Origin of the sequence: Pseudomonas sp. Irchel s3b2, from assembly GCF_900187445.1 — a bacterium.
GTDB lineage: Bacteria > Pseudomonadota > Gammaproteobacteria > Pseudomonadales > Pseudomonadaceae > Aquipseudomonas.
Genome location: NZ_FYEB01000022.1, coordinates 1 through 57,671 on the forward strand (window position 1 = coordinate 1; position 57,671 = coordinate 57,671).

The 57,671-nt window shown below is 58.8% G+C and carries 50 protein-coding genes (1 of these 50 running past the window's edge); 31 read left to right on the plus strand and 19 right to left on the minus strand.

Going from position 1 to position 57,671, the window contains the following annotated elements; genetic code table 11:
- Nucleotides 1-339: 339 nt before the first annotated feature.
- A complete protein-coding gene (locus CKW20_RS27370) occupies nt 340-708 on the minus strand; it encodes a PilZ domain-containing protein (protein ID WP_048396474.1) in 369 nt (122 codons plus the stop codon).
- A 157-nt stretch (nt 709-865) separates the two neighbouring features.
- Between CKW20_RS27370 and CKW20_RS27375 the strand changes: the two genes are divergently transcribed.
- The 3 genes from CKW20_RS27375 to yjiA all read left to right on the plus strand — a co-directional run bounded on the left by CKW20_RS27375 (nt 866) and on the right by yjiA (nt 4,238).
- On the plus strand, nt 866-2,932 hold the full coding sequence (locus tag CKW20_RS27375; protein WP_095055679.1) for a carbon starvation CstA family protein: 2,067 nt from the start codon (nt 866-868) through the stop codon (nt 2,930-2,932).
- A 15-nt stretch (nt 2,933-2,947) separates the two neighbouring features.
- The gene (locus tag CKW20_RS27380; protein ID WP_007895266.1) at nt 2,948-3,145 is read left to right on the plus strand and encodes a YbdD/YjiX family protein; all 198 of its coding nucleotides are present in this window, start codon (nt 2,948-2,950) and stop codon (nt 3,143-3,145) included.
- A gap of 121 nt (nt 3,146-3,266) precedes the next feature.
- On the plus strand, nt 3,267-4,238 hold the full coding sequence (gene yjiA, locus CKW20_RS27385; RefSeq protein WP_095055680.1) for a GTPase: 972 nt from the start codon (nt 3,267-3,269) through the stop codon (nt 4,236-4,238).
- 108 nt (nt 4,239-4,346) lie between these two features.
- On the opposite strand, the gene CKW20_RS27390 is transcribed toward yjiA, so the two are convergent.
- The 4 genes from CKW20_RS27390 to glyA all read right to left on the minus strand — a co-directional run bounded on the left by CKW20_RS27390 (nt 4,347) and on the right by glyA (nt 8,695).
- Nucleotides 4,347-5,054, minus strand: coding sequence for a GntR family transcriptional regulator (locus CKW20_RS27390; protein ID WP_095055681.1), 708 nt, complete (start codon nt 5,052-5,054; stop codon nt 4,347-4,349).
- Between the two features lie 26 nt (nt 5,055-5,080).
- A complete protein-coding gene (locus CKW20_RS27395) occupies nt 5,081-5,785 on the minus strand; it encodes a FadR/GntR family transcriptional regulator (RefSeq protein WP_048396477.1) in 705 nt (234 codons plus the stop codon).
- A gap of 67 nt (nt 5,786-5,852) precedes the next feature.
- A complete protein-coding gene (locus CKW20_RS27400; RefSeq protein WP_095055682.1) occupies nt 5,853-7,166 on the minus strand; it encodes a C4-dicarboxylate transporter DctA in 1,314 nt (437 codons plus the stop codon).
- A 275-nt stretch (nt 7,167-7,441) separates the two neighbouring features.
- Nucleotides 7,442-8,695, minus strand: a complete 1,254-nt coding sequence (glyA, locus tag CKW20_RS27405) for a serine hydroxymethyltransferase (RefSeq protein WP_008008672.1) — start codon at nt 8,693-8,695, stop codon at nt 7,442-7,444.
- A gap of 274 nt (nt 8,696-8,969) precedes the next feature.
- On the opposite strand from glyA, the gene CKW20_RS27410 reads away from it, so the two are divergent.
- Complete coding sequence (locus CKW20_RS27410) at nt 8,970-11,312, plus strand: glycoside hydrolase (RefSeq protein WP_095055683.1); 2,343 nt, start codon at nt 8,970-8,972, stop codon at nt 11,310-11,312.
- Between the two features lie 16 nt (nt 11,313-11,328).
- Here the strand turns inward: CKW20_RS27410 and CKW20_RS27415 are convergent, their stop codons facing one another.
- Entirely contained in the window at nt 11,329-15,177 is a 3,849-nt protein-coding gene (locus CKW20_RS27415; RefSeq protein ID WP_095055684.1) for an EAL domain-containing protein, read from the minus strand.
- 286 nt (nt 15,178-15,463) lie between these two features.
- Here CKW20_RS27415 and ettA point away from each other — a divergent pair, with 286 nt between their 5' ends.
- Entirely contained in the window at nt 15,464-17,128 is a 1,665-nt protein-coding gene (gene ettA, locus CKW20_RS27420; protein WP_095055685.1) for an energy-dependent translational throttle protein EttA, read from the plus strand.
- Nucleotides 17,129-17,265: 137 nt separating this feature from the next.
- Here the strand turns inward: ettA and CKW20_RS27425 are convergent, their stop codons facing one another.
- The 3 genes from CKW20_RS27425 to CKW20_RS27440 form a co-directional block, all read right to left on the minus strand.
- The gene (locus tag CKW20_RS27425; RefSeq protein WP_095055686.1) at nt 17,266-17,760 is read right to left on the minus strand and encodes a GreA/GreB family elongation factor; all 495 of its coding nucleotides are present in this window, start codon (nt 17,758-17,760) and stop codon (nt 17,266-17,268) included.
- Between the two features lie 330 nt (nt 17,761-18,090).
- Complete coding sequence (locus CKW20_RS27435; RefSeq protein ID WP_095055687.1) at nt 18,091-19,944, minus strand: DUF4105 domain-containing protein; 1,854 nt, start codon at nt 19,942-19,944, stop codon at nt 18,091-18,093.
- Nucleotides 19,945-20,178: 234 nt separating this feature from the next.
- Nucleotides 20,179-20,667 carry a DUF3015 domain-containing protein gene (locus CKW20_RS27440; RefSeq protein WP_007901840.1) on the minus strand — a complete coding sequence of 163 codons (489 nt, stop codon included), beginning with the start codon at nt 20,665-20,667 and terminating at the stop codon, nt 20,179-20,181.
- A 276-nt stretch (nt 20,668-20,943) separates the two neighbouring features.
- Here CKW20_RS27440 and CKW20_RS27445 point away from each other — a divergent pair, with 276 nt between their 5' ends.
- Both CKW20_RS27445 and CKW20_RS27450 read left to right on the plus strand, forming a co-directional pair.
- On the plus strand, nt 20,944-23,382 hold the full coding sequence (locus CKW20_RS27445; RefSeq protein WP_095055688.1) for a Lon protease family protein: 2,439 nt from the start codon (nt 20,944-20,946) through the stop codon (nt 23,380-23,382).
- 328 nt (nt 23,383-23,710) lie between these two features.
- Nucleotides 23,711-24,052 carry a hypothetical protein gene (locus tag CKW20_RS27450; protein WP_030129466.1) on the plus strand — a complete coding sequence of 114 codons (342 nt, stop codon included), beginning with the start codon at nt 23,711-23,713 and terminating at the stop codon, nt 24,050-24,052.
- Nucleotides 24,053-24,057: 5 nt separating this feature from the next.
- On the opposite strand, the gene CKW20_RS27455 is transcribed toward CKW20_RS27450, so the two are convergent.
- The gene (locus CKW20_RS27455) at nt 24,058-25,887 is read right to left on the minus strand and encodes a hypothetical protein (RefSeq protein ID WP_095055689.1); all 1,830 of its coding nucleotides are present in this window, start codon (nt 25,885-25,887) and stop codon (nt 24,058-24,060) included.
- Nucleotides 25,888-26,047: 160 nt separating this feature from the next.
- Here CKW20_RS27455 and CKW20_RS27460 point away from each other — a divergent pair, with 160 nt between their 5' ends.
- The 3 genes from CKW20_RS27460 to CKW20_RS27470 all read left to right on the plus strand — a co-directional run bounded on the left by CKW20_RS27460 (nt 26,048) and on the right by CKW20_RS27470 (nt 27,786).
- Nucleotides 26,048-26,536 carry a TIGR00645 family protein gene (locus CKW20_RS27460; RefSeq protein WP_007901849.1) on the plus strand — a complete coding sequence of 163 codons (489 nt, stop codon included), beginning with the start codon at nt 26,048-26,050 and terminating at the stop codon, nt 26,534-26,536.
- Nucleotides 26,537-26,743: 207 nt separating this feature from the next.
- Entirely contained in the window at nt 26,744-27,040 is a 297-nt protein-coding gene (locus tag CKW20_RS27465) for a DUF6482 family protein (RefSeq protein ID WP_095055690.1), read from the plus strand.
- Nucleotides 27,041-27,168: 128 nt separating this feature from the next.
- Nucleotides 27,169-27,786 (plus strand): FKBP-type peptidyl-prolyl cis-trans isomerase, encoded by a 618-nt coding sequence (locus CKW20_RS27470; RefSeq protein ID WP_007901858.1) that lies wholly within the window; start codon nt 27,169-27,171, stop codon nt 27,784-27,786.
- A 125-nt stretch (nt 27,787-27,911) separates the two neighbouring features.
- On the opposite strand, the gene CKW20_RS27475 is transcribed toward CKW20_RS27470, so the two are convergent.
- The 3 genes from CKW20_RS27475 to CKW20_RS27485 all read right to left on the minus strand — a co-directional run bounded on the left by CKW20_RS27475 (nt 27,912) and on the right by CKW20_RS27485 (nt 29,882).
- Nucleotides 27,912-28,169 (minus strand): hypothetical protein, encoded by a 258-nt coding sequence (locus tag CKW20_RS27475; RefSeq protein WP_095055691.1) that lies wholly within the window; start codon nt 28,167-28,169, stop codon nt 27,912-27,914.
- A 206-nt stretch (nt 28,170-28,375) separates the two neighbouring features.
- The gene (locus CKW20_RS27480) at nt 28,376-28,717 is read right to left on the minus strand and encodes a zinc ribbon domain-containing protein YjdM (protein ID WP_095055692.1); all 342 of its coding nucleotides are present in this window, start codon (nt 28,715-28,717) and stop codon (nt 28,376-28,378) included.
- Between the two features lie 196 nt (nt 28,718-28,913).
- Nucleotides 28,914-29,882, minus strand: coding sequence for a polyprenyl synthetase family protein (locus CKW20_RS27485; RefSeq protein WP_095055693.1), 969 nt, complete (start codon nt 29,880-29,882; stop codon nt 28,914-28,916).
- 240 nt (nt 29,883-30,122) lie between these two features.
- Between CKW20_RS27485 and rplU the strand changes: the two genes are divergently transcribed.
- The 5 genes from rplU (at nt 30,123) to CKW20_RS27510 (ending at nt 33,884) form a co-directional block, all read left to right on the plus strand.
- Nucleotides 30,123-30,437 (plus strand): 50S ribosomal protein L21, encoded by a 315-nt coding sequence (rplU, locus tag CKW20_RS27490; RefSeq protein ID WP_003176051.1) that lies wholly within the window; start codon nt 30,123-30,125, stop codon nt 30,435-30,437.
- A 35-nt stretch (nt 30,438-30,472) separates the two neighbouring features.
- Nucleotides 30,473-30,748 (plus strand): 50S ribosomal protein L27, encoded by a 276-nt coding sequence (rpmA, locus tag CKW20_RS27495; RefSeq protein ID WP_007901871.1) that lies wholly within the window; start codon nt 30,473-30,475, stop codon nt 30,746-30,748.
- Nucleotides 30,749-30,941: 193 nt separating this feature from the next.
- Nucleotides 30,942-32,165, plus strand: coding sequence for an Obg family GTPase CgtA (gene cgtA, locus CKW20_RS27500; protein ID WP_095055694.1), 1,224 nt, complete (start codon nt 30,942-30,944; stop codon nt 32,163-32,165).
- 123 nt (nt 32,166-32,288) lie between these two features.
- Nucleotides 32,289-33,407: a glutamate 5-kinase gene (gene proB / locus CKW20_RS27505; RefSeq protein WP_095055695.1), complete on the plus strand. Its 1,119-nt coding sequence runs from the start codon at nt 32,289-32,291 to the stop codon at nt 33,405-33,407.
- A 12-nt stretch (nt 33,408-33,419) separates the two neighbouring features.
- Nucleotides 33,420-33,884, plus strand: coding sequence for a CreA family protein (locus CKW20_RS27510; RefSeq protein ID WP_095055696.1), 465 nt, complete (start codon nt 33,420-33,422; stop codon nt 33,882-33,884).
- 121 nt (nt 33,885-34,005) lie between these two features.
- Here the strand turns inward: CKW20_RS27510 and rpsT are convergent, their stop codons facing one another.
- Complete coding sequence (gene rpsT, locus CKW20_RS27515; protein WP_007901883.1) at nt 34,006-34,284, minus strand: 30S ribosomal protein S20; 279 nt, start codon at nt 34,282-34,284, stop codon at nt 34,006-34,008.
- A 387-nt stretch (nt 34,285-34,671) separates the two neighbouring features.
- Between rpsT and murJ the strand changes: the two genes are divergently transcribed.
- The 6 genes from murJ to ispH all read left to right on the plus strand — a co-directional run bounded on the left by murJ (nt 34,672) and on the right by ispH (nt 42,107).
- Entirely contained in the window at nt 34,672-36,210 is a 1,539-nt protein-coding gene (gene murJ / locus CKW20_RS27525; protein ID WP_095055697.1) for a murein biosynthesis integral membrane protein MurJ, read from the plus strand.
- Nucleotides 36,211-36,339: 129 nt separating this feature from the next.
- Nucleotides 36,340-37,290 (plus strand): bifunctional riboflavin kinase/FAD synthetase, encoded by a 951-nt coding sequence (gene ribF / locus CKW20_RS27530; RefSeq protein WP_176466969.1) that lies wholly within the window; start codon nt 36,340-36,342, stop codon nt 37,288-37,290.
- Nucleotides 37,291-40,122, plus strand: coding sequence for an isoleucine--tRNA ligase (gene ileS / locus CKW20_RS27535; RefSeq protein WP_095055699.1), 2,832 nt, complete (start codon nt 37,291-37,293; stop codon nt 40,120-40,122).
- Nucleotides 40,115-40,627, plus strand: coding sequence for a signal peptidase II (gene lspA, locus CKW20_RS27540; protein ID WP_007901890.1), 513 nt, complete (start codon nt 40,115-40,117; stop codon nt 40,625-40,627). Before ileS ends, lspA begins: the two co-directional genes overlap by 8 nt.
- 7 nt (nt 40,628-40,634) lie before the next feature.
- A complete protein-coding gene (fkpB, locus tag CKW20_RS27545; RefSeq protein WP_176466970.1) occupies nt 40,635-41,072 on the plus strand; it encodes an FKBP-type peptidyl-prolyl cis-trans isomerase in 438 nt (145 codons plus the stop codon).
- An 87-nt stretch (nt 41,073-41,159) separates the two neighbouring features.
- Complete coding sequence (ispH, locus tag CKW20_RS27550; RefSeq protein ID WP_095055700.1) at nt 41,160-42,107, plus strand: 4-hydroxy-3-methylbut-2-enyl diphosphate reductase; 948 nt, start codon at nt 41,160-41,162, stop codon at nt 42,105-42,107.
- Here the strand turns inward: ispH and CKW20_RS27555 are convergent.
- On the minus strand, nt 42,076-42,633 hold the full coding sequence (locus CKW20_RS27555) for a GspH/FimT family pseudopilin (RefSeq protein WP_095055701.1): 558 nt from the start codon (nt 42,631-42,633) through the stop codon (nt 42,076-42,078). The two genes, ispH and CKW20_RS27555, sit on opposite strands and share 32 nt — an antisense overlap.
- A 130-nt stretch (nt 42,634-42,763) precedes the next feature.
- Between CKW20_RS27555 and CKW20_RS27560 the strand changes: the two genes are divergently transcribed.
- The 7 genes from CKW20_RS27560 to thiO are packed head-to-tail and all read left to right on the plus strand — an operon-like array spanning nt 42,764 to nt 49,560.
- A complete protein-coding gene (locus CKW20_RS27560) occupies nt 42,764-43,237 on the plus strand; it encodes a GspH/FimT family pseudopilin (RefSeq protein WP_095055702.1) in 474 nt (157 codons plus the stop codon).
- Nucleotides 43,234-43,683: a type IV pilus modification protein PilV gene (pilV, locus tag CKW20_RS27565; protein ID WP_095055703.1), complete on the plus strand. Its 450-nt coding sequence runs from the start codon at nt 43,234-43,236 to the stop codon at nt 43,681-43,683. Before CKW20_RS27560 ends, pilV begins: the two co-directional genes overlap by 4 nt.
- Nucleotides 43,680-44,390 carry a PilW family protein gene (locus CKW20_RS27570; RefSeq protein ID WP_095055704.1) on the plus strand — a complete coding sequence of 237 codons (711 nt, stop codon included), beginning with the start codon at nt 43,680-43,682 and terminating at the stop codon, nt 44,388-44,390. Before pilV ends, CKW20_RS27570 begins: the two co-directional genes overlap by 4 nt.
- 11 nt (nt 44,391-44,401) lie before the next feature.
- Nucleotides 44,402-44,881 (plus strand): PilX N-terminal domain-containing pilus assembly protein, encoded by a 480-nt coding sequence (locus CKW20_RS27575; RefSeq protein WP_095055705.1) that lies wholly within the window; start codon nt 44,402-44,404, stop codon nt 44,879-44,881.
- On the plus strand, nt 44,868-47,987 hold the full coding sequence (locus CKW20_RS27580; RefSeq protein ID WP_095055706.1) for a pilus assembly protein: 3,120 nt from the start codon (nt 44,868-44,870) through the stop codon (nt 47,985-47,987). The genes CKW20_RS27575 and CKW20_RS27580 overlap by 14 nt, the downstream gene beginning before the upstream one ends.
- 14 nt (nt 47,988-48,001) lie before the next feature.
- A complete protein-coding gene (locus tag CKW20_RS27585) occupies nt 48,002-48,403 on the plus strand; it encodes a type IV pilin protein (protein ID WP_095055707.1) in 402 nt (133 codons plus the stop codon).
- Nucleotides 48,404-48,459: 56 nt separating this feature from the next.
- A complete protein-coding gene (gene thiO / locus CKW20_RS27590; RefSeq protein WP_095055708.1) occupies nt 48,460-49,560 on the plus strand; it encodes a glycine oxidase ThiO in 1,101 nt (366 codons plus the stop codon).
- Between the two features lie 127 nt (nt 49,561-49,687).
- Here thiO and CKW20_RS27595 read toward each other — a convergent pair whose 3' ends face one another.
- The 4 genes from CKW20_RS27595 to CKW20_RS27610 all read right to left on the minus strand — a co-directional run bounded on the left by CKW20_RS27595 (nt 49,688) and on the right by CKW20_RS27610 (nt 54,002).
- Entirely contained in the window at nt 49,688-51,028 is a 1,341-nt protein-coding gene (locus tag CKW20_RS27595) for a sigma-54 dependent transcriptional regulator (protein ID WP_095055709.1), read from the minus strand.
- Between the two features lie 2 nt (nt 51,029-51,030).
- Nucleotides 51,031-52,620, minus strand: coding sequence for a PAS domain-containing sensor histidine kinase (locus CKW20_RS27600; RefSeq protein WP_095055710.1), 1,590 nt, complete (start codon nt 52,618-52,620; stop codon nt 51,031-51,033).
- Nucleotides 52,610-52,843: a PP0621 family protein gene (locus CKW20_RS27605; RefSeq protein WP_095055711.1), complete on the minus strand. Its 234-nt coding sequence runs from the start codon at nt 52,841-52,843 to the stop codon at nt 52,610-52,612. Before CKW20_RS27605 ends, CKW20_RS27600 begins: the two co-directional genes overlap by 11 nt.
- Nucleotides 52,844-52,979: 136 nt before the next feature.
- On the minus strand, nt 52,980-54,002 hold the full coding sequence (locus tag CKW20_RS27610) for an outer membrane protein assembly factor BamD (protein WP_095055712.1): 1,023 nt from the start codon (nt 54,000-54,002) through the stop codon (nt 52,980-52,982).
- 151 nt (nt 54,003-54,153) lie between these two features.
- Here CKW20_RS27610 and rluD point away from each other — a divergent pair, with 151 nt between their 5' ends.
- The 3 genes from rluD to clpB form a co-directional block, all read left to right on the plus strand.
- Nucleotides 54,154-55,116 carry a 23S rRNA pseudouridine(1911/1915/1917) synthase RluD gene (rluD, locus tag CKW20_RS27615; RefSeq protein ID WP_095055713.1) on the plus strand — a complete coding sequence of 321 codons (963 nt, stop codon included), beginning with the start codon at nt 54,154-54,156 and terminating at the stop codon, nt 55,114-55,116.
- On the plus strand, nt 55,113-55,838 hold the full coding sequence (gene pgeF / locus CKW20_RS27620) for a peptidoglycan editing factor PgeF (protein ID WP_095055714.1): 726 nt from the start codon (nt 55,113-55,115) through the stop codon (nt 55,836-55,838). Before rluD ends, pgeF begins: the two co-directional genes overlap by 4 nt.
- Before the next feature lie 129 nt (nt 55,839-55,967).
- Nucleotides 55,968-57,671: the 5' portion of an ATP-dependent chaperone ClpB gene (gene clpB / locus CKW20_RS27625; protein WP_095055715.1), read on the plus strand. 861 nt of this gene lie beyond the right edge of the window; the window shows 1,704 of its 2,565 coding nt (coding positions 1-1,704); the start codon lies at nt 55,968-55,970; its stop codon lies off the right edge, out of view.

A 57,671-nucleotide genomic window follows, 5' to 3' on the forward strand; every position in this document is an offset into this window, starting at 1 on the left:
CAACTTGACCATGACACTGGCCGGTGCCTTTTTTTCAAACCGCGCTAGAACTTCTGCCCACATCGTTTTCGTCACCCTGACTGGAGTTTTGGGGGGATTCTAAACGAAGACCTTGAAAGGGCTGGCTGTAAGAGCGGAACCTTAAGCGGCCGTGACCGCAGAAATGGATATGTACTCCCAACACCCAACACCAAACACCAAGCACCGGCAGTGAATCTCTGTAGCTCAAGAGATGTGTAGATCCCATGCCGTGATAGCGGTTTGTCAGTCGACATTTGTGGTGGGATTAAAATCGCCATCGCGGGCAAGCCCGGCTCCCACAGGTATTGCGTCGAGTCTTCAGATTTCGATCAGTGCGCCCAGCTCCCGCTCCAGCTCTTGCGGATCGCCCAGGTTGAACTCGATCAACCGCCGCAGGCGTTCAATCGATTCCAGGCTGATGTGTTTGCAGACAAACCCGAGTTGACCATGGTCATCGTGGGTCAACATCACATCCATCTTGATCTCGACGTCTTCGTTAAGATGAATATCAACCAGGAAATGCCAGTCTGGATTACCCAGCCACGGCTCGGGCTTCTCGATAAGCAGCCCCTTGAGCGACAAGTCGATCAACTTCACCGGCCAGATGAATTCCCCCTGGCTCAGCTCGGTTCGGGCATCGAACGCAATACGTTTGAAGCGGCGGCGATCAGCAGGGTGGTCACTCATGGCGCAATCCTCTGAATGTCCGCTGACTATAGACCCGCATTGTTGAAGCCTGCCAGCCAAGACGGGTCTTGGATCAATGTCGGGGATGGCCTTTGCCGTCAGTAGCGCTAAACTCCGGATGGCTGTCTTTCTTGTCCACTCTGGCTGGAATCATAAAATGAAAAATAATAATAGCCTGCTACGCCACCTACCCTGGCTGCTGCTGGCAATCCTGGGAGCGTGCGCCCTGGGCGTAGTGGCATTGCGCCGAGGCGAGGCGATCAATGCCTTGTGGATTGTGGTTGCCGCGGTGGCCATTTATCTGGTCGCGTATCGCTACTACAGCCTGTTCATCGCTAACAACGTGATGCAACTCGATCCGCGTCGGGCTACACCTGCCGTGCTCAACAATGACGGTCTGGACTATGTACCGACCAACAAACACATCCTTTTCGGTCACCACTTTGCAGCCATCGCTGGCGCAGGGCCACTGGTCGGCCCGGTATTGGCGGCGCAGATGGGCTACTTGCCCGGTACGCTGTGGCTGATTGCCGGCGTCGTGCTGGCCGGTGCGGTTCAGGACTTCATGGTCCTGTTCCTGTCCACCCGCCGCAACGGCCGTTCCCTGGGCGACATGGTCCGTGAAGAAATGGGCCGCATCCCCGGGACCATCGCGCTGTTTGGCTGCTTCCTGATCATGATCATCATCCTCGCGGTGCTGGCGCTGATCGTGGTCAAGGCCCTGGCCGAAAGCCCGTGGGGGATTTTCACGGTGATGGCGACCATCCCGATCGCGATGTTCATGGGCATTTACATGCGCTACATCCGCCCGGGGCGCATTGGTGAAATCTCGGTAATCGGCGTGGCGTTGCTGCTGGGTTCGATCTGGCTGGGCGGGCAGATTGCCGCTGACCCGGTGTGGGCCAAGGCGTTCAGCTTTACCGGGGTCCAGATCACCTGGATGCTGATTGGCTACGGTTTTGTCGCGGCGGTGTTGCCAGTCTGGCTGATTCTGGCCCCGCGCGATTACCTGTCCACCTTCCTCAAGATCGGCACCATCGTTGCGCTGGCGATCGGCATTCTGATCACCATGCCCGAGTTGAAAATGCCGGCATTGACCCAGTTCATCGACGGCACCGGGCCGGTGTGGAAGGGCGGTCTGTTCCCGTTCCTGTTCATCACCATTGCCTGTGGCGCAGTGTCCGGTTTCCACGCGCTGATCTCCTCCGGCACCACACCGAAACTGCTGGATAACGAGGTTAACGCCCGTTACATCGGTTATGGCGGCATGCTGATGGAATCCTTCGTCGCCATCATGGCCATGGTGGCCGCTTCGGTGATCGAGCCGGGCGTGTACTTCGCCATGAACAGCCCGCCAGCGGTCGTCGGCGGTGACGTGGTGGCTGTGGCACAAGCTGTCAGCGGCTGGGGTTTCGCGATTACCCCGGAAGCGCTGCAAGCGGTGGCCAAGGACATCGGTGAAACCACCATTCTGGCCCGTGCCGGCGGTGCGCCGACCTTGGCGGTCGGTATCGCGCAGATCTTGCACAGTGTGCTGCCGGGCGAAAACACCATGGCGTTCTGGTACCACTTCGCGATCCTGTTCGAAGCGCTTTTCATCCTGACCGCGGTCGACGCCGGCACCCGTGCCGGTCGATTCATGCTGCAGGACTTGCTCGGCTCCTTCGTGCCAGCGCTCAAACGCACCGAGTCCTGGACCGCCAACCTGATCGCCACCGCCGGTTGCGTGGCGATGTGGGGTTATCTGTTGTATCAAGGCGTGATCGACCCATTGGGCGGGATCAACACCTTGTGGCCGCTGTTCGGCATCTCCAACCAGATGCTGGCCGGAATCGCGCTGATGCTGGCAACCGTTGTGCTGATCAAAATGAAACGCCAACGCTACGTCTGGGTGACCATGCTGCCAGCGGTGTGGCTGCTGATCTGCACCACCACAGCAGGCTTCATCAAGCTGTTCGACGCCAACCCGGCGATCGGCTTCCTGTCGCTGGCGAAGAAATACAGCGATGCGTTGGCCAACGGGCAGATTCTGGCCCCGGCCAAGAGCATCGAGCAGATGCAGCATGTAATCTACAACGCCTACACCAACGCAACGCTGACGGCGCTGTTCCTGTTCGTGGTGTTCAGTATCCTGTTCTATGCGCTCAAGGTCGGCATTGCCGCCTGGGGTACCAAAGAACGTACGGATAAAGAATCGCCGTTCCAGGCTCAGCCGGATGCGTAACCTGAGGATTGCACCATGTTCAATGACCTGAGTCGCCTCGGTAAATACCTCGGTCAGGCCGCGCGCCTGATGGTCGGCATGCCCGACTACGACAACTACGTCGAGCATATGCAAACCAAACACCCGGACAAACCGGTGATGAGCTATGAGATGTTCTTTCGCGAGCGTCAGGAAGCCCGTTACGGTGGCAAGGGTGGACCGAAGTGCTGTTAATGCACGCGGTTTAGGCAACACACCACTGTAGGAGCCCGGCTTGCCGGCGATGGCGATCTTCAGGACGCCTTCGCCGGCAAGCCGGGCTCCTACAGTTTTTTTGCGTCCGGGAGACCTTATCTTGTTAGCCCCAATTCCTGTCACGATCCTTAGCGGCTTTCTAGGCGCCGGCAAAACCACGTTGCTGCGCCACCTACTCAAAGCCGAGCACGGCCTGAAAATCGCCGTGATCGAAAACGAATTCAGTGATGCCGGTATCGACACCCAACTGTTGGGCGACGAGCCGGTGCAAGTGATGACGCTGTCCAACGGCTGCGTCTGCTGCACCATCCACACCGATTTGACCAAGGCGCTGTACCTGCTGCTCGAACGCCTGGACAGTGGCGAAATCGCCTTCGATCGTCTGGTCATCGAATGCACCGGTCTGGCCGATCCGGCCCCAGTAGCGCAAACCTTCTTCATCGACGAAGAGCTGCGCGAGCGCTACATCCTCGACGGCATCATCACTCTGGTCGACGCCAAACATGCTGAACATCACCTGACCCAGACCATCGCCCAGGCGCAGATCGGTTTTGCCGACCGCTTGCTGGTGAGCAAACGCGATCTGGTGGACGAGCCGACCTTCACCGCCCTTAGCGAGCGTCTGACCCGCATCAACCGTCGCGCGCCGATTCGCTTGGTCGACCACGGCAAGATCGACCTGGCCGAGTTGCTCGACGTGCGCGGCTTCAATCTCAATGCCGATCTCGGCGGTGGAATGAGTCTGCGTCCAGTGAGCAAGGCGCCGTCCATCGACCGTATCTCCAGCCTGGTGTTGCGCACCGACAAGCCGCTGGATATCGACAAGCTCAGCGAGTTCATGAACGAACTGCTGGAAGACCATGGCAAGCAACTGCTGCGCTACAAAGGTGTTTTGAACATCCTTGGCGAGCCGCGGCGCATGGTGTTTCAGGGGGTCTTGAAGTTGTACGGCTTCGACTGGGATACGGAATGGGCTGATGATGAAACACGCGAAAGCGTGATCGTGTTCATTGCCGATGATTTGCCGGAAGAGAAGATTCGTGAGGGGTTTGCGCGGGTCGCGGCGGATTGAAACGTTGTGTTCGTCAATGATGACGTCTTCGCGGGCAAGCCTCGCTCCTACAGTTGAGTGTGGGTCATCCGATCATCTGTAGGAGCGAGGCTTGCCCGCGAAGGCGATCTAACCGGCAACACGATTTCGGCTAGATACCGGTTCTGAGTTCAGTAATGTCTCTTCCAAATGATCAAGATGCCGGGTCATCAACGTCACTACCATTGCCACATCCCCGTACTCAACCGCATTCAAAATCCCTTCATGCTCCTGCCAGGCGCAATAACCTTCCGCCTGCGTATCAAACTGCGCAATCGCCAACGATGTCAGTGGCACCAGAGTGCCAAGAAAATGCGCCAACGGTGCATTCCCCGCCATTTCGGCCAGTTGCAGATGAAATTCCCCTGACAATCGAATGGCCGGACCACGCGCCGTGCATTGGCGCTCGCTATTAATCAAGGCGCGCAGGCGTTTCAGGTCCTGCGGACGAGGCTGCTGGCAGGCCAGTCGAGCCAACATGATTTCGGTCAGTCGTCGGGCATGCAGCGTCTGTCTAGTCTGTTCGGCATCGGGTGCGGCGACTCGGGGACGATGATGGGTCCGAAGGATAATGATCTGCTGATGGGACAGCTGCGTCAGCACGCCGCGAATGTCACTGCGTCGAGCACTGAACATCTGCGCCAGGCTTTCTTCGGTAAAACGACTGGCTGCATGGATGCGCTGTTCGAGAATGGCGTCGAAGATCCGTGAATAGAGATCATCCGCTGGCGGTTTCCCGGTGTCCGTTCGGGAGAAGGGCAGGGCAGTGAATATCTGTGGTGAGGCGAAGCTGTTCATGGCCTGTCTCCAGTTCGAAGAGGGGTTCAACTGCCGAGGTGGTCGTCCGGGATGTTCAATTCGATGCCCATCCGCTGGCCTTCGCGAAGGATGTGCCGACGCATCTCGGCGCTGGCCTGGGCGCTGTTCTTGCTGCGGATGGCACGCACCACGGCTTCGTTTTCTTCAAGGCGTTCAGCCAGATGCTCCGGCGAATTGCGCAGCACGTCGGCGCTTTGCTTGAGGGCATTGCTGGTCTGCTGCACCACGCTCTGGAAAATCGGGTTCGAGGTCAGGGCGAACAGCTCCTCGTGGAACGCGATGTAGGCATTCACGCCAGCCTCGCTGTCGTTGGCCTCAAGGGCTTCGCGCATGTCCATCAGGGTCAGACGTAGTTGTCCGACTTCTTTGCTGCTGATGGACTGCGCCACCAAGCCGACGATGAAGGGTTCGAGGGTGTAGCGCAGTTGCAGCACGTCTTCCAGGCTGGCCCCGGCTACCGCGCTGTCGTGGCTTTGGCTGTCGCTGAGGTTGGCCTCCAGCACCACAACGCCTTTGCCCGGCATGGAACGCACCAGCCCGAGGGTTTCCAGCACGATGACTGCTTCGCGCAGGCTCGGGCGGCTGATGCCCAGTTGTTCGGCCAATTCACGTTGCCCCGGCAGCATTTCGCCGGAGCGCCACTGACCACGGGCCAGCGCGGCCCGAAGTTTTTCTACGACTGAATTTACAACGGTCGACGAGGTAATCACTGTTCGCTCCATGAGCATCCATAACGTTTGATGACCGTGCCTGCCCTCAGACAGGCACGGCGATTATTCAAAATTCCTGCTGATGCGCCGGGGCAACGGGTTTTCTCGGCTGGAAGGTATAACCCACCTGACCAGAAAGCACTTTGTTCGCCCGTTGGATATCGATGTCCTTCTCCCAGCGGGCGATGGCCACGGTGGCGACGCAATTGCCGATCAGATTGGTCAGCGCCCGGCCGATGCCCATGAACCAGTCCACCGCCAACACCAGCACCAGGCCTACTACTGGAATCGCCGGGATCGCCGTCAATGTCGCGGCGAGAATCACCAGCGCAGAACCGGGAATCCCGTGGGCGCCTTTGGAAGTGATCAGAGACACCAGCAAAATTGTCAGCAAATCGGTCATGGCCAACGGCGTGCCGGTGGCATTAGCGATGAACACAATGGCCAGGGTCAGGTAGATCGAAAAACCATCAAGGTTGAACGAGTATCCGGTCGGAATCACCAGCCCGACCGTGGAACTGCCGATGCCCAGATGTTCAAGCTTGCGCATGATTTGTGGCAGCACGGCGTCGGAGGAAGCGGTGCCCATGACGATCATCAATTCTTCGCGCAGGTACTTGAGCAACGGCCACATCTTCAGGCCTGAAAGCCGCATCACCAGGCCGAGAATCAATGTCACGAAGGCCACACAGGTCAGATAAAACAGGCCGACCAGGCTGCCCAGGTGCTGCAGCGAATCCAGGCCATATTTACTGGTTGTGAAAGCGATGGCGCCGAACACGCCGATCGGCGCCAGGCGCACGATCATGCCCATGATGCGGAAGATCACGTGGCTCAGCTCATTGATCAATCGGGAAATACCCGACGCCGCTTCGCCCACCAGATTCAGCGCACTGCCGAACAGCACCGAAAACAACAGGACTTGCAGAATGTTGTTTTCCGCGAAGGCACCGATCACCGAAGTCGGAATCAGACCCATCAAAAACTGGGTGGTAGTGTGCATGTGCTGCCCGCGCTGGGCGATATCGCCAATGTCCGCGGCGGAGAGCTGATCCAGATGAATGTTCGCGCCGCTGCCGATGCCGGTCGTGAAGGCGAACACCAAGCCGATCACCAAGGCGATGGTGGTCAGGATTTCAAAATAGATGACTGATTTGAGGCCGATGCGGCCGACCTTCTTCAGGTCGCCGGCGCCGCTGATACCGCTGACCACTACGCAGAACACGATCAAGCCAATGAGCATCTTGATCAGTTTGATGAAACCGTCGCCGAGGGGTTTGAGCTGGGCGGAATATTCGGGAAGGGTCAGCCCGCAGACGATGCCGAGCACCAGTCCGAGAACCACTTGAAGGAAGATTGAACGCGAGCACCATCTGAGCATGGGAGGAATCCTGGTCGGTGTCCTGGCTGCCGTGCGCGAGGCGCATCAGATTCAGGACTTAATTATTGTGGTCTTACCGGTATGTCCAGTGCAGGCGCAGTCTAGGCGCTGTTTTTGGGTGATCGCAAGCATATTTTGAATAATTGGCATGACCGGTCTTACCAGTTGGACGCAATGCCCCGACCTTGAGCCTTTTCATTATTTGAAAAAAACGCGGACGAAAAAAAACCGGCCATCACTGGCCGGTTTTTCATTACTGCGGTTTAGCGGGGCAATTAAGCGCCGTATACCGGCAGCTTCTTGCAGATGGCCTTGACCTTCTCACGAACGGCGTCAATCACCGCTTCGTTGTTCAGGTCAGCCAGGATGTCGCAGATCCAGCCGGCCAGCTCTTTGCACTCTGCTTCCTTGAAGCCGCGAGTGGTCACTGCCGGCGTACCGAAACGCAGACCGGAGGTGACGAACGGGGAGCGTGGATCGTTCGGTACCGAGTTTTTGTTCACGGTGATGAACGCTTTGCCCAGTGCGGCGTCGGCGTCTTTACCGGAGATTTCCTGCTTGATCAGCGACAGCAGGAACAGGTGGTTCTGAGTACCGCCCGACACCACGTCGAAACCGCGCTCGATGAACACGCCGGCCATGGCCTGGGCGTTTTTCACCACTTGTTGCTGGTAGGCCTTGAACTCAGGCTGCAGCGCTTCCTTGAAGCAGATCGCCTTGGCAGCGATCACGTGCTCCAGCGGGCCACCCTGGGCGCCCGGGAATACCGCGGAGTTCAGCTTCTTCTCGATGTCGGCGTTGGCGCGAGCCAGAATCAGGCCGCCACGTGGACCGCGCAGGGTCTTGTGGGTGGTGGTGGTCACGACGTCAGCGAATGGAACCGGGTTCGGGTAGACGCCAGCGGCGACCAGACCGGCCACGTGAGCCATGTCGACGAACAAGTAGGCGCCAACTTTGTCAGCGATTTCGCGGAAGCGCGGGAAGTCGAGGATCTGCGAGTAAGCAGAGAAACCGGCCACGATCATTTTTGGCTTGTGCTCAACCGCCAGGCGCTCGACTTCGTCGTAGTCGATCAGGCCATTGGCATCGATACCGTACTGAACGGCGTTGTACAGCTTGCCGGAGGACGAAACGCTGGCACCGTGGGTCAGGTGACCGCCGTGCGCCAGGCTCATGCCCAGGATGGTGTCGCCCGCTTGCAGCAGGGCCAGGTAAACGGCGCTGTTGGCTTGGGAACCGGCGTGTGGCTGAACGTTGGCGTAATCGGCGCCGAACAGCTCTTTGGCACGGTCGATGGCCAGTTGCTCAACCACGTCGACGAACTCGCAACCACCGTAGTAGCGCTTGCCCGGGTAGCCTTCGGCGTACTTGTTGGTCAGTACCGAGCCTTGAGCTTCCATCACCGCAGGGCTGGTGTAGTTTTCCGAAGCGATCAGCTCGATGTGTTCTTCCTGGCGCTGAGCTTCTTGCTCCATGGCGGCAAAAAGGTCGGCGTCGTACTTGGCAATAGTCAAATCACGGCTGAACATGGCGGTCCTCAAGGATCGGGGCAGAAAAGGGGGGCATTCTAACCCAACCGCTTTTAGATGGCATATGAAAGGACATCATGTCGCAGACAAGTGGTGTTCATGCCGTTGAATCACCCCCTCAAACCGGCCTCGAAAAGCGTGGATACAAAATGATCGATAAGACGCGTAGCCCTATCGGGCACTATCCGCTCTCTGGGGGGCCTTGGGGGATGTATCCCGGAAGAGGCTTGAATCGACGAAAAATGATCTTCGCTAACCATAAAGCGCAAGGGCCATGACCATCACCGATCAACTGCCTGCAACGCGTCAGCTTGTTTCCCTTTGCCGCTGGATAGCGTTTGCATGGGCGATTGTATTTGCCTGCATGGCATTGGCGGTCGAGCGAGCCTGGGCGGCTACTCCCGTGTTGCTGGACAGTCCTGCCGGGCAATTTTCGATCGAGCCGGATACCTTGGCCGTTTCGCTCACTCCTGCGAACGGGCAACCAATGGCCTTGGTCTCCCCGGCATTCAGCGGCGCGACCATTGAGTCGTTGGCCAAGGGGCAGTGGCAGATTATCGTTGGCGAAGAGCGTTACAAGGTTACAGCCAAGGTCGAGGACAGTGCATTGCGGGTCTCCATCCTCTCGCAACGTGCTTCAGTGTTGAACTGGCCGCAGACCGCTGATCCCGGGGCCATCAAGGCCTATGCCTTTCCTTTTGGCGAGGGCAGTTATGTGCCTGCCGACGACTCCGGGTGGCTCGACTGGTTGGTGCGTCGATATGAACCGGAAAGCGTTTTGAGCATTCTCTCCATGCCGTTCTGGACCGAGTTGCGGGAGGGGCGCTCGATTACCTGGTTGCTTGAAACACCCTTGAACACCACCTTCCATGTTGAACGCAAGGCAGAACGCCCGCGACCGGCATTTACCCACCGGTTTTCCCCTTTGTCGCTGGATGCCGCCTATACCTTGCGCATAGTGGTCGGGCCGGAGGATCCACTGGCGGGGGCGCGCAGTTACCGGCAATGGCTACAGGCCGAGGGGGCTTTTGTTTCCTTGAATGACAAGATTGCCCGAACGCCCGAAGTTGCCAAGCTGGGGGGCGCGCCCCACATCTATTTGTGGGGCGCCGATCCGTTGAAAACTACGGACATTGTTCAATGGCGTGCGTTTGTGGAGCAGTTCCAGCGCCAGAAAAGCGATCCGGCGCAACTGGCGGGCCAATTGTGGAAAACGTTCGATGCCGAGGCTCGGAAAAACTTCGAAACCGCATTCAAGGCATCCGCCAAGCGCGAGGGTAATGTCGAGCCGTGGCTCAAACGTGAGGTGGTTCGTGCTCTCAATGGGGCATTGTTGAAGGTGATCGCCCGCCCCGTCGTAACGCCTTTGCCGGGAGGTCATGATCCCGGCGGCGAGGTCCTTTGGGCCCGAGAAATGAAAACTGCGATGAATCAGGCCTTTGGCCCCTTGCTGGCTCCTGAGCAAGATTGGGGCGGCGGTTTGTCGACCGTATTGGTTCAGGCGCTGCAATCTGCCGGTTTGAGCCGTGCCTGGCTGGGTACCAACGAATGGCGCTCGGCGCTCTGGCACCCCGAAGCCGTCGAGAAGGCGAAGGCTGCGGGTTATCTGGTGGGGGTTTATGACAGTTATGGCAGCGCGCACCCCTCCGATTTCAAGGCGACCTGGTCTACCGCGCAAATGGGCGATGAGCTGGCGAAGGCCGGTTACCTGGATGAGAGCGGGCAACTCGTCACGGGTTTTGCCGGTCGAGGTGTCTACGTCAGTGCGCGTGCTGCTCACAGTTATGCGCTGAAGCGCATCGATGCCATCGTAAAAAATGCCGGGCTCAACAGTTATTTTCTGGATGTGGACGGGGCCGGCCCACCGCTTGAGGACTATACCCCGGGCCGAGAGACCAGTGAGGCGCAAGATAGTCAGGAGGTCCGCCTCAGGCTGGCTTATCCGACCGAAAAGCTGGGACAGGTCACCGGAACGGAAGGCGGGTTGTCCTGGTATGTGCCACAGTTTGCCTTTGCCCACGGCATGACGACCCAGCCCTTTGCCTGGATGGATCCTGATATGAAGGATCCACGCTCACCGTTCTATCGAGGGCGTTATTGGCCCGACGAGACCCCCAGCCTGTATTTCAATCCCGTGACGCTCAAGCCCACCATTGCGCGCTACGTGCGTTCGCCACAGTTTCGCCTGCCCCTTTATCAAATTGCCCTGCATGACAGCGTGGTGACGACTCACCACTGGGAATACGGCTCGTTGAAATTCGCCAATGAGCTGGAGGCGACGGCTCTCATGCAACTGCTGTACATGGTTCCGCCGCTGTACCACCTGGCCGATGAAGTCATGAAGCGCGACGTGCCCCTGATAGCGGCTTATGACCGTATCTTCCGCCCCCTGCATGAACGGCTATATTCAGTGGCGATGATGGATTTCGAGGTGTTATCCGAGGATCGCGTGCTACAGCAATCGACGTTTGCAGATGGAACTCGCATCACCGCTAATTTTGGCGCCGAGTCGCGTGCCATTGGAGAGGCGACATTGCCCGCCCTGTCGGCACGTATCGAGGAGCCCGGTCAGCCTGTGCAAGTGCATGAAATGAGTGCGGTGTTCAAGCGACGTTGACAGCGTCAGTCAGCGTTCAATCAAGCATGAAGAGCGCATCATTACTGAACTGCGCCTCAAACCGACTCGCCGGCATCGGTCGGCCGAACAGATACCCCTGAACCTCATCGCAACCATGCTCACGCAGGAAGTCGAGCTGCTCATGGGTTTCCACGCCTTCGGCGATTACCGCCAGATTGAGGCTGTGGGCCATGGCGATGATCGCCCGGGCAATTTGCGCATCCTGTTCGCCCGAGGGCAGGCCATCGACGAAGGTGCGGTCGATTTTCAGCACGTCGATCGGGAATTGCTTGAGGTAGTTGAGCGATGAATAACCAGTGCCGAAGTCATCGACCGCAATGCTCAGGCCGAGGTTTTTCAATCCGGCGAGGATCTGCATCGCCTCGCTGACTTCGCGCATCAGGATACTTTCAGTCAACTCCAGCTCCAGGCACGCCGGCGACAGACCGGTTTCCTTGAGGATGGTAGCGATCCGTGTGCCAAGCTGCCCGTCCGAGAACTGCCGAGCCGAAATGTTCACCGAAACTTTCGGCACCCGCACCTTGGCCTGATGCCAGGTCTTGAGCTGACGGCAGGCTTCGCCGATCACCCAGTCGCCGACATCCACCACCAGCCCGAGCTCTTCGAGCACCGGAATGAAATCCCCCGGGGGCACCAGGCCGCGTCGCGGGTGGCGCCAGCGCAGCAGGGCTTCGGCACCGGTCAGGCGTTTGCCGTCGCCGCTGAACTGCGGCTGGTAATACAGCACGAACTCGTTTTGCTCCAGGGCATGGCGCAAGTCGCTTTCCAGCTCCAGACGCTCCAGGGCGCTGGCGTTCATGTCCGCCTGATAGAACTGGAAGTTGTTCTTGCCGCGCTCCTTGGCGTGGTACATCGCGGTGTCGGCGTTCTTCATCAACTGACTGAGCTCGCTGCCGTCCTGAGGGCTCAGGGCAATACCGATACTGGCAGTGACAAAAAACTCGCGGCCTTCCAGCACGAACGGTTTCACCAGGCTGGCGAGGATCTGTTCGGCCACATGAATCGCCCGGTTCAGGGCGATCTCGCGGTTGACCCGCGGTTGCAGAAGCAACGTGAACTCATCGCCGCCCATGCGCGCCACGGTGTCGTCATCGTCGACGCAACCCAGCAGGCGCGTGGCCATTTCCTTGAGCATGCGATCGCCGGCGGCGTGGCCCAGGGAGTCGTTGATCGGCTTGAAACGGTCCAGGTCGAGGAACATCAGCACCACCCAGGACTTCTGCCGTTCAGCCGATTGCAGCGCGGTGTGCAGGCGATCCTGGAACAGTGTGCGGTTGGGCAGATGGGTCAGTGCATCGTAATAGGCGAGGCGATGAATCCGTTGCTCACTGGCCTTGCGTTCGCTGATGTCACTGAAGAAACACACGTAGCTGGCCAGATCGCCTTCATCATCGAGCACCGCCGTAATCCCGACCCAGGCCGGGTAATGCTCGCCATTGCGTCGCTTGAGCCAGACTTCGCCTTCCCAGGTGCTGTGCTGATGCAATTGCTTGAGCACATAGCGCAGATGAGCTTCCTGCTGCTCATCGACGGTGAGCATGTTCGGCAACTGATCGAGGACCTGGGCCACCGCATAGCCGCTGACGCGACTGAAAGCCTCGTTGGCCTGGACGATGTAGCCGGCCGGGTCAGTGATCAGAATTGCCGAGGTCGAGTGCTCGAATACCGTGGCCGCCATGCGCAGGTCTTTTTCGGCCCGACGTTGCTGGCTGATGTCGCGACCGACCCCGAGCACACCTTCAAAGGCACCTTGCTCGTCCCAGACCAGCACCAGACGCAACTCGATGGGGATCTTGCGTCCGTCGGCGCGCAGGCAGTCGAACAGAAATAGCTGGGTCTGCACCTGACCGCGCAGCAGCGCCAGTTGTTCGGGTTTATCCAGCGCTTTGCTGACCCGGTCCATCAGGGTGTAGATGCCGGTCAGTTGTTGCGGGTTGGCGATGGTCGATTGCCAGCCGTTCTGGAATATCCAGTCGGCGTCGAAGCCCAGCACGGCTAGCACCGAGGGGCTGACGTAATTGAGCGCCAGTTTGCTGTCGGTGGAGAAAATCACATCACTGATGCTTTCGGCGAGCATCCGGTAACGCTGCTCGCTGTCGCGCAGAGACTCACTGGCTTCGATCTGCTCGGTGATGTCTTTGGCCACGCCGATGATGCGCGTGACCTGATCGTGTTTGTCTCGTGCCAGGGCTTGTTCGCGAATATCGAAACGCCGCCATTTACCGTTGCGATGACGGAAGCGCAGTTGGCATTGCAGCAATTGGGTGTAGCCGGCATGGCGCTGGGACTGGCGCGATCGGTGGTAGTAGTCGGCATCTTCGGGGTGCAACAGGATTTCCCAGAAATACTCGCCCATCTGGTGCAGTTCGGTGCGGTTGTAACCCAGTGTTTGCCCCAGGTGATGGTTGCTGAAGATCATCCGCTGGCTGATCACATCCTGCACATACAGATGATCCGGCACGGTGCGTACCACGTCGGACCAGAACCCTTCACGTTCCAGCAGCGACAACTCGATGAGTTTGCGGCTGGTGATGTCGCTGATACTCAGGATTACCGCCTTGTAGTCGGCCTGATCTTCCGGCAGGTGCAGCACCAGCCACAGATGCTGGTCGCGGCCATTGGCGTCCTGGAGTTTGATTTCCAGCTCAAGCTGTTTCTGCTGGTGCAGCACCGCTTCGAGCACTTGATTGCCAATGGCCGTGCAGTCCAATGGGTAGCCGTCGATCAGCAATTTCCAGGCTTGATCGCAGGAATTGACGTTGAGCAGTTGCAGGGCGACCTGGTTGACCTCGGTGATGCGCAGTTCCTGCAGCAGTTGCTGGCGTTGCTCTGATGTCTGGAGCCAGGCCTTCAGCTGCTCGCTGCTATTGAGTTGAGCCTTGTCGAAGATGCTTCTGAGCCCGGACAGGTCCAGCACGCACAGCGCAACGCCGGTGCCTTCGAAAATGTCCTGATAGCGTCGGCGGCCCTCATGCAATTGGCGTTGACGGCGACGAATGTTCAGTAGAGCGATGAATGGCAACAAGGAGAGGGCCAGGCCCAGCAGGCATTTGCCGATGAACGCCGGCAGCAGTTGTTCGATCACCCGTTGCCGGTCGAACAACCCGCGCAGTTGCCAATCACTGCTGCTCAAGGGGACTGTCAGCACGCTGTTGGCCAGCTCATCCGATGTCAGCACGGCCGGTTTGCCCGAGGGCTGGGCGTCATCGCGACTGATGATTTGATGATTGATGCGGTTTTCCACCAGCCACTGGGGGCGGATGCCGACGTCGCCCTGTTTGGTCAGTGAGGAGAAAAACGTTGGCGTCAGGCGCAGGACCCAATAGCCGCGGCTGCTGCCGCTGCCCTGATGCAGGAGCAGGTGCACCACCGAACCGTCATCGGCATTGCTGAAATAGTGGGCCTGGGCGTGGCTGCGCTGGACCAGTTCGCTCAGGTAATTGGCGTCCTGGCTGTCGGCGGCGCTGTCGCTGAGGATTTTTCCGGAGGGACTGAGCAGCGCCAGGCTGCGCAGGTCGGGCAGCGATTGTTGCAGTTTGCGCAGCAACGCCTGCTGTTCGTCGGGACTTTGTGGTTGTTCGATGATCGGTAGCAGATTAAGGGCGATCTGGGCATTGAGCGCCATGTTCAGGCTGACTTGCGCAGCCAGATCGGCGGAGTAGTCGATGGTGTACTGGCGCTGGTTTTTCTGGGTTTCGCGAAGCTGATCCAGCAGTTGCCAGAACAGCAGTGCGAGCAGCAACAGCACAAGGGCCGCCAGCGCACCCTTCAAGGTTCCGCGCAGGGGCGAGCCGGTCGCAGGATTGAGTGCGCTCGCGGACGATGGCGGAGAAACATTGGACAAACTGTAATCCTGCGGTTTGGCTGGACTGACGCGACGTGCACTATAAGCCGGACGCCCAAAGGGCGGCTAGCATGCCTTGAGTTGTGGCGAAGTGCCAGCCCCCGCTCGGCTGGACTGCCTTCTATCAATCAGGTAGCTTTGCCGGTTACGCGGGAGCGTTCCAGCTCCTAAACTCAGGCTTTTTCCGCGCGCCGGTATTGAGATTAATCAATCGCTTGCACTGCGCATGGCCTGGCCCGGGCTTCGCCCGCGCTTTAATTCATCAGTCACTGACCCTAGGTTCTCCATGGCTCAATACGTCTTCACCATGCATCGGCTGGGCAAAGTTGTTCCGCCGAAGCGGGAAATCCTGAAAAACATTTCGCTGTCGTTCTTCCCCGGCGCCAAGATCGGCGTACTCGGCCTCAACGGTTCGGGTAAGTCCACGCTGCTGAAAATCATGGCCGGCGTCGATACCGAGTTCGACGGTGAAGCCCGTCCGATGCCGGACCTGAACATTGGCTACCTGCCACAGGAACCGATCCTGGACCCGACCAAGACCGTTCGTGAAGTGGTCGAGGAAGCGGTCAGCGTGATCAAGGACGCCCAGGCGCGCCTGGACGAGGTCTATGCGGCCTACGCCGAGCCGGATGCCGATTTCGACAAACTGGCAGCCGAACAGGCCAAGCTCGAAGCCATCCTGCAAGCCAGCGACGGTCACAACCTGGATCGCCAACTGGAAGTCGCCGCTGATGCGCTGCGTCTGCCAGCGTGGGATGCCAAGGTCGAATTCCTGTCCGGTGGTGAAAAGCGTCGTGTGGCCCTGTGCCGCCTGCTGCTGTCCGCACCGGACATGCTGCTGCTCGACGAACCGACCAACCACCTGGACGCCGATTCCGTCGCCTGGCTGGAGCACTTCCTGCACGATTTCCCGGGCACCGTGGTTGCGATCACGCACGACCGTTACTTCCTGGACAACGTCGCCGGCTGGATCCTCGAACTCGACCGCGGCGCCGGTATCCCCTACGAGGGCAACTATTCGGGTTGGCTCGAAGCCAAGTCCGACCGTCTGGCGGCCGAATCCAAGCAGCAGTCGGCTCACGAAAAGGCCATGAAGGAAGAGTTGGAGTGGGTGCGCAAAGGCGCCAAAGCCCGCCAGTCCAAATCCAAGGCTCGTCTGCAACGCTTCGAAGAAATGCAATCGCAGGAATTCCAGAAGCGCAGCGAAACCAACGAGATCTACATCCCGGCCGGTCCGCGCCTGGGCGACAAGGTCATCGAGTTCAAGAACGTATCGAAGGGTTATGGCGATCGCGTGCTGATCGACAACCTGTCGTTCTCCATGCCTAAAGGCGCCATCGTTGGCGTGATCGGCGGTAACGGTGCCGGTAAATCGACCCTGTTCCGTATGCTGATGGGCAAGGAAACGCCGGATTCGGGCTCCATCGAAGTCGGCGAAACCGTGCAACTGGCGTGCGTCGATCAGAACCGTGAAGACCTGGATGGCAGCAAGACTGTGTTCCAGCAGATCTCCGACGGTTCCGATCAGATTCGCATCGGCAACTACGAAATCCCGTCGCGCACCTACGTGGGTCGCTTCAACTTCAAGGGTGGCGATCAGCAGAAGTTCGTCAAGGACCTGTCCGGTGGTGAGCGTGGTCGCTTGCACCTGGCCCTGACCCTGAAAGAGGGCGGCAACGTCCTGCTGCTCGACGAACCGTCCAACGACCTCGACGTTGAAACCCTGCGCTCCCTGGAAGAAGCCCTGCTGGACTTCCCGGGCGCCGCCATTGTGATCTCCCACGATCGGTGGTTCCTTGACCGCGTCGCGACTCACATCCTGGCGTATGAAGACGACTCGCAAGCCGTGTTCTTCGAAGGCAACTACACCGAGTACGAAGCCGATCGCAAGAAACGCCTCGGCGAAGCGGCTTCCCAGCCGCACCGGGTACGGCACAAGAAACTGGCCTGATTTCAGGTTGGTTGGATAAAAAACGGAGCCTTCGGGGCTCCGTTTTTTATGGGCGTTCAGTAAGGCCGTGGTGCGGCCTTCGCGGGCAAGCCTCGCTCCTACAGGGGGCGGTGCTGCCCGCGAAGGCGTCATCGAATTCACCCGATTTCTATGGTCAACACCTCAATCACCAAATCCCCCGCCGGCCGTTTCCACAACACTTCATCGCCTACTTGCGCCCCGAGCAACGCTCGCCCCAGCGGCGAACTCCAATTGATCAAGCCATGGGCGGCATCCGCCTGGTCTTCTCCGACCAATTGCACGCGTTGCTGATGATCGTGTTCGTCGGCAAAGGTCACCCAGTTGCCGATCTGCACTTTCTCGGCCGAGGAGGCCAGCGCGACCACTTGAGCGCTTTGCAGGCGATGTTTGAAGTAGCGCCAGTCGCGATCGAGGTCGGCCTGGCGCTGCTTATCGGCCAGTTCGCCTTTGGCGCTTTCCTGATCAAGCAGTTTTTGCAGCTCGGCGACTTTCGCCTGAAGCTGCTCCAGCCCGGCGGGCGTGACGTAATTGGGCTGCGCGCTGACCTGCCGTTCGACTGGCAGATCGGCTTGCTCGGCAGCGTTATCTTCATTGACGAAGGCACGGCTCATGCTGTTCTCCCGTTATAGGATTTGGGCCATGGTCACAGGCTTTAAGTTTCGACGAATGTCTGTAAACGACTTATTGCGAGCGATAGGCTCGCGCGGCGTCCCGGTCTTTCTCTTGTCGCCAGGTCCGTTCGCGCTCGTCCCAATGGCCTGGCACTGACGCAAGCCATTAGCCGAGCCGGTCTATAAGAGAAGTCTAGAAGTAGATTCGTCGCTGGGGAGTGAAAGAAAGGGCAAAAGATCGCAGCCTTCGGCAGCTCCTACAAAAAGCGCGGTTACATGTGATCCTGTAGGAGCTGCCGAAGGCTGCGATCTTTTGCGGTTAAGCAACGATCAATAGTGATACCACTTCACCTCAAGCATCACTTCGTTTTCGGGCGAAGCCAGGTGGCTGAATTCGCGTTGGGCAGTCAGGCGTACACCCAGATTTCGCGACAGTTCCCACTGCTGATTCAGGCTCACACTCCGGCGCACCTCGCCATTGGTGAAGTAATCGCCCTTGGCTTCCAGGCTGAAGTTACCCAGCGGGTTTTTCCATAGCAAGCCGCTGTTAAAGCCCGCCGCCGGGGCAATGAAGGCCGCGAAGTCGTTGTTATGCTCAACACGCACGGTGCCCAAGGCGAAACCGAGCATATCCTCACCCAGTTGCCAGGTCCCGCCGCCGCCACCGTTGACATGGCTGACCAGGGTTTCGTCATCATGCTTGCCCGGTACGCGCTCAAGGCCACCAGTGACTTGCCACGACAGCGGCTGCAACAATTGATTGCGAGGCGTTAGCGAGCGGATGGTCGCCAGATCCAGTTGCTGTAACTGCCAGTCATTGCCTTCGTATTGACGCAGCTTCATCTGCAGAATTTCGATTTGTGCGCCGAGAGGGAAGCTTTCCATATTGTCATTGAGATCGTGATAGGCCATGCGCAGGCCATATTCTCCGAATGCCTTGTCGCCGCGGGTGCCGATGCCGGCCTGCCAAGTGCGGGATTCATGACCATTCTCGGGCAAGCCGGGCTGCGCAATGTCCAGTTCCGGGGGCGGGTTTTGGTTGATTGCGCGCAGCAATTCGAAACTGCGTTGGGCCCGTTGCGGGTCACGCTCCTGACCATTGGCACGATAACGCTCCAGGCGATAAGCCGCATCGATGATCAACGCCTGACGGTCGCGAGGTCGGGCCTTGAACGCCGGGGCCTGCAATTGCTTCTGATCGGCGCTGACTTTCAGCACCCAATCCTGTTCTTCAGAAGTTAACGGCTCGGCACGGCTTAGCAGTTCACGCTCGCGGGACGGTCGATACTCGATCGATTCCACCAGCCCGGCTTCTTTCACCGCTTTGACCGTGTCAGTGGGGATGGCCGTCAACGGGAACTGCTCGGTCAAATGCAGGTTTGGCCGCGCCACTTGCAGCAGTTCAAGCAGACGGTAGGAGCAGTTTTCGTCGAAGAAAAAGTAGTCGAACTGGATCTGCTTGAGTTCCCAGACATGCTCGACCATGCGCTCGGTTTCCTGCTGGGTCAGGTTCAGGCGGTATTCCCACAGGTCGCGGTTCTCCAGGCTGCGGTATTCCGAGAGTTTTTCCTGATACGGCACCAGCGCGAACAACCCGGGATAGCCGCCCATCAAGCCTTTCCAGGCGTACAGAAGGCTGTTGTCCGAACCTTCGATGTAGGCGCCGAAGTTGATCGCATAACTGAGCAGCGAGGTCTTGTCGCTCTGCACATTGGCCTGATCGATGCGCAGCAGGGTGTGGCCGAACATTGACGACGGGCTGTTCAGGTAGGCCGCCGGGAAAATCATCACCGCGCTGTGGGGCGAAACGTCCTTGAACCATTGCTTGAACTCAGCACAGTCCGGCATCGGCAGATCGCTCAGCTCAAGTTGCGCCTTGAGCCAGCGGGTGCGGGCCGGATAGACGCATTGGGCATGCTGCTCGCCGGCACTGGCCGGGGCATACAGTGCCTGCACGGTCGCCGCCAGTTCGCGGTCGGGATGTTCGTTGCCATCGGGGGCGAGAAAGAACTTTTTGTCGCTGACATAGCTACGCCAGCCACCGAGCTTGGCGGTTTCGTAATGCCCCAGGGAAATCCAGAAGGGGTCGTTGGCCAGTTGCTGCAAACGTTGATTGTCGATGTGTGGCGCGGCGGACAGCGGGGCGCAAAAACAGAGCGCCAGCCAGGCAAGGCGTTTGAGCATAGTGAGCAACTTAAGCCGAAAGAAACAAAGACCCCGCGTGGCGGGTGCCGTATGACTGTAGGAGCTGGCTTGCCAGCGAAGGTTTCAAAGGCGCTGTGTTTATCCAGTAAACACGCCTTATCGTTAACGACCATCGCTGGCAAGCCAGCTCCTGCAATCAGCAACATTACCCAAAAAGGGGCGGGTCAAAAAAAACAAAACCCGCTTCTCGGAAGAAGCGGGGTGCGTTCGAGCTTAAGCTTGAGTAGCGTACTTGGCCAGACGAGGGTCGCTTTTCAGCACGGCCAGGGTGTTGGTATGCACGTCATCAGCGGTCACGTCAGCTTTGCTGAAAATTTGCTGGAAATGTTGATGAGTCACAGCGGCGAAGTGCGCACGGTCTTCCGGCGCCACGCCCAGTACCACGGCGTAAGTGGTCAGCGCTTCGCCCTGACCTTTGGCCATGTCTTCGGACAGCTCGTTCATCATGCCATTCATGGCGATCCAGGATTTGCCGCCGTAGGTCAGCGACGCATTGGTCGAGCAACCGTTGGTACCGGAGGTCATACCGAACGTTGCGTTACCGGAAGTGCCGTTGGTGGTGGATGCCAGGAAGTGTGCCGGGGTGCCACGCTGACCTTCGAACAGCATGTTGCCCCAACCGCAATCCGGACCGCCTGGCGCCTGAGCCATGGCGTTGATGGATACAGCGGTGAAGAGAGTACCGAGAAGAATCCGTTTCATAGCTATGTTCTCTTTGTGTGCATTCCAATGGACAGGGGGCTGGCTTCTGAGAACGCCAGTGGGCCGGTTATTGTTTCCAGCCGCGCAGTCTGGAGTTTAGGCACGATCCTGGGGTTCCGTTATTTTTTGCGAAACAATCGTTGAAAACCCTGATTTTGACCCGTTCGGCCCGAGGCTGACGCTTTGTCTGAGCTTTGGCTTGAGGCGCGCCTTGCCAGTGAGGTACGGGCAGCGCCAGAATGCCGCTATCTGCCCCGCCTGATGTAAGGAAGCCCGATGCCTGATCCTGTTGCTGCCAGCTTGCGTCTAGCGCCTGAAGCGCTGACCCGTCCGTTTTCCGCTGAACAGTTCAGCTTCTCTACCACCAATGATCTGGAGCCCTTCCGTGGTGTGCTTGGCCAGGAACGTGCGGTCGAAGCCTTGCAGTTCGGTGTGGCCATGCCACGCCCCGGTTACAACGTATTTGTCATGGGCGAACCCGGCACCGGCCGGTTTTCGTTCGTCAAACGCTACCTCAAGGCCGAAGCCAAACGCCTGCAGACCCCGGCGGACTGGGTCTACGTCAATAATTTCGATGAACCTCGCGAACCTCGCGCCCTGGAATTGCCGTCGGGCACCGCCGGAGCTTTCATCGGTGACATCAACGGTTTGATCGATAACCTGCTGGCGACCTTTCCGGCCGTGTTCGAGCACCCGTCCTATCAGCAGAAGAAAAGCGCCATCGACCGCGCTTTTAACCAGCGCTACGACCGTGCCCTTGATGTGATCGAGCGACTGGCGCTGGAGAAAGAGGTTGCGCTTTACCGCGACAGCAGCAACATTGCCTTCACCCCGATGAGCGAAGGCAAGGCACTGGATGAGGCTGAATTCGCCCAGTTGCCGGAAGCCGAGCGCGAACGCTTTCATGACGACATTTCCGGGCTGGAGGAGCGGCTGAACGAAGAACTCGCCAGCCTGCCGCAATGGAAGCGCGAGTCGAGCAATCAACTGCGTCAGCTCAATGAAGAAACCATCACCCTGGCCTTGCAGCCATTGCTCGCGCCGCTGTCGGAAAAGTACGCGGAAAACGCAGGCGTTTGCGGTTACCTGCAAGCGATGCAGGTGCACCTGCTCAAGACGGTGGTCGAGCAACTGGTGGATGACAGCAAGACAGACGCCATCGCCCGTAAAATGCTCGAAGAGCAATACGCCCCGAGCCTGGTGGTCGGTCATCCGTTCAGCGGCGGTGCGCCAGTGGTGTTCGAGCCGCACCCGACTTACGAAAACTTGTTCGGCCGCATCGAGTACACCACCGATCAGGGCGCGCTCTACACCACGTATCGGCAGTTGCGACCGGGTGCGCTGCACCGGGCCAACGGCGGTTTCCTGATCCTCGAAGCGGAAAAAATGCTCAGCGAGCCTTTTGTCTGGGATGCGCTCAAGCGCGCCCTGCAATCGCGCAAGCTGAAAATGGAATCGCCGCTCGGCGAGATGGGCCGCTTCGCCACCGTAACCCTGACACCGCAGCACATTCCATTGCAGGTCAAAGTCGTCATCATCGGCGCCCGGCAGCTGTATTACACGTTGCAAGACCTCGATCCGGACTTCCAGGAGATGTTCCGTGTCCTGGTGGATTTCGATGAAGACATCCCAATGGTCGACGAAAGCCTGGAGCAGTTCGCCCAGTTGCTCAAAACCCGTACGTCCGAGGAAGGCATGGCGCCGCTGACCGCCGATGCGGTGGCGCGTCTGGCGACTTACAGCGCGCGTCTGGCCGAGCATCAGGGGCGTTTGTCGGCGCGTATCGGCGATCTGTTCCAACTGGTCAGCGAGGCGGATTTCATTCGTGACCTTGCGGGCGACGACATGACCGACGCCGGGCATATCGAGCGTGCGCTCAAGGCCAAGGCCACCCGCACCGGGCGCGTTTCGGCGCGGATTCTCGATGACATGCTGGCGGGGATCATTCTGATCGACACCAATGGAGCAGCTGTCGGAAAGTGCAACGGGCTGACAGTGCTGGAAGTCGGCGATTCGGCCTTCGGGATACCGGCGCGGATTTCCGCCACGGTTTATCCGGGCGGCAGCGGCATTGTCGACATCGAGCGTGAGGTTAACCTCGGCCAGCCGATTCACTCCAAAGGCGTGATGATCCTCACGGGTTATCTCGGCAGCCGTTATGCCCAGGAATTCCCGCTGGCGATTTCCGCGAGCATTGCCCTGGAGCAGTCCTACGGTTATGTCGACGGTGACAGCGCTTCCCTGGGTGAGGCGTGCACGCTGATCTCGGCCTTGTCGAAAACTCCGCTCAAGCAATGCTTTGCAATTACCGGTTCGATCAACCAGTTCGGTGAAGTGCAAGCGGTGGGCGGGGTCAACGAGAAGATCGAAGGTTTCTTCCGACTCTGCGAAGCTCGCGGTCTGACCGGTGAGCAAGGGGCGATTATTCCCCAGGCCAACGTTGCTACGCTAATGCTCGACGAGAAGGTGCTGGCGGCGGTGCGCGCGGGACAGTTCCATGTCTACGCGGTGCGCCAGGCCGATGAAGCCCTGAGCCTGTTGGTCGGCGAGCCGGCTGGTGCGCCGGATGAGAATGGCGAATTCCCTGAAGGCAGCGTCAACGCGCGAGTGGTGGAACGCTTGCGGGTGATCGCGGAAATGATCAGCGACGAAGATCTCAAAGAGGCCGAAAAAGAGTTGGCGCAGGAAGCAATGCTGGAAATCAAACCGGCTTGAGTTGTCTGCAAAAAGAAGCAAGCCCCCTGTGACGAGGGGGCTCGCCCCCGTTCGGCTGCGAAGCAGTCGTAAAATCGGTTGATACGGTCTTTCTGATAAACCGCTCCAGCCGCTTTCGGGGCCGCTTCGCGGCCCAACGGGGGCAAGCCCCCTCGCCACAAATATGGCGTCAATATTCGCGCGGTGACCACTCGGCACCTTCTGGTCTCGGTTCGCGTGCGAGCCAGACTTTTCTTCTATTATCTGCTCAAGGATATCGACAGTAATCACTGGATCGAGACAGCCTTCCCGTGGAGGCTGAATACCGGATCTACCGAGGGTCGCCGCCATGTCGCGCAACCTCTGCCTCACCCGTCAATGCCTGGGCCTTGTGACCCGTATCGAATGTGCGATCCGCCCGCTGGCGGGAGATACGGGCATGTGGACCTTGCTCTTCGCCGCCGGTATGGCCGGCGAGCAACCCTCCGCCATCAAGGCCCAAGGCCCGTTCCGTGGGCCGGTCGTGGCTGAATCGATCCTCGATACCATCGTTGAAAGTCTGACCTTGCATGGTTATGAATTGGCCGATGACCCACAGATCTGGTGCCTGCATCTGCAAGCCCAATTGCGAGAGATCAACGGTGGTCGTTACCACAACCTTAGCGGTCCCGAGTTTCGGCCCGAGCGCTGAACAGGTTATCGATCAAGGTTGCCTGGCTCAGCCTTGTCGAGTTTGACCTCGAAACCATATTGCACGGTGGTGAGGTGGGTGCGCTGATAAGATTCCAGACGTGTGGGCTGGCCATAGAAGTAATGCACTGCAAATAATGCCGGGCCTTGCGTGCTCGCGTCGTGAGTGACTGAAAGAATCTCCTTCAAGTAGTTGCCACTGTCGTCCTTGGCGAAAAAACGCCAGTCCTGCGCGGGAAACAACGTCAAATCCACCACCAACGCATTCCCTTTGAGCTCAAGGCCTTTGGGCAATTGGCGGGTGTCGTACGTTTGCTGGTCGACAGTCGCGAGGAACTGGGGCATGGAGCCCACGGCATAAGCCGGCGTTTCCGGAAACAGGTTCAGATCATAGGTGATGTCGCCGCGTATCGGATCGACCTGATACGCCTCCGGCGGCAACTCGATCGGTCCATCGCGCTGGCCATTGCGGTCTTGGGTAAAGAACGTCACCGGGCTTTCGCCGGGATTGAAAGAGGTGCCGAGCAGTTCGTCATTGAAGCTTCTGGGGTGATCGAATGCGATGCGCGCGGCACTCGGGTCATCCACCGACTGACTGATGCTGATGCTGTTTTTCAGTTGTTCCTCGCTCAGCGTTGCACCTTTGAGCCAGGTCGCGGCCTGGTCGTCATACACCACCACCGGCAAGGTCAGTGGCTGGATGGTTTTCTGCGTGGTGTGAGGGTCGAAGCGCCGTATCGGCAGGTTCAGGTCCTTATGGGTCACCGTGACCGCCGAGAAGTCCAGCAGGCTGACTTCGAGGGTATCGATGGGCCCATTGAAGTACACCTTGGTGTAATGCCGGGTGTGTTGCTTTTCAAACGCACGCTGCTTGTCGTCGAGCTGTTTTTCGAGCGCCTCGCTCCAGGCCTTCTGCTGTTGCAAATACACCAGTTGTTTTTGATAGAACGCAATTTGTTCGGCGGTTTCGTTGATCGCACCTGAGCGAGAGATGAATTGTCCTGTGGCGTCCCGGGCCTGAACGATCAACGGGTTGAGCGGTATGTCGCGGACCTCGGGGGCCAGCGGCGCGCTATTGCTGAACTCCATTTCGGCATAGTTATTGGTCAGATTCAGCAGGGTGACACTGACGTTGTCGTGGGTGCGAGTCTGGCCAACGTCCTTTTTCGTCAGGTCGAAGCTGTAGAGTTGGCGCGGGGCGATGACTTCCACCTTGCCTTGCAGGCTCACCGGTTGTGGCTGGTTTTTCTTATCCACATCCAGGCCTTCGATGAAGGGGTAGGTCACCGTCAAATCATCGGGGTTGGTCAGGTTGGAGCTCGACGGGCTCAGCTGAATGCCGGGATCGGTTTCCGACCATTCCGGCTGAAACGCGATGATGCGCTTGTTGCTCAGGGTCACCGATTGCCATTCCAGGCCATGAGGAAAAACGAATGCACCCGGGATGCTGAAGTTGAAGGGAAATACCGGCTGCAGGTCGGTCAGGTAATCCGAGCTGGATTCCTTGTGGAGCACGAACAGGCCGTTGATGTAGGTTTCGACGAGCACCTGGGGTGTGGGGTAGTGCTTAAGCGCGGCGAGGGCGTCTTCGCCGTATTCGGTGACCACTGGTTTGGTATCGAGTTTGAGTTGCGCGCGTTCGAGCAGCAGTAGTGAACTGCCAAGCTCGGCCACGGCATCCTTGAGTTTCGGATCTTCGATGGTCTCCAGGGAGTGTTCGAACTGCGCGGTCTTTTCTTCGAGGTTGACCTGGCGTTTCTCATCGCTGGGTGAACAACCACCGAGCAGCAACGTGAGGCAAAGTCCGGCACTCGTTAAAGGCAATCGCACATCCATTTCCAGTCTTCCTGTCCGACGTCGCTGACCTGTCAATAATCTGGACACTAGCAGAAAAATTTTGTCACACACACGCAGGTTGCGGATTTTTCGGCGGTTTCTGGGTGTAACAGGTGGCTGTTATACTCGCCGCCATTTCCAGCCCCTTGTGTGAGATTCAATGGAACGCTTTATCGAAAATGCAATGTACGCCTCCCGCTGGTTACTGGCGCCGATCTATTTCGGTTTGTCCCTGGGCTTGCTGGCGTTGGCACTGAAATTCTTCCAGGAAGTCTTCCACGTCATTCCTAACGTGTTCTCGATGGCCGAGTCGGATCTGATTCTAGTGCTGCTGTCGCTGATCGATATGGCGCTGGTGGGCGGTCTGCTGGTGATGGTGATGATCTCCGGTTACGAGAACTTCGTTTCCCAGCTGGATATCGACGACAGCAAGGAAAAGCTCAACTGGCTGGGCACCATGGATTCCTCTTCGCTGAAGATGAAGGTTGCGGCTTCCATCGTGGCAATTTCGTCGATCCACCTGCTACGGATTTTCATGGACGCCAAGAACGTCGATCCCGAGCATTTGAAATGGTATGTGGTCATTCACATGACTTTTGTGGTGTCGGCGTTCGCCATGGGTTATCTGGACAAGCTGACCAAGCACTGATCTGCACAGTCCCTGTAGGAGCGAGGCTTGCCCGCGAAGGCAGCGTAACAGACAACACTTATGTCGACTGACACGACCTCTTCGCGGGCAAGCCTCGCTCCTACAAGGGGTGTGAAACAGACGGGCGGTGTCGCTTGCGGCTTGTACTTTGGCGCGTCGAGGCATTCCATGTAGGGATCCTGGCTCGCCACAGCGTGAGGTGCGCTCATGAACCTGCAAGAACTGAATGCGTTTGCCATCGCCGGAAAGATCGATGAGCTGAACCTGATCTCGGTAGACGGCGTGAGCTACGTGCTGGAGGCTCGGATGCATGGCGCGGCCTATCCATTGCGCGATGCCCACGGCGAGATACAGCATCTGCGCTCGGTCGAGCATGCGCGTGACCTGCTTCATGCCTTTCCCAAGCTGTCGTTCAACGTTGTGCATGCTTCAGTACATGACGAAATGTGCGGTGCCAGCACCGAGGAAAGCCTGAAAGTACCGATCACCTTCCGTTCTGCGTGACAGCGCTGACGCCGCTCAAACGTGGCGGCATCTGTGCTAGTCTGCTCGCCCTTTTGATTCCGGGCGCTCCGGGATGCGCTGTGCACGCACGGCAAGTTCCAGGGCCGTCCGCATAGCGGAGCAGTGTCATGTCCGAAGTAAATCTGTCCACCGACGAAACCCGCGTCAGCTACGGCATTGGCCGTCAGCTGGGCGACCAGCTGCGTGACAATCCGCCACCGGGCGTAAGCCTGGACGCAATCCTGGCTGGCCTGACCGACGCATTCGCCGGCAAGCCAAGCCGTGTGGGTCAGGAAGAAATGTCCGCCAGCTTCAAGGTGATCCGTGAAATCATGCAAGCCGAAGCCGCAGCCAAGGCTGAAGCCGCTGCTGGCGAAGGCCTGGCTTTCCTGGCTGAAAACGCCAAGCGCGAAGGCATCACCACCCTGGCTTCCGGTCTGCAATTCGAAGTGCTGACTCAAGGTGAAGGCGCCAAGCCAACCCGTGAAGATCAAGTGCGCACTCACTACCACGGCACCCTGATCGACGGCACTGTGTTCGACAGCTCCTACGATCGTGGTCAGCCTGCAGAATTCCCGGTGGGCGGCGTCATCGCCGGCTGGACCGAAGCCCTGCAACTGATGAACGCCGGCAGCAAATGGCGTCTGTACGTGCCGAGCGAACTGGCTTACGGCGCTCAAGGCGTTGGCAGCATTCCGCCGCACAGCGTACTGGTATTCGACGTCGAACTGCTCGACGTTCTGTGATCCCGTGATCCCGTGATCCTGTAGGAGCGAGGCTTGCCCGCGAAGGCATCAACTCGGTTTCAAGCTCAAACCGAGTTGCCTGCTTCGCGAGCAAGCTTCGCTCCTACAGAGATTTGCAGTGTTACTCATATTTCGATCTTGTGATGCAGCTCATTCGTCGGGCGCAACGCCCGGGCATAGCAGAACAAAAACAGATTGCGTACCAGCTCCTTGAGCACCACCGGCTCGCTGGAACTCAAGCCGTTGACGTCCAGATCACCCTGATCCTGCAACTCGTTCAAGGCTTCTTCTTCAAGCACTGCACAGACTTCCCCGGTTTCCCGATGCAGGATTCTGAGGTAGGGGTGTGGGCGGTCCAGCCAGGCATCGATCAAATAAGTCATGGGTCTCATCTCCATTGATGGGTTTCAATGAGAATAATTCTTATTCGTCAAATAGCAAGGGCCTATTGGTGCTTTGTGTTTTTTTCCGGGTAAAGGGTGCGTAAGGTCAAAACGACTGGCGTTTGGCTATTGCGCAGGAGTGCTGGGTGGTGCGGGGAAGGGCGAAGCGCCATCCCACGCCGGGCGCGGGATGGAATACAGCAGATTCAGACTTTTCTGACGAACTCGGATTTGAGTTTCATCGGGCCGATGCCATCGATCTTGCAGTCGATGTCGTGGTCGCCATCGCACAGGCGGATGTTCTTGACCTTGGTGCCGACCTTGACCACCAGCGACGTGCCTTTGACCTTGAGGTCCTTGATCACGGTGATGGTATCGCCGTCCTGCAGGACATTGCCGACCGAATCCTTTTTCACAGTGTCATCGGAGGCCACTTCGGTTTCGCCGCTGGCGGACCACTCGTGGGCGCACTCCGGGCAGATCAGCTGTGCGCCGTCTTCATAGGTGTATTCGGAATTGCATTTCGGGCAGGGTGGCAACGTGCTCACTAAGGCTCCTTGGATTCAGGATGGCTAAAAAGCGCACATTATATAGGGTTTATACGGGGGAGGGGGGGCGACACATGATTTTGTAGGAGCGAGCGGTTCGGCGATCCGACTTGCCCGCGAATGCGGTGTGTCAGTCACATTGGTGTCGACTGGTAGATCGCATTCGCGGGCAAGCCTCGCTCCTACAGGGCGCGTGTTAGTGCGTACGGGCAACCGCAAACTCGCTCAATTCCACCAATGCGTCGCGGTATTCGCTGGCGGGCAGGGCGTCGAGGCACTTGATCGCACGGGCCACGTAATCGCGGGCCAGTTGCGCGGTGTAATCCAGCGAGCCGGAAGCTTCAACAGCTTCGCGAATGCTTTCCAGGTCTTCAATGCCGCCTTTCTGGATTGCCTGACGAACCAGTGTAGCCTGCTCCGGAGTGCCTTCGCGCATGGTGTAGATCAGCGGCAGAGTCGGCTTGCCTTCGGCCAGATCATCACCAACGTTCTTGCCCAGGGTCTCGGCGTCGCCACGGTAGTCCAGCAGGTCGTCGACCAATTGGAAGGCCACCCCCAGATGATCGCCGAAGGTGCGCAGCGCTTCGCTCTGTTCCGGCGAGGCACCAGCCAGGGCCGCTGCACTGTGGGTCGAGGCTTCGAAGAGCATCGCGGTTTTGCCGCGGATGACTTCCATGTAGGTTTCTTCAGTGGTGCTGGCGTCACGGACCTTCGACAGCTGCAACACTTCGCCTTCAGCGATGATGCGCGTGGCTTGCGAAAGGATTTTCATCACCGGCATGGAGCCCAGTTCGACCATCATTTCGAAGGAGCGCGAATACAGGAAGTCGCCCACCAGCACGCTCGGAGCGTTGCCCCACATGGCGTTGGCGGTCGAACGGCCACGGCGCATGCCGGACATGTCGACGACGTCGTCGTGCAGCAGGGTGGCGGTGTGCAGGAACTCGATGGTCGCGGCCAGCAGGCGCAGGTCATCGCCTTCGCGGCCGAGCGCCTTGCCGCACAGCAGCACGAGCAACGGACGCAGGCGTTTACCGCCGGCCGAGGTAATGTAGTCGCCGATTTTCGATACCAGCGGCACTCGGGAAGTCAGCTGTTTCTTGATGATGCCGTCGACGGCGCTAAAATCGTCCGCCACCGCGCGGTAGAAAGCTTGGGGTTGCATCAGCGACAGTTGCTCCAGAAGGGTTGCGCGGCATGCTAGGACCCACGTCCGGGCCTGTCAAGGCACGATGGACGACCACTTGCATCGCCTTGGCAGCTTGCGTACAATCGCGCACCCTGAACTTCCTGGGCAGCACCTGCCTTACGCAATTGCAAACAGGCCTTCCAGCCTTATGCAGCCATGCCAGCCAATACCTCTTCTTATAAAGAGCTGGGTGAGCAGGATTATCGGAGAAATACCATGTCTTATGCAGTAATCGTTACTGGTGGCAAGCAGTACAAAGTTGCTCCAGGTGAATACCTGAAGATCGAAAAACTGGAAATCGCTACCGGCGAATCCGTTACTTTTGATCGCGTTCTGTTGGTTGCCAATGGCGACGACGTGAATATCGGCGCTCCAGTTGTTGCTGGCGCTACCGTTGTGGCTGAAGTGATCTCCCAAGGTCGTCACGATAAAGTCCGCATCATCAAGTTCCGTCGCCGTAAGCACCACATGAAGCGTATGGGCCACCGCCAGTGGTACACCGAGATCAAAATCACCGGTATTCAGGCTTAATTTCAGCCTAATTCCTCACTAGGAGAATTGAACTCATGGCACACAAAAAAGCTGGTGGTAGTACCCGTAACGGTCGCGACTCAGAAGCCAAGCGCCTTGGCGTGAAGATGTATGGCGGCCAGGTTATCATTCCGGGCAACATCATCGTGCGTCAGCGCGGCACCCAATTCCACGCTGGCTACGGCGTTGGCATGGGCAAAGATCACACTCTGTTCGCTAAAATCGACGGCGTGATCAAGTTCGAAGTAAAAGGCGCCTTCGGTCGTCGTTACGTAAGCATTGTTCCGAAGACTGACGTCGTCGCGGCATAATTACGTAGTTGCTGGAAAAGCCCTGTCTTGCGACGGGGCTTTTTCGTTTGTGGGGTGAGTCTCTTGCAAAGCTGTTTGTGATGGGCTCCAGCGCTGTATTGGCGGTCGTTGATTGAGGTCGCTGCGCTCATTTTTGCAAGAGTCTTATGTCTAGGTTTTTTCGGCTCGTCCGTATGGCGAGAGGCGTTTTGTTATGAAGTTTGTTGATGAAGTATCGATTCGAGTAAAGGCCGGCGACGGCGGCAACGGTTGCATGAGCTTCCGTCGCGAAAAATTCATTGAAAACGGCGGCCCGAACGGCGGTGATGGTGGTGATGGCGGCTCGGTCTACATGATCGCCGACGAAAACCTGAACACCCTGGTGGACTACCGTTACACCCGGCACTTCGATGCCGAGCGCGGTTCCAACGGCGGCAGCACTGACTGCACTGGTAAAAAGGGTGAAGAGCTGGTGCTGCGCGTTCCGGTCGGCACCACGGTGATTGACTCCGCCACTCAGGAAGTGATCGGCGACCTGACCAAGGCCGGTCAGAAACTGCTGGTGGCTCACGGTGGCTGGCACGGTCTGGGCAACACCCGATTCAAATCCAGTACCAACCGCGCACCACGCCAGACTACCCCGGGCAAGCCAGGCGAGCAGCGCGACCTGAAGCTGGAAATGAAAGTGCTGGCGGACGTTGGTCTGCTCGGTTTGCCGAACGCCGGCAAAAGTACCTTCATTCGTTCGGTATCGGCCGCCAAGCCGAAAGTTGCCGACTATCCGTTCACCACTCTGGTGCCGAACCTGGGTGTAGTCAGCGTCGATCGCTGGAAGAGCTTCGTGGTGGCGGACATTCCGGGTCTGATCGAAGGCGCTTCCGATGGTGCGGGGCTGGGGATTCGTTTCCTCAAGCACTTGTCGCGTACCCGTCTGCTGCTGCACCTCGTCGACATGGCGCCGCTGGATGACACCAGTGCTCCGGATGCCGCTGAAGTAATCGTCAGCGAGCTGGCCAAGTTCAGCCCGTCCCTGGCTGAGCGTGATCGCTGGCTGGTGCTGAACAAGTGCGACCAGATCCTTGAAGAAGAGCACGACGCTCGCGTCAAGGAAATCGTTGATCGTCTGGAGTGGACCGGTCCGGTCTACGTGATCTCCGCTATCGCCAAGCAAGGCACTGAGCGTCTGTGTCATGACATCATGCGTTACCTGGAAGATCGTGCCGATCGTCTGGCTAACGACCCTGTCTACAAAGGGGAGCTGGCCGAGCTCGATCAGCGCATCGAAGATGAGGCTCGTGCCCAGTTGCAGGCGCTGGACGATCAGCGTGCCCTGCGTCGCAGTGGTGTGAAGTCGGTCCATGACATCGGTGATGACGATTGGGATGAAGAAGATGTGGATGACGAAGACGGTCCGGAAATCATTTACGTGCGTGACTGATTCGTTGCGATAAACTTAAGCGCCGCTCACCAGAGCGGCGTTTTAGTATCTGGAAATCGGTAGTCACGAATAACGTTACGGGCAGCGCTGGGTCGCGCTGTCCTCAAGCTAAGGTTGAAGATGATGCGGAGCAAGGTGACAGGTGCGCAGCGTTGGGTCGTGAAGATCGGCAGCGCTTTGCTGACGGCGGACGGCAAAGGCCTGGATCGCGCGGCAATGGGTGTCTGGGTCGAGCAGATGGTTGCCCTGCACGAGGCGGGTGTTGAGCTGGTGCTGGTGTCCTCCGGGGCGGTGGCGGCGGGGATGAGTCGCCTGGGCTGGACCGCGCGACCCAGTGCGATGCACGAGTTGCAGGCGGCTGCTGCCATCGGTCAGATGGGCCTGGTGCAGGCCTGGGAGTCGAGCTTCGCCGAGCATGGTCGGCATACCGCACAAATTCTCCTGACGCACGACGATTTGTCTGACCGCAAGCGCTACCTGAATGCTCGCAGTACGCTGCGTGCGTTGGTCGAGCTTAAAGTGATTCCGGTGATCAACGAGAACGACACCGTGGTCACTGACGAAATCCGTTTCGGCGACAACGACACGTTGGCGGCGCTGGTGGCGAACCTGGTCGAAGCTGATTTGCTGGTGATCCTCACCGATCGCGACGGTATGTTCGACGCCGATCCGCGCAACAACCCCGACGCCAAGCTGATTTACGAGGCGCGTGCCGATGATCCGGCGCTGGATGCGGTGGCTGGCAGCACGGGCGGTGCGCTGGGTCGTGGCGGCATGCAGACCAAGTTGCGCGCTGCGCGTCTGGCGGCGCGTTCCGGTGCGCACACCATCATTGTCGGTGGGCGCATTGAGCGGGTGCTGGATCGTCTCAAGGCTGGTGAGCGCATCGGCACTTTGTTGTCGCCTGAGCGTGGCATGCTGGCGGCGCGCAAGCAGTGGCTGGCCGGGCATCTGCAAACCCGCGGCACGCTGGTGCTGGATGCAGGGGCGGTGACGGCGTTGTCCCAAGGCAACAAAAGTTTGTTGCCAGTGGGTGTCAAGCTGGTCCAAGGCAGTTTCCGTCGTGGCGAAATGGTGGTCTGCGTGGCGCCGGACGGTCGTGAAATCGCCCGCGGCCTGGCCAACTACAGTGCTCTGGAAGCACAAAAAATCATCGGTCAGTCGTCTGAGGCGATTGTCGGTCTGCTGGGTTACATGGCAGAGCCGGAGTTGGTTCACCGCGATAACCTGATTCTGGTCTGAAGGAATACCTGAATGCGTGTGGCAAAAGGATTATTGGGCTTGTTGTTAGCGATGCCGCTACTGGCCTCGGCCGATGAAATTGGTCAGGTGTCGACGGTGTTCAAGTTTGTCGGCCCCAACGACCGCATCGTTGTCGAGGCGTTTGATGATCCGAAGGTGGATGGCGTGACCTGCTACCTGTCGCGCGCCAAGACTGGCGGCGTAAAGGGTGGGTTGGGTCTGGCTGAGGATCGCGCTGAGGCATCTATAGCGTGTCGTCAGGTCGGGCCGATCAACTTCAAGGGTGAGCTCAAGGATGGCGAGGAGGTGTTTAAGGAGCGCACGTCCTTGGTGTTCAAGACCATGCAGGTGGTGCGATTCCTCGACAAGAAGCGTAATACGCTGGTGTATCTGGTCTACAGCGATCGTTTGATCGAGGGCAGTCCGCAGAATGCGGTGACGGCGATTCCGATTCTGCCGTGGACGCACGCTCAGTAATCTGACGCAAGTCGAAGTGTGGGGGCGAGCAGGATAGCTCCCACATTTTTTGCGGTGTATTTGATAAATCGCAGGCAATAAAAAACCGACCCTGAGGTCGGTTTTTTAATGAGCGTGTCGCTTAGGCAGCAGCGGCAACGTTCAGGGCCTTTACGTGGCCATTCAGGCGGCTCTTATGACGAGCAGCTTTGTTCTTGTGGATGATGCCTTTATCGGCCATGCGGTCGATAACTGGCACAGCCAGAACGTAAGCGGCTTGAGCTTTAGCAGCGTCTTTTGCGTCGATGGCTTTAACTACATTCTTGATGTAGGTACGAACCATGGAACGCAGGCTGGCGTTGTGGCTGCGACGCTTCTCAGCCTGTTTTGCACGTTTTTTGGCGGAAGGTGTGTTGGCCACCGTCGAGCTCCTCGAAAGACTTTTTAGGAAATAGCAAACAAAATAGGCCGCGAATCATGCCGATGAGTTGATGTCTTGTCAAGGGCGGGAGAAACGTTCCGCTAAGTGGCCGGTTCCGACCCCATGAAAACTACTGCGCTCGGCAATACAGCGTTGAAAGCAGGCTCGAAATGCTCATTGACTAAAGTCAACTCCGCTTCCTCGCCTGCTTTCGCCTTGTCTTGCCTTCGCTCGCTACGTTTTCAAGGGGACGGTGAGCTGGATATTTCTTTCCGGCGTGCGACCTGTAAACTCGCGAGCTTTGGCTCTGTGCTGTTGCGGCGCGGAGTATCGCATAAGTGGGCGCGTTGTTCGCCTGCTGTTTATCGACAGGCAAAAACTCTTTCAATGAATCTGCTCAAATCGTTGGCCGCTGTCAGCTCTATCACGATGCTTTCCCGGGTGTTGGGGTTTGTTCGCGACACTCTTGTCGCACGTGCATTTGGTGCGGGAATGGCGACCGATGCCTTCTTTATCGCCTTCAAATTGCCCAATCTGCTGCGGCGGATCTTCGCCGAAGGGGCTTTTTCCCAGGCCTTCGTGCCAATTCTTGCCGAATACAAAAGCCAGAAGGGCGAGGAGGCGACGCGAACTTTTATCGCCTATGTCTCGGGCTTGCTGACGCTGGTGCTGGCGCTGGTCACCGCGTTGGGCATACTTGCCGCGCCTTTGGTCATCTGGGCCACGGCACCGGGTTTTGTCACTACCCCGGAAAAATTCGAGCTGACCACCGATCTGTTGCGGGTCACTTTTCCTTATATATTGCTGATCTCCCTGTCTTCATTGGCCGGAGCGGTCCTCAACACTTGGAACCGCTTCTCGGTGCCGGCCTTCGTACCGACCCTGCTCAATGTCAGCATGATCATCTTTGCGGTGTTCCTGACGCCGTATTTCGATCCGCCGGTAATGGCGCTGGGCTGGGCCGTTCTGGTGGGCGGTCTGGCGCAGTTGCTGTTTCAGCTGCCGCACCTGAAAAAGATCGGCATGCTGGTGCTGCCGCGCCTGAATCTGCGCGATAGCGGCGTCTGGCGGGTCATGAAACAGATGCTGCCAGCGATCATCGGCGTTTCGGTAAGCCAGATTTCGCTGATCATCAACACCATATTTGCCTCGTTCCTGGTGGCGGGTTCCGTGTCCTGGATGTATTACGCCGATCGCCTGATGGAATTGCCATCCGGCGTGCTGGGTGTGGCTCTGGGCACGATTCTGCTGCCGACGCTGGCCAGGACCTATGCCAGCCAGGATCGCCACGAATACTCGCGGATCCTCGATTGGGGACTGCGCCTGTGCTTCATGCTGGTGCTGCCGTGCGCCCTGGCGCTGGGGATTCTGGCTGAGCCGCTGACGGTTTCGCTGTTCCAGTACGGTCAGTTCAGCGCTTTCGATGCGGCCATGACTCAACGCGCATTGATTGCTTATTCCGTCGGCTTGCTGGGGATTATCGTGATCAAAGTGCTGGCGCCGGGCTTTTATGCGCAACAAAACATCCGCACGCCGGTAAAAATCGCAATTTTCACCTTGATCGTCACCCAGCTGTTCAACCTGGTCCTGATCGGTCCGCTGGCTCATGCCGGTCTGGCCTTGGCCATCAGTGCTGGCGCCTGCCTCAATGCCGGGCTGTTGTTCTATCAACTGCGCAAGCAGCAGATGTATCAGCCGCAACCGGGCTGGGCAAAGTTCGGGCTCAAATTGCTGGTGGCGGTGGCGGTGATGTCCGCGGTATTGCTGGGCGCAATGCACTTCATGCCAGCTTGGGGGGAAGGGCATATGCTGGAGCGTTTGCTGCGTCTGGGCGCATTGGTGATCGCTGGCGTGGTGGTCTACTTCGGCATGTTGCTGTTGATGGGCTTCCGTTTGCGCGACTTCAATCGCAAGGCCTTGAACTGAGGCTTTTGTCTCGATAAACACGGGCGGGCCGGCGGTTTTGTCGGCTCGATCACTTTGGGTTACGGTGTTGCCTGTCGTCGGCCGCCGGGTGTGGTTATAATCGACCACTTTATGAGCAAGAAGCGCGTTATGCAGCTGGTTCGAGGCCTCCACAACCTGCGCCCCCAGCATCGGGGCTGTGTCGCCACTATTGGCAACTTTGACGGTGTTCACCGTGGTCACCAGGCTATCCTGGCCCGGCTGCGTGAGCGTGCGCTCGAGTTGGGTGTACCCAGCTGCGTGGTGATTTTTGAGCCGCAGCCGCGAGAGTTCTTCGCCCCGGACACCGCCCCGGCCCGTCTGGCCCGCCTGCGGGACAAGCTGCAGTTGCTGGCCGAACAAGGTGTCGACCGGGTGCTGTGCCTGGCGTTCAATCAGCGCCTGAGCAAACTCAGCGCCAGCGAATTCGTCGATACTATTCTGGTGGACGGCCTCGGCGTGCAGCATCTGGAAGTCGGTGACGATTTCCGTTTCGGCTGCGACCGGCTAGGGGATTTCGATTTCCTGCAACAGGCCGGCGTCCTTCAGGGGTTTACCGTCGAAGCGGCGCAAACCGTCGAGCTGGATGGCATTCGTGTCAGCAGCACCCAGGTGCGTAATGCCCTGGCCGCTGCCGATTTTGCCTTGGCCGAGCGGCTGCTCGGTCATCCGTACCGGATTGCCGGGCGGGTGCTGCACGGCCAGAAGCTGGCGCGCCAGTTGGGTACGCCCACGGCCAACGTGCAGCTCAAGCGTCGTCGTGTGCCGCTGAGCGGGGTTTACCTGGTCAACGTCGACATCGACGGCAAGACCTGGCCAGGCGTCGCCAATATCGGCGTGCGGCCAACGGTCGAAGGGGATGGCAAAGCCCACCTCGAAGTACACCTTTTAGATTTTGCCGGCGATCTGTATGACCGGCGTTTGACGGTGGTTTTCCACCACAAGCTGCGTGAAGAGCAGCGTTTCGCCTCTCTGGAGGCGCTTAAGACGGCGATCAATGCGGATGTCGCCGCCGCCCGTGCCCTGTCGCACCTAGCGCCAATCGCTAATGAAGAGCCTTAAATGACCGACTATAAAGCCACGCTAAACCTTCCGGACACCGCCTTCCCAATGAAGGCCGGCCTGCCTCAGCGCGAACCGCAGATTCTGCAGCGCTGGGACAGCATTGGCCTGTACGGTAAGTTGCGCGAGATTGGCAAGGATCGTCCGAAGTTCGTGCTTCACGACGGTCCTCCGTACGCCAACGGCACGATTCACATCGGTCATGCACTGAACAAGATTCTCAAGGACATGATCATCCGCTCGAAAACCCTGTCGGGTTTCGACGCGCCTTATGTGCCGGGCTGGGACTGCCACGGTCTGCCGATCGAGCACAAAGTCGAAGTGACCCACGGCAAGAACCTGGGCGCGGACAAAACCCGCGAACTGTGCCGTGCCTACGCCACCGAGCAAATCGAAGGCCAGAAGTCCGAATTCATTCGTCTGGGCGTGTTGGGCGACTTCGCCAACCCGTACAAGACCATGGACTTCAAAAACGAGGCCGGTGAAATCCGTGCCCTGGCGGAAATCGTCAAGGGTGGCTTCGTGTTCAAAGGCCTGAAGCCTGTGAACTGGTGCTTTGACTGCGGTTCGGCCCTGGCTGAAGCGGAAGTCGAGTACGAGAACAAAAAATCCGCGACCATCGACGTGGCGTTCCCGATCGCCGACGAAGCCAAGCTGGCCACCGCGTTCGGTCTGCCATCGCTGGGCAAACCCGCCTCGATCGTGATCTGGACTACCACCCCGTGGACCATCCCGGCCAACCAGGCGCTGAACGTTCACCCAGAGTTCAACTACGCCCTGGTCGACGTCGGCGACAAACTGCTGGTGCTGGCTGAAGAGCTGGTCGAGTCGTGCCTGGAGCGTTACTCGCTTCAGGGTTCGGTAATCGCCACTGCCACCGGTTCGGCGCTGGAACTGATCAACTTCCGCCACCCGTTCTACGATCGTCTGTCGCCGGTTTACCTGGCCGACTACGTCGAACTGGGCGCCGGTACCGGCGTGGTTCACTCCGCCCCGGCTTACGGCGTGGACGACTTCGTGACCTGCAAGAAATATGGCATGGTCAACGATGACATCCTCAACCCGGTGCAAAGCAACGGCGTCTACGCGACATCGCTGGAGTTCTTCGGCGGCCAGTTCATCTGGAAAGCCAACCCGGCTATCGTCGACAAGCTGACCGAAGTCGGCGCGCTGCTGCATACCACCATCATCGAACACAGCTACATGCACTGCTGGCGTCACAAGACCCCGCTGATCTACCGCGCCACCGCGCAGTGGTTCATCGGCATGGACAAAGAGCCTGCGACCGGCGAAACCCTGCGCAAGCGGGCGATCAAAGCCATTGAAGACACGAAGTTCGTTCCGGTCTGGGGCCAGGCGCGTCTGCACTCGATGATCGCCAACCGTCCTGACTGGTGCATCTCCCGTCAGCGTAACTGGGGCGTGCCGATCCCGTTTTTCCTGAACAAGGAAAGCGGCGAACTGCACCCACGCACCGTCGAGCTGATGGAAATCGTCGCCCAGCGCGTCGAAGTCGAAGGCATCGAAGCCTGGTTCAAGATGGACGCCGCCGAGTTGCTCGGTGAAGAAGCGCCGCTGTATGACAAGATCAGCGACACCCTGGACGTCTGGTTCGACTCGGGCACCACGCACTGGCACGTCCTGCGCGGTTCGCACTCGATGGGCCACGAGACCGGTCCACGCGCCGACCTGTATCTGGAAGGCTCGGACCAACACCGCGGCTGGTTCCATTCGTCGTTGCTGACTGGTTGCGCCATCGACGACCACGCCCCGTACCGCGAGCTGCTGACCCACGGTTTCACCGTCGACGAATCCGGTCGCAAAATGTCCAAGTCTTTGGGCAACGTGATCGCACCGCAGAAGGTCAATGACACCTTGGGCGCCGATATCATGCGTCTGTGGGTCGCATCTACCGATTACTCCGGTGAAATGGCGGTTTCCGAGCAGATCCTGCAACGCAGTGCGGACGCCTACCGGCGTATCCGTAACACTGCGCGCTTCCTGCTTTCCAACCTGACCGGTTTCAACCCGGCCACCGACCTCCTGCCGGCCGAAGAAATGCTGGCGCTGGACCGTTGGGCCGTGGATCGCACCCTGCTGCTGCAACGTGAGCTGCAAGAGCACTACGGCGAATACCGCTTCTGGAACGTCTACTCCAAGATCCACAACTTCTGCGTGCAGGAGCTGGGCGGTTTCTACCTCGACATCATCAAGGACCGTCAGTACACCACTGGCGCCAACAGCAAGGCCCGTCGTTCGGCGCAAACCGCGCTGTACCACATCAGCGAAGCGCTGGTGCGCTGGATCGCGCCGATCCTGGCATTTACCGCCGACGAGCTGTGGCAGTACCTGCCGGGCGAGCGTAACGAGTCCGTGATGCTCAACACCTGGTACGAAGGCCTGACCGAATTGCCGGAAGGTTTCGAACTGGACCGCGCCTACTGGGAGCGGATCATGGCGGTGAAGGTGGCGGTCAACAAGGAAATGGAAATCCAGCGTGCGGCGAAGGCCGTCGGTGGCAACCTGCAAGCCGAAGTGACGCTGTTCGCCGAAGACGCGCTGAGCGCCGACCTGGCCAGGCTGAGCAACGAACTGCGCTTCGTGTTGATTACCTCGACCGCCACCGTTGCACCGTTCGTGCAGGCTCCGGCCGACGCGGTGGTCACCGAAGTCGGTGGCCTGAAACTCAAAGTGGTCAAATCGAGCCATGCCAAGTGCGCCCGTTGCTGGCACTGCCGTGAAGACGTCGGCGTGAACCCGGAGCATCCGGAAATCTGCGGTCGTTGCGTCGACAACATCAGCGGCGCTGGTGAGGTTCGTCACTATGCCTAACGCCGTTGGCCGTTTCGGACGACTGAGCTGGCTCTGGTTGAGTTTGCTGGTCCTGGTCATCGACCAGGCCAGCAAGTTCTACTTCGAAGGCTCGCTGAGCATGTACCAGCAAATCGTGGTGATTCCCGATTACTTCAGCTGGACCCTGGCCTACAACACCGGCGCGGCGTTCAGTTTCCTGGCGGACAGCTCGGGCTGGCAGCGCTGGCTGTTCGCTCTGATCGCGGTGGTGGTCAGTGCGGTGCTGGTGGTCTGGCTCAAGCGCCTGGGGCGCAACGAAACCTGGCTGGCAGTCGCCTTGGCGCTGGTGCTGGGTGGCGCGCTGGGTAACCTGTACGACCGCATTGCCCTGGGCCATGTGATCGATTTCATTCTGGTGCATTGGCAGAACCGCTGGTATTTCCCGGCGTTCAACTTTGCCGACAGCGCAATTTCTGTCGGTGCTGTGATGCTTGCACTGGATATGTTCAAAAGTAAAAAGACCGGAGAAACCGTTCATGACTGAACAGGTATTGGCTGAGCAACGCATCGGCCAGAACACGGAAGTCACCTTGCACTTTGCATTGCGTCTGGAGAACGGCGACACCGTCGACAGCACCTTCGACAAAGCCCCGGCGACCTTCAAGGTTGGCGACGGCAGCCTGTTGCCAGGTTTCGAAGCAGCGCTGTTCGGCTTTAAGGCCGGCGACAAACGCACCCTGACCATCGAGCCGGAAAACGCCTTTGGTCAGCCGAACCCGCAAAACGTGCAGATCATCCCGCGCTCGCAGTTCAAGGATATGGAACTGTCGCCTGGCTTGCTGGTGATCTTCAACGATGCGGCCAATACTGAGCTGCCCGGCGTGGTGAAAGAATTCGATGACGCCCAGGTGACCATCGACTTCAACCATCCGCTGGCCGGTAAAACCTTGACCTTTGACGTCGAGATCTTCAACGTCAAAGCGCTGTAACTGACCGAATACGGTCACCTGTAGGAGCAGAGCAAGCTCTGCTCCTACAGTGTTCTAACTTCTTGCGCGCAAGACACGAGGCACAGCATGCAAATCAAACTCGCCAACCCCCGTGGCTTCTGCGCCGGTGTGGACCGGGCGATCGAAATCGTCAACCGCGCCCTGGAAGTCTTCGGGCCGCCGATCTACGTGCGCCACGAAGTGGTCCACAATAAATTCGTCGTCGAAGACCTGCGCGCCCGTGGGGCGATCTTCGTCGAAGAGCTGGATCAGGTGCCGGATGACGTGATCGTGATCTTCAGTGCCCATGGCGTCTCCCAGGCCGTGCGTACCGAAGCCGCAGGCCGTGGCCTGAAGGTGTTCGACGCGACCTGCCCGCTGGTGACTAAAGTACACATCGAAGTTGCGCGCTACAGCCGCGACGGCCGTGAGTGCATCCTCATCGGCCATGCCGGCCACCCGGAAGTCGAAGGCACCATGGGCCAGTACGATGGCAGTAATGGTGGCGCGATTTATCTGGTCGAGGATGAGAAAGACGTCGCCGCGTTGCAGGTGATCAACCCTGAAAGACTGGCCTTCGTCACCCAGACCACCCTGTCCATGGACGATACCAGTCGTGTGATCGACGCCTTGCGTACCCGATTCCCGGCGATCGGCGGTCCGCGCAAGGACGATATCTGCTACGCCACGCAAAACCGTCAGGACGCCGTCAAGCAACTGGCCGACGAATGTGACGTGGTGCTGGTGGTTGGTAGCCCGAACAGCTCCAACTCCAATCGTCTGCGTGAACTGGCCGAACGCATGGCCACCCCGGCCTATCTGATCGACGGCGCCGAAGACCTGCAAAAGAGCTGGTTCGACGGTGTCGAGCGGATTGGCATCACCGCCGGTGCGTCCGCTCCGGAAGTGCTGGTGCGTGGCGTGATCCAGCAATTGCAGGCCTGGGGTGCCACAGGGGCTGATGAGTTGGACGGACGCGAGGAAAACATCACGTTCTCCATGCCTAAAGAGCTGCGCGTGCGTTCCGTGCTTTAACTTTTTTCGCCTTTCGACACAGCGCCTGCTCGGCCTTTTCGCTGCTCAGGCGCACTCGGCCACTTCGTGCCAGTACAACCTGGAGGTGGCTGACTGGCTCACGAGCCGCGCAAATGTGCAGTCTCCCTACCTGAAATGTCCCCTCAGACAGCAGCGGTTCCCCCAGATTGCTGAACCGCACAAAACGTCTGACCCACCAATTACCGACAATCGGCGTCCGAGCATCACTCGCACTCTCCACCAGCAGCGGATTGCTGCTGTCTTCCGGCCCTTTGCCGCTGATGTCCAGAATGATCCGCCAGCCCTGGCTCCAATCGCCGTTGATACCATGAATGACCACACTCTGGTTGCGGGTGATGGCCAGGGTTCTGGCATGCCGGATCCCGCCGATCAGCGACTCGGCTGCCTGTTGCCGATGGTTCGATTCGGTGAGCGTGGCAAACGCCGGACTGACCAGCGACAGAACAATTGCGCCAATCGCCAGTCCCATAAGCAGTTCGACCAGACTGAAACCCTGTTGCGGCATTAGCATTCCCTCCATGGAATGTGCGATGCGGCGCAATCCGTGCGCCGCTCGCGGCAAATCAACCGACGGGGGCCGGTCGAATGTTCTAGCGTGTAGAAGCAGGTATAGCCGACGGCAACGGAGCGCACCGATGGATCATCGTACAAAAGGTTTCACGCTGATCGAGCTGCTGATCACGCTCGCCGTGTTTCTGATCCTGATCAGCCTGGCCGTTCCCGCGTTTACGCGCTCAGTGCAAAGCACCAAGGCCGATACCGAGATCGGGGACCTGCAACGCGCGCTCAATTACGCGCGGCTTGAGGCGATCGACCGGGGCATTACCACCCGGGTTCGCCCGACAGCAGGCGGGAGTGTCTGGACCGGCGATCTGACCGTTTATGACGGTACCGGCAACCCGGCCAATGTATTGCGGGTTGTTCCAGCGATGAGCAGTGGTGCAACTCTGACGCTAACCTCAGGAGTGACTGCGATTGATTTCAACAATCTGGGCGGTTTGTCGGCGCCGTCCACGGCCGTTGTGATCAGTTATGTACTGGGGGCACAGAGCAGGACGCTGAATGTGTGTTTGAACGGACGAATTCAATTGGGTGGAAGTTGCGGATGAGAGGTTGGAGCAAGCGCGCACAGGAGGGCATGACGCTGATCGAGGTACTGGTCGCGTTGTTGGTTCTGGCCGTGGGATTGTTGGGCGCCGCAGCGATTCAGCTCAATGCGCTGAAGTACACCGACAGCTCGCGGATGACCAGTCAGGCGAGTTTTATCGCCTACGACATGATGGACCGCATTCGTGCCAACTCCGGCGCCGATTACACCGTTACGCCACCGACCTCGGGCAATTTGGGCGTGGCCCGGGATCAGGATCTGTACGACTTCACCCGCAATATTGTCAGTTTCGGCGGTGCCACGGCGACCGGCAGCATCACCCGCAACCAGCGGGTGTACACCATCACCATTACCTGGGATGACTCGCGGGCCGCCAATACCGCCGACTCACGCCGCAGTTTTGTCCTCACCAGTCGCGCCACCGTTGATCCGGCGACGACACCATGATCAGAGCCAACAGAGGTTTCGGCCTGATCGAGTTGCTGATCGCCCTGGCGTTGAGTCTGGTGGTGATTCTGGGTGTGGCGCAGATTTTCATCGCGGCTAAAAACACCTACGTCAGCCAGAGCACTGCCGCCGGCATGCAAGAAGATGCACGGTTTGTCCTGAGCAAGATGATTCAGGAGATCCGCATGGTCGGCATGTTCGGTTGCCTGGGTACGATTACCGACGAAAGCTCGGCAGGGAGTTTCAATGCCAGTCAGATCACGCCGATCAGTTGGGACAATGCCAACCAGAAATTGACCCTGGTGACGGCGGATATCGGCAGTGGTGGCGGTGCGCCGACCTGGACGGTCATTTCCGATTGCCGCAATACCGCGACGGCCCATAACGGTGTCCCCACGCCGACGTCGGGGCAGTTGGCGTTCCCGATCCGGCGGCTGGTCTACAGCTTCAGCAACGACCAACTGCTGATGGGTTCCGGTACCACACCGATACAGCAGGTGCTGGTGAACAATGTCAGTGAGTTCAATGTGAGCTTCGGCCTCGCCAGTTCGGGCACGGATACGGCTGCCTCCAGCTACAGCAGCAATCCATCCGATCCGGCGCGAATCCGCAGTGTGCGACTGACGCTGAAGCTGAGGGACCCGAACAACCGGGTACACGAACAAACCTTCAACGTGGTTGCCGCCTTGCGCAACCGGTTGCCATGAGGGGAGGGCCGATGAGTATTTCTCCCATGCCCCCTCACGCCCAGCGCGGTATGGCACTGTTGGTCAGCCTGGTGTTTCTGCTGGTGCTGACGTTGATCGGTCTTTCGTCGATGCAAAGCGCTACGTTGCAGGAAAAAATGGCCGGCAGCGTGATCCTGCGCAATCAGTCGTTCCAGGGCGCGGAAGCGGCGTTGCGCGTCGGTGAAAGCGCGGTGCAACTGATTACCTATTCATTGCCGGTTTGCAGCGGTACCAGCCAATGCGCGCCGCCGGCCGAGGCGTCAGTCGTTACCGCCGCCGGGTTCAACTCCGTCTCGGGGGTGACCTGGATCGCCTCCGGCAGTGGCTTTTACGGGGTGCAGAACATCGGCACCACACTGACGGCCGTGAACGTACCGAGCAACACGTCGGCAACGCTGTACCGGGTGACCGCCGTGGGCATCGCAGGCAACTCGCGCAGTGTGGTGGAGAGTATTTATGCGAAGTACTGAGACCCGCACAGGCTGGCGCCGTTGGTTGTTGCAGTTGTTCTGCGGCGCGGTGTTGAGCCTTTATCTGGCAGCGCCGACTTACGCCTTCACCCCCTCGGATTCGCCGCTGTTGAACGCCGCCGCCGTGGCACCCAATGTGATGCTGTTACTCGATGACTCGAAGGGTATGAACAGCATTATCTGGGCGGCAGGCTTCGACCCGACGGTCGCACGTCCCCCGGTGGCTATTTGCCTCTCCAATGGTTCGTGCAACAAAGGCCGAGAGCTTGACGTGGCTGATGGCAATATTCCCTTGTCGAGTTTGACTCATGGAACATGCTCAAAGGCCGGATGGTACGGTTTTTATATGAACAGCGTTTCCGGTCTGGATTCGCTTTGCCTCAAGCTTCCCGATCCGGTGGGCCGCGAGGACACCCTATATACCGCGAATTACCTGTCCTATCTGATAACCCTGGCCAACAATTCCGACCGGGATTTCACTGATGGTTCGATTCCCAATGATTACCGGATGAATGTGGCGCGCACCGTTTCCAAAACATTGGTGGCCAGCAACCGCTCGCTGCGAATAGGCCTTGCGACATTCAATCTGGCCGTCGGCAATCATAAGAACGACGGCGGTTACATCGTCCGTTCGGTCAGTGATTTGTCGGCAGTCAGCGGCAGCGTGACTCAGGCTCAGGCTGATACCAACTACAACGAATTGATCGCCGGAATCGATGAGCTGAGCGCACAGGCCAGTGTGCCGCTGGCTGAAGCCTATTACGAGATCACCCGCTATTTCCGTGGGATGACGCCTTACAACAACTCGACGCCCACCACCTACACCAGTCCGATTCAGTATCGCTGCCAGAGAAATTACGGGGTGGTGATCACCGGTGGTCTGCCGACCTTCGATCACACCTTTCCGACCGATGATCCGCTGGGTGGCAACCGCTTACCGAACTGGGATGGTATCAGTAACGATGGCGCCAACCCCGTCGGCGACAAAGAGGGCGACACCTTTTATCTGGATGACATCGCCAAGTTCGCCTTCGATATTGACATGCGGTCCACGGGTACCGACATCACAGGAAAAGGCTGGAACGCCCTGGATTTTCCCAAGCAGAACCTCAACACCTATACAGTGGGTTTCACCACGGCAAACCAGATGTTGTCGGATGCCGCCAGCTATGGACAGGGTAAGTACTACCAGGCGACCGACAGTACGGGGCTCAACAGCGCATTGTCTTCAGCCTTGAGCGACATCACCGCCAAGGCCGGGTCGGGCGGCAGCGGCGTGACCAGTGGCACGACCCTGACCAGCAATTCGAGCTACTTCCAGACCAGCTACGATACCAAGGACTGGCGCGGCACCATCAAGTCCTTTGGTTTCACGTCGGCGGGTGCAGTTAACACGGCTACGGTGCTGTGGACTACCGATACCACTATCGTGCCGGGTGCCACCGCGCCGATATACCAGTCCTGGAATACCCAAACCAACGCGGCTGTCACCCTGGCTTACAGCAATTTCTCAGCGGCCCAGCAGACATCCCTCAGCCAGGGGCTGCCTAGCGGTATTACCGGCAGCGATCTGCTGGAGTGGAGCAAAGGCACTAACAAAACCGGACTGAAAGTGCGTGGCGTATTGCTCGGCGACATCATCAATTCGCCACTGGTGCTGGCCGCACCCACGGACCACACCGCGTCCGATCTGGTGGGCGATACCAGCTACAGCACCTACTTGACCACCAAAGCCGCGAATATGAATGCCAGCCTGGTGGTGAACGCCAACGACGGATTCGTAAATGTCATCAACTCGACCAATGGTGTCAGGCGTTATGCCTACATGCCCTCCAGCGTGTTGCCATCGCTCAAGGACATCGCTGACCCCATTTACATCAATGGTGTGAGCCACAAGTTTTTGGTCGACGGCCAGGTCGGTGTGTTCGATGCCCAACTCGATAGCGCCTGGAAAACCCTGGCGATTGGCGGAACAGGGGCGGGCGGCAAAACCTTTTATGCGGTGCAATTGTTCGACGCATCGGCCGGCAACGTGACTAATGCGTTGTGGGAAATCAGTGCGCCGGCCACGGCCAGTACGGCGAACGTTTTCAATGATCTGGGTTATGCCTATGCGCGCCCGGAAGTGGCACGCTTGGCTGATGGTCGCTGGGCCGCGTTCATCTCCAACGGCTATGGCAGCAACTCCGGGGTGGCGGCGCTGTATGTGGTGGATATTCGCGACGGCTCGCTGATCAAGAAAATCGTGATCGACAGTACAGAAACCAGCAACGGCCTGTCCTCGGTCAAGCTCAGGGTCAACTCGCAGAACGTGGTGCAGGCTGCCTATGGTGGCGACCTGAAAGGGCGCTTGTGGAAGTTCGATTTGAGCGGCGCCACCACGGATACCTGGGGCGTGGCGTTTTCTGGCAAGCCATTGTTCACCACCGCGGGTGGCGCAACCCAGCCGATCACCGTACAACCATTGCTCGCCGATCACGCATTGGGCGGCAAGGAAGTGTTCTTCGGCACCGGGAAACTCAATGAGACCGCCGACAAGACCAACAAGGATCTCCAGGCGTTCTACGCCGTATGGGATGCCGAGGGCGGCGCGGGGCAAATCACCACTTCCAGTTTGCAGGCGCAGTCGGTGACGGGCGTTTTCTCAGGCAGCACCGGGCAATTCATCACCACCAGCCAGAACGAAGTGACCTACCCGGCAAAGAAAGGCTGGTACTTGCCGCTGGTGTACAACAATGTGCTGACGGGAGAGCGGGTGATCAATCAGGCCAGCCTGGTGTCGGGGCGAATCGTGTTTACCACGGCCAGTATGGAAGCCACGGATCCCTGTGCCAGCTTCGGCACCGGCAAACTGGTCGAACTCGATGCATTCAGCGGTAAGATGCTCAATTACGCGGTGCTCGACACCAATGCTGACGGGACAGTCGACAGCACTGACACGATTTCCAGCGGGGTGATTTTCACCGGTGGTATTCCGACCCTGAACGCGGTCGTCAATGACGCTACCCGCAAGATTGTGAACGACTCCGGTGGTGGCGTGACCACTCTGGTGGAAAAAGCCGGTGACGGCAGCGCCCGTCGCATCATGTGGCGACAAATACAGTAAGTGAGAGTTGAGGCATGCGCAGATCAAACCGAGGTTTTACCCTGATCGAAATCATGATCGTGATTGCGATCATCGGGATCGTCATCACTATTGGCTACCCGAGCCTCACCGAATATGTAAAAAAGGGCCGCCGCACTGAAGTGGCCGGGCTGCTTTCCGAGCAGGCGCAGATTCTGGAGCGTTTCTATACGAAGAGTAATGCCTACACCGGCGCCACCGGTCTGAGCGCCGGCAATGACTTCTATACCATCACCCCGACCTTGACCGATCAGACTTTCCTGCTGACGGCAACACGCAAGGCCGGTTCGTCCATGGCGAGCGACAAGTGCGGTGATTTCACCCTCACCAATACCGGTGTCAGAAGCATGGTCAATGCTACATCCGGCTTGACCACCAAGGATTGCTGGGGGCGCTGAGTTTCTTTTTCGGGCGCCCTTTGCGCTCTCTGTCTATTGAACGGTTGGATCAGAACATGAGCAGGCAACAGCAAGTAGTGATTGTCGGTGGCGGGGTGATTGGCCTGCTGACGGCGTTCAATCTCGCGTCCGAAGTGCAGAGCGTTGTGTTGCTGGACCGCTTGAACGTTGGTCAGGAATCCTCCTGGGCCGGTGGCGGGATCGTCTCGCCGCTCTATCCGTGGCGCTACAGCCCGGCGGTCACTGCGTTGGCTCATTGGTCTCAGGATTTTTATCCACAGCTGGCGGAACGTCTGTTCGCCGCCACGGGTGTCGATCCTGAAGTGCATACCACCGGGTTGTACTGGCTGGACCTGGATGACGAGGCCGAAGCGCTTGCCTGGGCCAAACGGGAAAACCGTCCGCTGAAGGTTGTGGATATCGCTGCGGTCCACGATGCGGTGCCGGTATTGGGCGCCGGTTTTTCGCGGGCGATCTACATGGCCGATGTGGCCAATGTGCGTAATCCTCGGTTGGTGAAATCCCTCAAGGCCGCTTTGCTGGCGCTGCCGAACGTGACAATTCATGAGCAATGCGAGGTCAGCGGGTTTATCCGTGAAGGCGCCGCCGTGGTCGGGGTGCAGACTTCGGTGGGGGCCATTCGGGGTGATGAGGTGGTTTTGACGGCGGGGGCCTGGAGTGGGGACTTGCTGAAAAAACTGGGTCTGGAGTTGCCGGTCGAGCCGGTCAAAGGCCAGATGATTCTCTATAAGTGCGCGGCGGATTTCCTTCCGAGCATGGTCCTGGCCAAGGGGCGTTATGCTATTCCTCGGCGCGATGGGCACATTTTGATCGGCAGTACGCTGGAGCATGAAGGCTTCGACAAGACGCCGACCGACACCGCGCTGGAAAGCCTGAAGGCCTCGGCGGTGGAGTTGATTCCGGCGCTGGCGGATGCCGAAGTGGTGGGGCATTGGGCCGGGTTGCGGCCGGGCTCGCCGGAAGGGATTCCCTATATTGGCCGGGTGCCGGGGTTTGACGGGCTCTGGCTCAACTGCGGGCATTACCGTAACGGGCTGGTGCTGGCGCCGGCATCGTGTCAATTGTTTGCGGATGTGATGCTGGGGCGGTCGCCGATTATCGACCCTGCGCCGTATGCGCCGGCCGGGCGGATCTGACCGAACGATCTTTGTTGTCGGTCAGATCGCCTTCGCGGGCAAGCCTCGCTCCTACAGATTGATGTCGTTCACAAATTTATTGATCAACTCAAATCTGTAGGAGCGAGGCTTGCCCGCGAAGGGGCCCTCAATCCAAGCCCAATTTCTTGAGCCTGTAACGCATCGACCGAAACGACAGATTCAACCGCTGAGCCGCCGCCGTGCGGTTCCAACGGGTTTCTTCCAGGGCCTGGAGGATGAGTTTGCGTTCGACGTTTTCCAGATAGGCTTCCAGATTGTCGATCTGCGTCAGGTCCGGCACACCGCCATCCGGGTTGCAGTTGCCTTCGGCCAGCCGTAGGTCGCTGGTTTCTATTTGTTTGTTCTCGCACAAGGTGTGCGCCCGTTCGAGCATGTTCTCCAATTCCCGCACGTTCCCTGGAAAACGATAGCTTTTCAGTGCGTCGAGGGCTTGTGGGTGGAGTTTTGCGGCGGGTTGGCCAGTGCCGGTCGCCAGTCGCTTGAGCATATTGTTGGCCAGAAGCTCAATGTCGTCGCGGCGTTCGCGCAAGGGTGGCACCCGCAGCTCGATCACGTTCAGCCGGTAGTACAAGTCCTGGCGAAAGCGTTCGGCGGCGACTTCGGCATCGAGGTCTTTGTGGGTGGCGCAGAGGATGCGCACATCGACCACGGTTTCCTGCTGGCCACCGATGCTGCGCACGGCTTTCTCTTGAATGGCCCGCAAAAGTTTGACCTGCATCGCCAGCGGCAGGTCTGCGACTTCATCGAGGAATAAAGTGCCGCCATGAGCGGCCTGGAACAGCCCGGGTTTGTCTTCGATGGCGCCGCTGAAACTGCCTTTGCGATGGCCGAAAAATTCACTTTCCATTAATTCCGACGGGATAGCCCCGCAGTTCACCGGCACGAACGGTCGGCTGGCGCGTGGGCCTTGCTCATGGATCAGCCGGGCGACCAACTCTTTGCCGCTGCCGGACTCGCCGCTGATGTACACCGGGGCCTGGCTGCGGGCCAGTTTGTCGATTTGTTTACGCAGGCTGCGCATGGGCAAGGAGTCACCCAGCAGCCGACGGTCAATGGCGCTGCTGGCGCCGCCCGGTGCAGGCAAACTCAGCGCGCTGATGACCAGTTCGCGCAGACGGGTGAGGTCGACCGGTTTGGTCAGAAAATCGAAGGCACCGGCCTTGAGGGCGTTGATTGCTGTCTCCAGGCTGCCGTAGGCGGTGATCATCGCCACTGGCACTTGCGCATAACGCTGCTGGATGTGCTGCACCAGCGCCAGACCGGTGCCGTCGGGCAGGCGCATGTCGGTCAGGCACAGGTCGAACGTCTCCCGTGCCAGCAATGCTTGCGCTTCTGCGAGGTTGCGCGCACTGAAGGTGTCGAGTTTCATCCGTCCCAGGGTGATTTCCAGGAGTTCGCGGATATCCGGCTCGTCGTCGACGATCAGGATTTTTTGCCGTGGGCTCATGTTCAACTTTGTTTCCGTCCGTGAGCAAAGGTGATGCGAAAGCAGCCGCCGCCTTGGCGTGGTTTGAAGTCTAGGCGGGCTTGATTGCTTTCGCACAGCTCACGGGACAGATAAAGCCCCAGGCCAGTACCCTGGCTGCTGGTGGTGAAGAACGGTTCGAACAAATGCGTGCGCTGGTCCGGCGCCACGCCGGGGCCATCGTCCAGGACTTCAAGGGTCGGCAACTGGCTGTCCGGGTCGACAAACAGTTCGAGCCAGGCCTGCGCCTGATCGTGGTTCAGGGCGCTGTGGCGCCAGGCGTTGCGCAATAGATTGTCGAGAATCTGGGTCAGTTGATTCGGATCCATCAGGGTTTTGAAGTCTCCCGAACCGATGCGCAGGTGAATCTGCTGATGCTCGGTCGTAGCTTCGTGGGTTTCGGCGACGAAGTGCTCCAGCCACGGCCGCAGATCAAGCCGTTGCGGCTCGGTTTGCTGGCGGCGGGACAGTTGCAGGACGTTTTCGATTACCCGATTCATGCGCTGAGAGTGGTCTTGAATGATCTGCGTCAGACGCCGATCCGTGCTGTTCAGTTCCTCGGATTCCTGCAGCAATTGCGCGGCATGACTGACGGCGCCCAGTGGATTGCGGATCTCATGGGCAATACCGGCGGTCAGGCGACCGAGGGCGGCGAGTTTCAGTTGCTGGGCTTGTTGAGCGATTTGGGCGATGTCTTCGAGAAAAACCAGCGTCTGGTGGTGCGGGCTTTGGTCCAGGGCAATGAAGCTCGGTTGCAGCTCCAGGCCATTGCTGGCAATTTTCAGGCTTTGCGGGCGCAAAGTCGGATTGTTGAACCACAGTTGGAGCCGCTCGACCAACGGCATCGCATGATCGTCGATCAACTGGCCATCCAGTTTTTCCCGCCCCAGCAAGGTCAGGGCGCTGTGATTGGCCAGTTGTACCCGCCGCTGCTCGTCGAGCACCAGAATGCCTGTGCGCATGCGTTGCAGGATTAGTGCGTTGAGGGCTTCGAGGCCGAGTACTTCGCTGGCCCGCTGCTCGGCCAGGGTTTCGCTGACTTCCAGTCGTCGGACCAGACCTTGCACCAACAATGCTGCGGCAAAACACAGGGCGCCGAGGGTGCCGACTTGCAGATAATCGCTGGCGCTGGCGGGGTGGCTGAAGCTCAGCAGGAAGCTCAAACCGACGATGCCGAGGGCGCCGACCGCGGCAATCAGCAAGCCAATATGCCCGCGCAGCAGGGTATTGCCGATGGCCACTGACACGATCAGCAAGTTGCCGATGGCGCTGGCCACGCCCCCCGCCGCGTAGAACAGGCCGCACAGCAGCAAGACATCGACCAGCGTCAGGCTGAACAACTGCGCCGGGCGCCGGGCGTTTCCCAGAAAGACCACCAGCAGGATATTCAGCACCAGGTACGACCAGCTGCCATTGCGCAGCAGGTCGTCATTGGCGAACGTCAGCAACTGGTTGTCCATGTTGCTGGAGATCAACAGCACCAGGGTGATGCCGACGCTTAAGCGGTAGAGGTGATAGAGGCGCAGCAGGCGCTGGGCCTGTTTGTTGCCAGGGCTGGACGTCTCAGCGATCACTGGAGCCCGGGCCTTGCTCAAGATGAGCCTGGCTGCAATACCACTGCTGTTCAAGTCTCAGCGCACGGTCGCGGGGCAGGTGTACGCCGCAATGGGCGCAACGCACCATGGGAGGGGCATCCTGTTCGCGTGGTGTATGGGGCCCAGACGTAGGACCTTTGAACTTGCGCCAGAGCCATACCGCCGCGGCAATCAGGACGATCCAGAACAATAAACGAAGCATGGTGAGCTGCTTTTTGATTAATGAAATGGCAGTTTAGCCAAGGACGGAGCAGGCGCACAGCGCAATACGCCCAACCCTGAAATCCGGCAACAAAAAAGGCGCCTCGAAAGGCGCCTTCTCGGCACAATCCCCAGCGTCAGTCGAACACGCCGAAGGTCATGTAGCTGAACCACGAGCGGTCGGTGTTGTTGGCTTCGGACTCGTGCTGCTCTTCTTCGATCACATCGCCGTTTTCATCTTTAGGCTTGAGCTCGTTCGGAATCGAGTCCTTGGCATCCTGGAACTGCCTCTGCACGTCCTGGTTGGCGCGGGTTTGGCCCGGCGGCAGCGGCGGACGGGATTCGATCAGGCCCAGGGTGGCCTTGCTCAGCCACGAACGGTTGTCGGCTTCATCCCTCGACGGCACAAATTGACCGTCCACCAGGCTTGGGTGGTTCGGGTAGTTGAGCTTCAGGGTTTCGAGGCTGGTTGCGGCCAGTTCGTCCAGGTGCAGACGCTGATAGGCTTCAGTCATCACCGCCAGGCCGTCACCGACCGAAGGGGTTTCCTGGAAGTTTTCCACCACGTAACGACCACGGTTCGCGGCGGCGACATAGGCCTGACGGGTCAGGTAATAGTCGGCAACGTGAATCTCGTAGGAAGCCAGCAGGTTGCGCAGATAGATCATGCGCTGCTTGGCATCCGGCGAGTAGCGGCTGTTCGGGAAGCGGCTGGTCAGCTGGGCGAACTCGTTGTAAGAGTCGCGAGCGGCGCCCGGGTCACGCTTGGTCATGTCCAGCGGCAGGAAGCGCGCGAGCAGACCGACGTCCTGGTCGAAAGAGGTCAGACCCTTGAGGTAGTAGGCGTAATCGACGTTCGGGTGCTGCGGGTGCAGACGAATGAAACGCTCGGCGGCGGACTTCGCAGCCTCAGGCTCGGCATTCTTGTAGTTGGCGTAGATGAGCTCGAGTTGAGCCTGATCAGCGTAGCGACCGAACGGATAACGCGACTCCAGAGCCTTCAGCTTGGCTGTGGCGGCGGTGTAGCTATTGTTATCCAGATCGTGCTGAGCCTGCTGGTACAGCTCGACTTCGCTCAGGTTTTCGTCTACGACTTCCTTCGATGAGCAAGCAGCGGTCAATGCGAGGATGGCGATCAGCAGCAGGTGTTTCACTTGCATGGCGGCTTGCGTCCCTATGACGGCCGCTGTCTTGGGCGGGGCCGTCCTGTTATGATGAGCGCCCCGTTGAAAAGCCTCGGGGCAAAAGACGCCGTATTTAACCACAAGCGCGCAGCCGAAACCAAAGGCTGTGCCGACGCCTAGTCTGAGCATGTCCGATAAAATTGAACTTCGCGCAGAGGTGCCGTCCGAATTGGGCGGCCAACGCCTCGATCAAGTCGCCGCACAACTATTCGCTGAGCACTCGCGCTCGCGCCTTTCCGCCTGGATCAAAGACGGCCGCCTGACTGTGGATGGGGCGGTTATCCGCCCGCGAGACATCGTTCACGGTGGCGCCGTTCTTGAGCTGACTGCCGAGCAGGAAGCTCAAGGCGAATGGATCGCTCAAGACATTGAGCTGGACATCGTCTATGAAGACGACGACATCCTGGTGATCAACAAGCCTGCGGGCCTGGTGGTGCACCCGGCTGCCGGTCATGCCGACGGCACCTTGCTTAATGCCTTGCTGCACCATGTGCCGGACATCATCAATGTGCCCCGCGCCGGTATCGTGCATCGCCTGGACAAGGACACCACCGGTCTGATGGTGGTGGCCAAGACCATTCAGGCGCAAACACAGCTTGTCACGCAATTGCAGAGCCGCAGCGTCAGCCGGATCTACGAATGCATCGTGATTGGTGTGGTGACAGCCGGTGGCAAGATCAATGCGCCGATCGGTCGTCATGGCCAGCAACGCCAGCGCATGGCTGTAATGGAAGGTGGCAAGCAAGCCGTCAGCCATTACCGCGTGCTCGAGCGTTTCCGCTCCCACACTCACGTGCGGGTGAAACTGGAAACCGGTCGTACACACCAGATTCGCGTGCACATGGCGCATATCAACTACCCGTTGGTCGGAGACCCTGCCTATGGCGGTCGCTTCCGTATTCCGCCGGCTGCCAGTGTGACCATGGTCGAATCCTTGAAGAATTTCCCGCGCCAGGCGCTGCATGCGCGGTTCCTGGAACTGGATCATCCGACCACCGGTAAACGCATGAGCTGGGAATCGCCATTGCCAGATGACTTTGTCTGGTTGCTGTCCCTGCTCAAGCAAGACCGCGAGGCGTTCATCGGATGAGTGACTGGCTGATTCCCGACTGGCCTGCGCCTGCCGGGGTGAAAGCCTGCGTCACCACCCGTGCGGGCGGCGTCAGTCTGGCGCCGTTCGACAGCCTCAACCTCGGCGATCACGTCGACGACAGCCCCGACGCTGTCGCCGAAAACCGCCGTCGCCTTACCGATCATTTCTCCATTCAACCGGCCTGGTTAAAGCAGGTGCACGGCATTGTCGTGGCTTATGCCAACCCAGACCTGGTGGCCACTGCTGATGCCAGCTGGACGGCAACACCCGGTATCGCCTGCGCGGCAATGACCGCTGATTGTCTGCCAGCGCTGTTTTGCGACCGCGCCGGCACCCGCGTCGCTGCCGCCCATGCCGGTTGGCGCGGATTGGCGGCGGGTGTGCTGGAAGCGACCCTCGACAGTCTGGCTGTACAGCCTGCAGACGTGCTGGTCTGGCTCGGCCCGGCCATTGGCCCAAAAGCCTTTGAAGTCGGCCCGGAAGTGCGCGAAACCTTCGTCCAGCAATTGCCAGAAGCCGCCAAAGCCTTTGTGCCGAGCCAAAACGCCGGCAAGTTCATGGCCGACATCTATGAGCTGGCGCGTTTGCGTCTGGCTGCTCGGGGCGTTACCGCTGTTTATGGCGGTGGTTTCTGCACCGTGACCGATCCTCGCTTCTTTTCTTTCCGCCGCAGCCCACGCACCGGTCGGTTTGCTTCCCTGATCTGGCTCGAACGCTAGACTTCTCTGATCTACATCAACTGTACGACGCTTGAATCTCCCAGAATCGACCGCATCTATAGCGGTATCTGGCAGGTTTCTTCATTCAGGATGTTTATCGGTCCGGCCTGCTCAAAAGGAAGGTGACCCATGCGTATAGACCGTTTAACCAGCAAGTTGCAGTTAGCCTTGTCCGACGCCCAATCCCTGGCCGTCGGCCTCGACCATCCGGCCATTGAACCGGCGCATTTGATGCAGGCCATGCTTGAACAACAGGGTGGTTCTATCAAACCCCTGCTAATGCAGGTGGGTTTCGACGTCAACAGCCTGCGTAAAGAGCTGACCAAAGCCCTCGATCAGTTGCCGAAAATCCAGAACCCGACCGGCGACGTGAACATGTCGCAGGATCTGGCGCGCCTGCTCAACCAGGCTGATCGCCTGGCCCAGCAGAAGGGCGACCAATTCATATCCAGCGAACTGGTGCTGCTCGCCGCGATGGACGAGAACAGCAAGTTAGGCAAATTGTTGCTGGGCCAGGGCGTGAGCAAGAAAGCCCTGGAAAACGCGATCAACAACCTGCGCGGCGGTGAGGCAGTCAATGACGCCAACCACGAAGAATCGCGTCAGGCGCTCGACAAGTACACCATCGACCTGACCAAACGCGCCGAAGAAGGCAAGCTTGATCCAGTGATCGGTCGCGACGACGAAATTCGCCGGACCATTCAGGTCCTGCAACGCCGTACCAAAAACAACCCGGTGCTGATCGGCGAGCCTGGCGTGGGTAAAACCGCCATCGCCGAAGGCTTGGCCCAGCGCATCATCAACGGCGAAGTGCCGGATGGCCTGAGGGGCAAGCGCCTGTTGTCTCTGGACATGGGCGCGCTGATTGCCGGTGCCAAGTACCGCGGCGAGTTCGAAGAGCGCCTCAAATCCCTGCTTAACGAACTGTCGAAGCAGGAAGGGCAGATCATTCTGTTCATCGACGAACTGCACACCATGGTCGGCGCCGGCAAAGGCGAGGGCTCGATGGATGCGGGCAACATGCTCAAGCCAGCATTGGCTCGCGGTGAACTGCATTGTGTGGGCGCGACCACGCTCAACGAGTACCGCCAATATATAGAGAAGGACGCGGCCCTCGAGCGGCGCTTCCAGAAAGTCCTGGTGGATGAGCCGAGCGAAGAAGACACCATCGCCATCCTGCGTGGCCTGAAAGAGCGTTACGAGGTGCACCACAAGGTGGCGATCACCGACGGCGCGATCATCGCCGCGGCCAAGCTCAGTCATCGTTACATCACCGACCGTCAGCTGCCGGACAAAGCCATTGACCTGATCGACGAAGCTGCCAGCCGCATCCGCATGGAAATCGACTCCAAGCCGGAAGTGCTGGACCGCCTGGAACGTCGCCTGATTCAGCTGAAGGTGGAATCCCAGGCGCTGAAGAAAGAAAGCGACGACGCGGCGAAGAAACGTCTGGAAAAACTGCAGGAAGAAATCGACCGTCACGAGCGTGAATATTCGGACCTCGAAGAGATCTGGAATTCGGAAAAAGCCGAAGTACAAGGTTCGGCACAGATCCAGCAGAAAATCGAACAGTCCCGTCAGGAACTGGAAGCCGCACGCCGTAAAGGCGACTTGAACCGCATGGCCGAGCTGCAATATGGAGTGATCCCGGACCTGGAACGCAGCCTGCAAATGGTCGACCAGCATGGCAAAAGCGAAAACCAGTTGCTGCGCAGCAAGGTGACTGAAGAAGAGATTGCTGAAGTCGTGTCGAAGTGGACCGGTATCCCCGTGGCGAAAATGCTCGAGGGCGAGCGCGAAAAACTGATGAAGATGGAAAGCCTGTTGCACCAG

Excerpts from the sequence above, each read along its gene's own strand:
- CKW20_RS27610 (WP_095055712.1), bottom strand. The coding sequence starts at position 54,002 with ATGCAAGTGAAACACCTGCTGCTGATCGCCATCCTCGCATTGACCGCT.
- CKW20_RS27450 (WP_030129466.1), top strand. The coding sequence starts at position 23,711 with ATGTCGCGCAACCTCTGCCTCACCCGTCAATGCCTGGGCCTTGTGACC.
- CKW20_RS27605 (WP_095055711.1), bottom strand. The coding sequence starts at position 52,843 with ATGCTTCGTTTATTGTTCTGGATCGTCCTGATTGCCGCGGCGGTATGG.
- CKW20_RS27555 (WP_095055701.1), bottom strand. The coding sequence starts at position 42,633 with ATGCCGCAACAGGGTTTCAGTCTGGTCGAACTGCTTATGGGACTGGCG.
- CKW20_RS27460 (WP_007901849.1), top strand. The coding sequence starts at position 26,048 with ATGGAACGCTTTATCGAAAATGCAATGTACGCCTCCCGCTGGTTACTG.
- lspA (WP_007901890.1), top strand. The coding sequence starts at position 40,115 with ATGCCTAACGCCGTTGGCCGTTTCGGACGACTGAGCTGGCTCTGGTTG.
- CKW20_RS27510 (WP_095055696.1), top strand. The coding sequence starts at position 33,420 with ATGCGTGTGGCAAAAGGATTATTGGGCTTGTTGTTAGCGATGCCGCTA.
- ettA (WP_095055685.1), top strand. The coding sequence starts at position 15,464 with ATGGCTCAATACGTCTTCACCATGCATCGGCTGGGCAAAGTTGTTCCG.
- ispH (WP_095055700.1), top strand. The coding sequence starts at position 41,160 with ATGCAAATCAAACTCGCCAACCCCCGTGGCTTCTGCGCCGGTGTGGAC.
- CKW20_RS27410 (WP_095055683.1), top strand. The coding sequence starts at position 8,970 with ATGACCATCACCGATCAACTGCCTGCAACGCGTCAGCTTGTTTCCCTT.
- CKW20_RS27570 (WP_095055704.1), top strand. The coding sequence starts at position 43,680 with ATGATCAGAGCCAACAGAGGTTTCGGCCTGATCGAGTTGCTGATCGCC.
- CKW20_RS27400 (WP_095055682.1), bottom strand. The coding sequence starts at position 7,166 with ATGCTCAGATGGTGCTCGCGTTCAATCTTCCTTCAAGTGGTTCTCGGA.
- ribF (WP_176466969.1), top strand. The coding sequence starts at position 36,340 with ATGCAGCTGGTTCGAGGCCTCCACAACCTGCGCCCCCAGCATCGGGGC.
- CKW20_RS27370 (WP_048396474.1), bottom strand. The coding sequence starts at position 708 with ATGAGTGACCACCCTGCTGATCGCCGCCGCTTCAAACGTATTGCGTTC.
- CKW20_RS27575 (WP_095055705.1), top strand. The coding sequence starts at position 44,402 with ATGAGTATTTCTCCCATGCCCCCTCACGCCCAGCGCGGTATGGCACTG.
- CKW20_RS27485 (WP_095055693.1), bottom strand. The coding sequence starts at position 29,882 with ATGCAACCCCAAGCTTTCTACCGCGCGGTGGCGGACGATTTTAGCGCC.
- ileS (WP_095055699.1), top strand. The coding sequence starts at position 37,291 with ATGACCGACTATAAAGCCACGCTAAACCTTCCGGACACCGCCTTCCCA.
- cgtA (WP_095055694.1), top strand. The coding sequence starts at position 30,942 with ATGAAGTTTGTTGATGAAGTATCGATTCGAGTAAAGGCCGGCGACGGC.
- proB (WP_095055695.1), top strand. The coding sequence starts at position 32,289 with ATGCGGAGCAAGGTGACAGGTGCGCAGCGTTGGGTCGTGAAGATCGGC.
- CKW20_RS27380 (WP_007895266.1), top strand. The coding sequence starts at position 2,948 with ATGTTCAATGACCTGAGTCGCCTCGGTAAATACCTCGGTCAGGCCGCG.
- CKW20_RS27445 (WP_095055688.1), top strand. The coding sequence starts at position 20,944 with ATGCCTGATCCTGTTGCTGCCAGCTTGCGTCTAGCGCCTGAAGCGCTG.
- CKW20_RS27455 (WP_095055689.1), bottom strand. The coding sequence starts at position 25,887 with ATGGATGTGCGATTGCCTTTAACGAGTGCCGGACTTTGCCTCACGTTG.
- murJ (WP_095055697.1), top strand. The coding sequence starts at position 34,672 with ATGAATCTGCTCAAATCGTTGGCCGCTGTCAGCTCTATCACGATGCTT.
- CKW20_RS27595 (WP_095055709.1), bottom strand. The coding sequence starts at position 51,028 with ATGAGCCCACGGCAAAAAATCCTGATCGTCGACGACGAGCCGGATATC.
- CKW20_RS27470 (WP_007901858.1), top strand. The coding sequence starts at position 27,169 with ATGTCCGAAGTAAATCTGTCCACCGACGAAACCCGCGTCAGCTACGGC.
- pilV (WP_095055703.1), top strand. The coding sequence starts at position 43,234 with ATGAGAGGTTGGAGCAAGCGCGCACAGGAGGGCATGACGCTGATCGAG.
- CKW20_RS27585 (WP_095055707.1), top strand. The coding sequence starts at position 48,002 with ATGCGCAGATCAAACCGAGGTTTTACCCTGATCGAAATCATGATCGTG.
- CKW20_RS27475 (WP_095055691.1), bottom strand. The coding sequence starts at position 28,169 with ATGACTTATTTGATCGATGCCTGGCTGGACCGCCCACACCCCTACCTC.
- CKW20_RS27440 (WP_007901840.1), bottom strand. The coding sequence starts at position 20,667 with ATGAAACGGATTCTTCTCGGTACTCTCTTCACCGCTGTATCCATCAAC.
- CKW20_RS27465 (WP_095055690.1), top strand. The coding sequence starts at position 26,744 with ATGAACCTGCAAGAACTGAATGCGTTTGCCATCGCCGGAAAGATCGAT.
- CKW20_RS27560 (WP_095055702.1), top strand. The coding sequence starts at position 42,764 with ATGGATCATCGTACAAAAGGTTTCACGCTGATCGAGCTGCTGATCACG.
- CKW20_RS27580 (WP_095055706.1), top strand. The coding sequence starts at position 44,868 with ATGCGAAGTACTGAGACCCGCACAGGCTGGCGCCGTTGGTTGTTGCAG.
- CKW20_RS27390 (WP_095055681.1), bottom strand. The coding sequence starts at position 5,054 with ATGAACAGCTTCGCCTCACCACAGATATTCACTGCCCTGCCCTTCTCC.
- CKW20_RS27375 (WP_095055679.1), top strand. The coding sequence starts at position 866 with ATGAAAAATAATAATAGCCTGCTACGCCACCTACCCTGGCTGCTGCTG.
- thiO (WP_095055708.1), top strand. The coding sequence starts at position 48,460 with ATGAGCAGGCAACAGCAAGTAGTGATTGTCGGTGGCGGGGTGATTGGC.
- rplU (WP_003176051.1), top strand. The coding sequence starts at position 30,123 with ATGTCTTATGCAGTAATCGTTACTGGTGGCAAGCAGTACAAAGTTGCT.
- CKW20_RS27435 (WP_095055687.1), bottom strand. The coding sequence starts at position 19,944 with ATGCTCAAACGCCTTGCCTGGCTGGCGCTCTGTTTTTGCGCCCCGCTG.
- CKW20_RS27425 (WP_095055686.1), bottom strand. The coding sequence starts at position 17,760 with ATGAGCCGTGCCTTCGTCAATGAAGATAACGCTGCCGAGCAAGCCGAT.
- rpmA (WP_007901871.1), top strand. The coding sequence starts at position 30,473 with ATGGCACACAAAAAAGCTGGTGGTAGTACCCGTAACGGTCGCGACTCA.
- glyA (WP_008008672.1), bottom strand. The coding sequence starts at position 8,695 with ATGTTCAGCCGTGATTTGACTATTGCCAAGTACGACGCCGACCTTTTT.
- pgeF (WP_095055714.1), top strand. The coding sequence starts at position 55,113 with ATGAGTGACTGGCTGATTCCCGACTGGCCTGCGCCTGCCGGGGTGAAA.
- rluD (WP_095055713.1), top strand. The coding sequence starts at position 54,154 with ATGTCCGATAAAATTGAACTTCGCGCAGAGGTGCCGTCCGAATTGGGC.